Source organism: Micromonospora yasonensis (genome assembly GCF_026013475.1).
Classification (GTDB): Bacteria; Actinomycetota; Actinomycetes; order Mycobacteriales; family Micromonosporaceae; genus Micromonospora; species Micromonospora yasonensis.
Map to the genome: position 1 here is coordinate 1 of NZ_JAPDPH010000027.1, position 49,753 is coordinate 49,753.

At 72.2% G+C, this 49,753-nt stretch carries 45 protein-coding genes and 1 tRNA gene; 14 read left to right on the plus strand and 32 right to left on the minus strand.

From position 1 onward, the window contains the following. Positions 1–91 precede the first annotated feature (91 nt). The 4 genes from ONA70_RS08620 to ONA70_RS08635 all read right to left on the minus strand — a co-directional run bounded on the left by ONA70_RS08620 (position 92) and on the right by ONA70_RS08635 (position 4,626). Positions 92–1,684 carry an ABC transporter ATP-binding protein gene (locus tag ONA70_RS08620; protein ID WP_265005859.1) on the minus strand — a complete coding sequence of 531 codons (1,593 nt, stop codon included), beginning with the start codon at positions 1,682–1,684 and terminating at the stop codon, positions 92–94. A gap of 205 nt (positions 1,685–1,889) precedes the next feature. Beyond that, positions 1,890–2,957 (minus strand): BMP family lipoprotein, encoded by a 1,068-nt coding sequence (locus ONA70_RS08625; RefSeq protein ID WP_265005860.1) that lies wholly within the window; start codon positions 2,955–2,957, stop codon positions 1,890–1,892. A 274-nt stretch (positions 2,958–3,231) separates the two neighbouring features. After that, a complete protein-coding gene (locus ONA70_RS08630) occupies positions 3,232–3,576 on the minus strand; it encodes a hypothetical protein (RefSeq protein WP_265005818.1) in 345 nt (114 codons plus the stop codon). 57 nt (positions 3,577–3,633) lie between these two features. Next, the gene (locus ONA70_RS08635; protein ID WP_265005819.1) at positions 3,634–4,626 is read right to left on the minus strand and encodes a hypothetical protein; all 993 of its coding nucleotides are present in this window, start codon (positions 4,624–4,626) and stop codon (positions 3,634–3,636) included. Between the two features lie 97 nt (positions 4,627–4,723). Here ONA70_RS08635 and ONA70_RS08640 point away from each other — a divergent pair, with 97 nt between their 5' ends. Then, the gene (locus ONA70_RS08640; protein WP_265005820.1) at positions 4,724–5,320 is read left to right on the plus strand and encodes a TetR/AcrR family transcriptional regulator; all 597 of its coding nucleotides are present in this window, start codon (positions 4,724–4,726) and stop codon (positions 5,318–5,320) included. 52 nt (positions 5,321–5,372) lie between these two features. Here ONA70_RS08640 and ONA70_RS08645 read toward each other — a convergent pair whose 3' ends face one another. From ONA70_RS08645 to ONA70_RS08660, 4 genes are all read right to left on the minus strand, one after another. Next, positions 5,373–7,184, minus strand: coding sequence for a glycoside hydrolase family 13 protein (locus ONA70_RS08645; RefSeq protein WP_265005821.1), 1,812 nt, complete (start codon positions 7,182–7,184; stop codon positions 5,373–5,375). 140 nt (positions 7,185–7,324) lie between these two features. Beyond that, the gene (locus ONA70_RS08650) at positions 7,325–8,224 is read right to left on the minus strand and encodes a sugar ABC transporter permease (RefSeq protein WP_265005822.1); all 900 of its coding nucleotides are present in this window, start codon (positions 8,222–8,224) and stop codon (positions 7,325–7,327) included. Continuing rightward, the gene (locus tag ONA70_RS08655) at positions 8,221–9,861 is read right to left on the minus strand and encodes an ABC transporter permease subunit (RefSeq protein ID WP_265005823.1); all 1,641 of its coding nucleotides are present in this window, start codon (positions 9,859–9,861) and stop codon (positions 8,221–8,223) included. Before ONA70_RS08655 ends, ONA70_RS08650 begins: the two co-directional genes overlap by 4 nt. Next, positions 9,861–11,111, minus strand: coding sequence for a sugar ABC transporter substrate-binding protein (locus ONA70_RS08660; protein ID WP_265005824.1), 1,251 nt, complete (start codon positions 11,109–11,111; stop codon positions 9,861–9,863). The genes ONA70_RS08655 and ONA70_RS08660 overlap by 1 nt, the downstream gene beginning before the upstream one ends. Positions 11,112–11,309: 198 nt before the next feature. Between ONA70_RS08660 and ONA70_RS08665 the strand changes: the two genes are divergently transcribed. After that, on the plus strand, positions 11,310–12,395 hold the full coding sequence (locus ONA70_RS08665) for a LacI family DNA-binding transcriptional regulator (RefSeq protein WP_265005825.1): 1,086 nt from the start codon (positions 11,310–11,312) through the stop codon (positions 12,393–12,395). Positions 12,396–12,575: 180 nt separating this feature from the next. Then, the gene (locus ONA70_RS08670; RefSeq protein WP_265005826.1) at positions 12,576–14,210 is read left to right on the plus strand and encodes a glycoside hydrolase family 13 protein; all 1,635 of its coding nucleotides are present in this window, start codon (positions 12,576–12,578) and stop codon (positions 14,208–14,210) included. Positions 14,211–14,394: 184 nt separating this feature from the next. Here ONA70_RS08670 and ONA70_RS08675 read toward each other — a convergent pair whose 3' ends face one another. From ONA70_RS08675 to ONA70_RS08700, 6 genes are all read right to left on the minus strand, one after another. Beyond that, positions 14,395–14,835 (minus strand): hypothetical protein, encoded by a 441-nt coding sequence (locus ONA70_RS08675; protein ID WP_265005827.1) that lies wholly within the window; start codon positions 14,833–14,835, stop codon positions 14,395–14,397. A gap of 122 nt (positions 14,836–14,957) precedes the next feature. Further along, entirely contained in the window at positions 14,958–15,326 is a 369-nt protein-coding gene (locus ONA70_RS08680) for a GntR family transcriptional regulator (RefSeq protein WP_265005828.1), read from the minus strand. Continuing rightward, positions 15,323–16,258, minus strand: coding sequence for a YhjD/YihY/BrkB family envelope integrity protein (locus ONA70_RS08685; protein WP_265005829.1), 936 nt, complete (start codon positions 16,256–16,258; stop codon positions 15,323–15,325). Before ONA70_RS08685 ends, ONA70_RS08680 begins: the two co-directional genes overlap by 4 nt. 57 nt (positions 16,259–16,315) lie before the next feature. Then, positions 16,316–16,861: a 2'-5' RNA ligase family protein gene (locus ONA70_RS08690; RefSeq protein ID WP_265005830.1), complete on the minus strand. Its 546-nt coding sequence runs from the start codon at positions 16,859–16,861 to the stop codon at positions 16,316–16,318. A gap of 59 nt (positions 16,862–16,920) precedes the next feature. Then, positions 16,921–17,946: a tryptophan--tRNA ligase gene (gene trpS / locus ONA70_RS08695; protein ID WP_265005861.1), complete on the minus strand. Its 1,026-nt coding sequence runs from the start codon at positions 17,944–17,946 to the stop codon at positions 16,921–16,923. A 39-nt stretch (positions 17,947–17,985) separates the two neighbouring features. Then, a complete protein-coding gene (locus ONA70_RS08700; protein WP_265005831.1) occupies positions 17,986–19,014 on the minus strand; it encodes a hemolysin family protein in 1,029 nt (342 codons plus the stop codon). A gap of 175 nt (positions 19,015–19,189) precedes the next feature. On the opposite strand from ONA70_RS08700, the gene galE reads away from it, so the two are divergent. Further along, a complete protein-coding gene (gene galE / locus ONA70_RS08705) occupies positions 19,190–20,173 on the plus strand; it encodes a UDP-glucose 4-epimerase GalE (RefSeq protein WP_265005832.1) in 984 nt (327 codons plus the stop codon). After that, positions 20,170–21,357 carry a galactokinase gene (gene galK / locus ONA70_RS08710; protein WP_265005833.1) on the plus strand — a complete coding sequence of 396 codons (1,188 nt, stop codon included), beginning with the start codon at positions 20,170–20,172 and terminating at the stop codon, positions 21,355–21,357. Before galE ends, galK begins: the two co-directional genes overlap by 4 nt. A gap of 59 nt (positions 21,358–21,416) precedes the next feature. Here galK and cysN read toward each other — a convergent pair whose 3' ends face one another. The 9 genes from cysN to ONA70_RS08755 all read right to left on the minus strand — a co-directional run bounded on the left by cysN (position 21,417) and on the right by ONA70_RS08755 (position 30,150). Continuing rightward, entirely contained in the window at positions 21,417–22,715 is a 1,299-nt protein-coding gene (gene cysN, locus ONA70_RS08715) for a sulfate adenylyltransferase subunit CysN (protein WP_265005834.1), read from the minus strand. Beyond that, a complete protein-coding gene (cysD, locus tag ONA70_RS08720; RefSeq protein WP_265005835.1) occupies positions 22,715–23,626 on the minus strand; it encodes a sulfate adenylyltransferase subunit CysD in 912 nt (303 codons plus the stop codon). Before cysD ends, cysN begins: the two co-directional genes overlap by 1 nt. An 80-nt stretch (positions 23,627–23,706) precedes the next feature. Then, positions 23,707–24,540, minus strand: a complete 834-nt coding sequence (locus ONA70_RS08725) for a 3'(2'),5'-bisphosphate nucleotidase CysQ (protein WP_265005836.1) — start codon at positions 24,538–24,540, stop codon at positions 23,707–23,709. Positions 24,541–24,636: 96 nt separating this feature from the next. Next, complete coding sequence (gene pth, locus ONA70_RS08730; RefSeq protein WP_265005837.1) at positions 24,637–25,227, minus strand: aminoacyl-tRNA hydrolase; 591 nt, start codon at positions 25,225–25,227, stop codon at positions 24,637–24,639. Positions 25,228–25,364: 137 nt separating this feature from the next. Continuing rightward, a complete protein-coding gene (locus ONA70_RS08735; protein WP_265005838.1) occupies positions 25,365–26,054 on the minus strand; it encodes a 50S ribosomal protein L25/general stress protein Ctc in 690 nt (229 codons plus the stop codon). A gap of 305 nt (positions 26,055–26,359) precedes the next feature. After that, the gene (locus tag ONA70_RS08740; RefSeq protein WP_265005839.1) at positions 26,360–27,340 is read right to left on the minus strand and encodes a ribose-phosphate diphosphokinase; all 981 of its coding nucleotides are present in this window, start codon (positions 27,338–27,340) and stop codon (positions 26,360–26,362) included. 117 nt (positions 27,341–27,457) lie between these two features. After that, entirely contained in the window at positions 27,458–28,873 is a 1,416-nt protein-coding gene (gene glmU / locus ONA70_RS08745; protein WP_265005862.1) for a bifunctional UDP-N-acetylglucosamine diphosphorylase/glucosamine-1-phosphate N-acetyltransferase GlmU, read from the minus strand. 162 nt (positions 28,874–29,035) lie between these two features. Continuing rightward, positions 29,036–29,107: transfer RNA gene (locus tag ONA70_RS08750), tRNA-Gln, on the minus strand. A 182-nt stretch (positions 29,108–29,289) separates the two neighbouring features. Further along, a complete protein-coding gene (locus tag ONA70_RS08755) occupies positions 29,290–30,150 on the minus strand; it encodes a helix-turn-helix domain-containing protein (protein WP_265005840.1) in 861 nt (286 codons plus the stop codon). Between the two features lie 122 nt (positions 30,151–30,272). On the opposite strand from ONA70_RS08755, the gene ONA70_RS08760 reads away from it, so the two are divergent. Beyond that, a complete protein-coding gene (locus ONA70_RS08760) occupies positions 30,273–31,253 on the plus strand; it encodes an acyl-CoA desaturase (RefSeq protein WP_265005841.1) in 981 nt (326 codons plus the stop codon). Positions 31,254–31,442: 189 nt separating this feature from the next. After that, the gene (locus ONA70_RS08765; protein ID WP_265005842.1) at positions 31,443–32,129 is read left to right on the plus strand and encodes a TetR/AcrR family transcriptional regulator; all 687 of its coding nucleotides are present in this window, start codon (positions 31,443–31,445) and stop codon (positions 32,127–32,129) included. A 12-nt stretch (positions 32,130–32,141) separates the two neighbouring features. Here the strand turns inward: ONA70_RS08765 and ONA70_RS08770 are convergent, their stop codons facing one another. From ONA70_RS08770 to ONA70_RS08795, 6 genes are all read right to left on the minus strand, one after another. After that, the gene (locus ONA70_RS08770) at positions 32,142–32,612 is read right to left on the minus strand and encodes a DUF4383 domain-containing protein (RefSeq protein ID WP_265005843.1); all 471 of its coding nucleotides are present in this window, start codon (positions 32,610–32,612) and stop codon (positions 32,142–32,144) included. Between the two features lie 115 nt (positions 32,613–32,727). Then, positions 32,728–33,183, minus strand: coding sequence for a DUF4383 domain-containing protein (locus ONA70_RS08775; protein WP_265005844.1), 456 nt, complete (start codon positions 33,181–33,183; stop codon positions 32,728–32,730). Positions 33,184–33,276: 93 nt separating this feature from the next. After that, the gene (locus tag ONA70_RS08780) at positions 33,277–35,076 is read right to left on the minus strand and encodes an ABC-F family ATP-binding cassette domain-containing protein (RefSeq protein ID WP_265005845.1); all 1,800 of its coding nucleotides are present in this window, start codon (positions 35,074–35,076) and stop codon (positions 33,277–33,279) included. A gap of 237 nt (positions 35,077–35,313) precedes the next feature. Beyond that, complete coding sequence (locus ONA70_RS08785; RefSeq protein WP_265005846.1) at positions 35,314–36,267, minus strand: 4-(cytidine 5'-diphospho)-2-C-methyl-D-erythritol kinase; 954 nt, start codon at positions 36,265–36,267, stop codon at positions 35,314–35,316. A gap of 85 nt (positions 36,268–36,352) precedes the next feature. After that, positions 36,353–37,222, minus strand: a complete 870-nt coding sequence (rsmA, locus tag ONA70_RS08790) for a 16S rRNA (adenine(1518)-N(6)/adenine(1519)-N(6))-dimethyltransferase RsmA (protein ID WP_265005847.1) — start codon at positions 37,220–37,222, stop codon at positions 36,353–36,355. An 82-nt stretch (positions 37,223–37,304) separates the two neighbouring features. Further along, positions 37,305–38,204, minus strand: a complete 900-nt coding sequence (locus ONA70_RS08795; RefSeq protein ID WP_265005848.1) for a TatD family hydrolase — start codon at positions 38,202–38,204, stop codon at positions 37,305–37,307. A gap of 82 nt (positions 38,205–38,286) precedes the next feature. Here ONA70_RS08795 and ONA70_RS08800 point away from each other — a divergent pair, with 82 nt between their 5' ends. Continuing rightward, positions 38,287–39,525, plus strand: a complete 1,239-nt coding sequence (locus tag ONA70_RS08800) for a hypothetical protein (RefSeq protein WP_265005849.1) — start codon at positions 38,287–38,289, stop codon at positions 39,523–39,525. Between the two features lie 57 nt (positions 39,526–39,582). Next, positions 39,583–40,434 carry an alpha/beta fold hydrolase gene (locus ONA70_RS08805; protein WP_265005850.1) on the plus strand — a complete coding sequence of 284 codons (852 nt, stop codon included), beginning with the start codon at positions 39,583–39,585 and terminating at the stop codon, positions 40,432–40,434. A 56-nt stretch (positions 40,435–40,490) separates the two neighbouring features. Here the strand turns inward: ONA70_RS08805 and metG are convergent, their stop codons facing one another. Beyond that, complete coding sequence (metG, locus tag ONA70_RS08810) at positions 40,491–42,293, minus strand: methionine--tRNA ligase (RefSeq protein WP_265005851.1); 1,803 nt, start codon at positions 42,291–42,293, stop codon at positions 40,491–40,493. 147 nt (positions 42,294–42,440) lie between these two features. On the opposite strand from metG, the gene ONA70_RS08815 reads away from it, so the two are divergent. After that, positions 42,441–43,298 (plus strand): hypothetical protein, encoded by an 858-nt coding sequence (locus ONA70_RS08815; RefSeq protein ID WP_265005852.1) that lies wholly within the window; start codon positions 42,441–42,443, stop codon positions 43,296–43,298. A 64-nt stretch (positions 43,299–43,362) separates the two neighbouring features. Here the strand turns inward: ONA70_RS08815 and rsmI are convergent, their stop codons facing one another. Next, the gene (rsmI, locus tag ONA70_RS08820) at positions 43,363–44,202 is read right to left on the minus strand and encodes a 16S rRNA (cytidine(1402)-2'-O)-methyltransferase (protein WP_406601171.1); all 840 of its coding nucleotides are present in this window, start codon (positions 44,200–44,202) and stop codon (positions 43,363–43,365) included. A 92-nt stretch (positions 44,203–44,294) separates the two neighbouring features. Here rsmI and ONA70_RS08825 point away from each other — a divergent pair, with 92 nt between their 5' ends. The 3 genes from ONA70_RS08825 (at position 44,295) to ONA70_RS08835 (ending at position 48,470) form a co-directional block, all read left to right on the plus strand. Continuing rightward, a complete protein-coding gene (locus ONA70_RS08825) occupies positions 44,295–45,989 on the plus strand; it encodes a dolichyl-phosphate-mannose--protein mannosyltransferase (RefSeq protein WP_265005854.1) in 1,695 nt (564 codons plus the stop codon). Between the two features lie 427 nt (positions 45,990–46,416). Further along, on the plus strand, positions 46,417–47,694 hold the full coding sequence (locus tag ONA70_RS08830; protein WP_265005855.1) for a VWA domain-containing protein: 1,278 nt from the start codon (positions 46,417–46,419) through the stop codon (positions 47,692–47,694). 2 nt (positions 47,695–47,696) lie between these two features. Further along, positions 47,697–48,470, plus strand: coding sequence for a peptidase (locus ONA70_RS08835; RefSeq protein WP_265005856.1), 774 nt, complete (start codon positions 47,697–47,699; stop codon positions 48,468–48,470). A gap of 38 nt (positions 48,471–48,508) precedes the next feature. Here the strand turns inward: ONA70_RS08835 and ONA70_RS08840 are convergent, their stop codons facing one another. Further along, on the minus strand, positions 48,509–48,778 hold the full coding sequence (locus ONA70_RS08840; RefSeq protein WP_265005857.1) for a hypothetical protein: 270 nt from the start codon (positions 48,776–48,778) through the stop codon (positions 48,509–48,511). A gap of 110 nt (positions 48,779–48,888) precedes the next feature. On the opposite strand from ONA70_RS08840, the gene ONA70_RS08845 reads away from it, so the two are divergent. Continuing rightward, a complete protein-coding gene (locus ONA70_RS08845; protein ID WP_265005858.1) occupies positions 48,889–49,545 on the plus strand; it encodes a 4'-phosphopantetheinyl transferase family protein in 657 nt (218 codons plus the stop codon). Positions 49,546–49,753 lie beyond the last annotated feature (208 nt).

Sequence of the window (49,753 nt, forward strand, 5' to 3'; positions counted from 1 at the left end):
GCGGCCGGGTTCGCCCGCGCCTCGCTCCGCGCCTCCTGCGCCTCGGTCGCCGGCTCCTTGTCCGGGGAGCCCGACACCGGGTTCGGGTTCGTCATGCCTTGTCCTCGTTGCCAGGGCCCTTGGGAGCGGTCGCACTGTCGCCGGGCGTACCGGAGGTGCCGTTGGTCGTGGTGGCGGTGTCCGGGGTGACGCCAGCCATCAGCAGGCCGATCTCCTCGCGCGGGGTGTCCGGGCCGACCACGCCGATGATCCGGCCGCGGTACATCACGGCGATCCGGTCGGCCAGGCCGATGACCTCGTCCAGCTCGCTGGAGACGACCATGACGGCGGTGCCGATGTCCCGCTCGCGGATGACCCGGCTGTGGATGAACTCGATCGAGCCGACGTCGACACCCCGGGTCGGCTGGGCGGCGATGAAGAGCTTCAGCGGCCGGGACAGCTCCCGAGCCACGATCACCTTCTGCTGGTTGCCGCCGGAGAGGGTGCCGACCGCGGCGTCCGCGGAGGAGGTACGGATGTCGAACTGCTCGATCCGCTCCTTGGCCGACTTCGCGATGGCGTCCGGCTTCAGCGACAGGCCCTTGCCGAAGGGCGGCCGGTCGTAGATGTCCAGGACCAGGTTCTCCGCGACGGAGAACTCCTTGACCAGGCCGTCGACGCTGCGGTCCTCCGGCACGTAGCCGACGCCGGCGCGGAGCACCTTCTTGGTGGGCCAGCCGTGCACGGCCTCGCCGTCCAGCGTGATCGTGCCGGCGAGCGTCGGCCGCAGGCCCATGATCGCCTCGATCAGCTCGGTCTGCCCGTTGCCCTGCACCCCGGCGACGCCGAGCACCTCACCGGCGTGCACGGTCAGGTCGACGCCGTCGACCGCGCGTACCTGCCGGTCGTCGTCGACGACCAGGCCGGCGATCTCCAGGATCGGCTTGCCGGGGGTGGCCGGCTTCTTGTCCACCGTCAGCCGGACGCTGCGGCCCACCATCAGCGCGGCCAACTCGTCCCGGCTGGCCTCGGGCGAGGCGGTGCCAACGGTCTTGCCGCGCCGGATCACGGTGATCCGGTCGGCGATCGCCTTCACCTCACCCAGCTTGTGGGTGATGAAGACGATCGACTTGCCGGCGGCCTTGAGCGACCGCATGACCGTGAGCAGTTCCTCGGTCTCCTGCGGCGTCAGCACGGCCGTCGGCTCGTCGAGGATCAGCAGGTCGACGTCGCGGGTGAGCGCCTTGACGATCTCCACCCGCTGCTGGATGCCGACCGGCAGGTCCTCGATCACCGCGTCCGGGTCGACCCGGAGGTTGTACCGCTCGGAGACCTCGGCGACCTCCCGGCGGGCCCGGCGGCGGTCGAGGAAGCCGGTGAAGCCCCCCTTGACCTGCTCGGCGCCGAGCATGACGTTCTCGGCCACGGTGAAGACCGGCACCAGCATGAAGTGCTGGTGCACCATGCCGATCCCGGCTGCGATGGCGTCCGACGGGCCCTTCAGCTTCAGCGGCTTGCCGTCGACCAGGATCTCGCCCTCGTCGGGCTGGTAGAGCCCGTAGAGCACGTTCATCAGGGTCGACTTGCCGGCGCCGTTCTCGCCGAGCAGGGCATGAATCTCTCCAGGCTCCACCGTCAGATCGATGTGGTCGTTGGCGACCAGATCACCGAACCGTTTGGTGATGCCGCGCAGTTCGAGTCTCAGCGCAACCTCCTGGAGTGCGAGCGATGGTGCAGCGTAGCGGCTGCCCGCCGGCCACCGCGCCGGGTGGGGTCAGTGGGGGATGCAGGTGGAACCGGCCGCCCCGGCAGCGCGGGGTGTTCCCCGCGTACGCCGAGGCGGCCGGATCGTCACACCTGATGCCCGCCGGCCCCCGCCGATGGTTCCAGCGCGGCGACCGGCGGATCGGTCACTTGGTCGGCTGGGCCTTCGAGGTGACCGTGATGGTGCCGGCGGCGATGTCCGCCTTGATCTTGTCGACCTCGGCCTTCAGGTCCGCGGGGACCTTGCTGTCGAAGTCGTGGTACGGGGCGATCGAGACGCCGTTGTTGGCCAGGGTGCCGACGAAGCCCGGCTTGGCCTGGAGCTTCTCGCCACCAGCGGCCTTGAGCACGGCCTCCTTGACGGCGTCCGGGATGTTCTTGACCACGGTCGTCACCAGCGCCGGGCAGTTCGGGGTGCTCTCGCAGCCGTCGACGTCCACCCAGATCACCGAGTACTTGCCGTTCGCCTGGGCAGCGGCGGTGGTGCCGAGGCCCGAGCCACCGGCGACCGGCATGATGACGTCCGCGCCCTGGGCGACCAGCGCGTCGGAGACCTTCTTGCCCTCGTCCTGCTTGACAAAGTCGTTGGTGAAGGAACCCTTCTGGGTCGCCTTGTCCCAACCGATGACCTGGACGTTCTTGCCCTTGGCCTTGTTGTAGTACGCCACGCCGTCGGCGAAGCCGTCCATGAAGATGGTCACCGGCGGGATCGGCAGGCCGCCGTAGGTGCCGACCTTGCCGGTCTTGCTCATGCCGGCGGCCAGGTAACCGGCCTGGAAGGCGGCCTGAGCGGTGTCGAACTGCATCGGGTAGATGTTGTCCACACCCGGGTTCGAGTCGACGATCGCGAACTGCTGGTTCGGGTTCGCCTGCGCGGCCTTCTTGGTGGCGTCGGACATCAGGCCGCCGACCGCCAGGATGAAGTCGCACTTCTGGTTGACGAACCCGGTCAGGTTGACCTCGTAGTCCGCCTCGGCCTTCGACTGGACGTTCTTGATCTCGATGTTGTCGTTGGCCGCCTTCGCCTCCTGCAGGCCCTTCCAGGCCGAGGTGTTGAAGGACTTGTCGTCGATGCCACCGACGTCGGTCACCATGCAGGCGCTGAACTTCTTGCCGCCGGTGCCGCCGGCGTTCTTCTCGTCCTTGGGGGCCTCACCACACGCGGCGGCACCAAGCACCAGGCCACCCGCCACGATGGCGGAGGCGATCCGCATCCCACGCACAGAGCGCAAGACGTCTCCTTCCCATTGCCACCGCGTCGTGGCGGTGGCAGCCCTTTCGCCGGCCTGCGGTGTGCCGCCGGCGTCCCACGTTACGGACGGGAGCGTACGCCCGCGCCCACCCACCGGCCGACAATCGTGCACGACTGTTGAGCGTCCGTTACCCCTACGTAACCCTCGCGTGGGGCACATCACTTGTCGTGCCGGCAGCCCTCCGGAGAGGTGCCGCGAACGTCCGTTTTCCCGGGCGCTTCCGCTGCCCGCAAACCTACCGCCAGAAGACCGCGACAGCCGCGTTGAGCAGGGTCAACCCGATTATCGCAAGGAAGTGGCCGCGGTTGACGGACGCCCGCTTACGGGAGAAGAAGACCATGACGAAGATCAGCAGGGCGATTACCAACTTGGTAACAAGTTTCGCCGGTGCCGGCTCGTCGTCCGGGTCGCGCAGCGGTGCGGACAGCCCGAGCCCGGTGAGCACCTGGATGACCGCGCCCCAGAGCATGGCCGCGTTGATCCGCAGGCGACCGCTGAGGTACTGGGCGATCCCGCCGCCGAGCAGCAGGGCGAATCCGATCAGGTGGACGTAGAGGAGGATCAACCGAAGAGCTTCCATGGCGGCCATCCTCCCCTATCAACGACGGTTCGTAGTAGACGGCCCGGCGAGCCGCCGTCATACCGTGACCTCCGCCGGCTGCCGGCGGTCGACCGCCGGGGCGGCCGCCGGCCGGAACCGCCCCACCAGCACCAGGGCCAGGCCGAGTGCCGCGTAGCCGGTCAGCACCGCGAGGGCCCGGGATGCGCCCGCCCCGTCGAAGAACGCGGCCGAGCGGAGCAGCGTGCCGCCGGCCCCGACCGGCAGGAACTGCCCGACCGTCCCCCACGGCTGTGGCAGCAGCTCGGGCGCGGCGCCGACCGCGGACAGCGGGTTGCCGACCAGGAAGACCAGCAGCGCGCCGAGCCCGATGCCGGGGCCGCCGAACAGCCCTCCGAGGCCGGCCACGGTGCTCGCGGCGGCCAGCGCGAACAGTGCCATGGCACCCGCCTCGCGCCAGCCGGAGCCACCCAGGATGCCGAGCCAGCCGTGCAGGACCGCCGCGCCGACCAGGCCGGCCAGGACGGCGTAGCCGACCAACCCCACCAGCCGGGCGCTCCGGCGGGCGACGAGCATGACCAGCAGCGCCCCGGCCAGCATGCTGGTCAGCGCGAGCGGCAGGAAACCGGCGGCGAAACCGCTGCCGCGCGGGTCGTCCGGGTCGGCCGGGACGACCTGCACCACCGGCACCGGACGGCCGGCGGAGAGCTGGGCCGACGCCTCGGTGAGCAGCGCCGCCACGGTCGGGCTGGCCGCCGGGGCGGTGTGCAGCGTGACGCCGTCCGGGCCGGCGACGAAGGCCGCGTACACCTCCCGGTCGCGCAGCGCCCGGTCGGCGGCTGCGGCGTCGGGGAGGGTGGTCACGGCGAACGCGCCGGGGCGGGCGGCGGCGAGCCGGCCGGCGAGCTGGCTGGCCGCCGGGGGCGGCCCGGCGACGGCGACCGGCAGGTCGCGCGGCGCGAGGTGGGCCACCGGGGCCGCGAAGAGCGGCACGAGCAGCGCCTGCGCGCCGACCGCCAGGACGGCCAGCAGGACGGCGAGCGACCAGGGAGATCGGATCCGGGACGACATCAGCGCCTCCTAAAACGAACGCTCATTCTCTTTAAATGGAGACTGCGCCCGATCCGCTCCCGAGTCAAGAACGAACGTTCGCTTTACACTGTGCGGCGTGCCACGCGTATCGGACGAACACCTGGCGGCCCGGCGGCGGCAGATCCTCGATGCCGCGCGCCGCTGCTTCCTGCGCGACGGCTTCCACAACACGTCGATGCAGGACGTGATCGCCGAGGCCGGGCTCTCGGTCGGCGCGGTCTACCGCTACTTCCCGAGCAAGAACGACCTGATCACGGCGATCGCCCAGTCCGTGATCGGCGGCGCGGAGACCGTCTTCGCCGAGCTGGCGGCCGCCGACCCGCCCCTGCCGCTGGCCGAGACGCTGGATCGGGCGCTGGCGTACGTCGACGCGCAGACCGGCCCGGACGGCATCCTGCGGCTGGCGATCCAGGTGTGGAGCGAGGCGCAGCGGGATCCGGCGCTCGCCGAATTCGTCGCGGCGACGTACGCCGGCTTCCGCAAGCATTTCGTGGCGATCGCCAGGCGGGCCCGGGACGCGGGCGAGCTCCCCCCGGACGCCGACCCGGAGGCGGTCGGGGCGGCCCTGTTCGGCCTGGTCCCCGGCTACTTCATGCAGCGCATCCTCACCGGCTCCCCCGACCGCGCCAGCTACCTCGCCGGCGTCCGCGCTTTGGTGCGCCGGGCTGGTTAAGAAGGGGCCCCTTTACCACCGGATGCGTTAACCGGGGGCCCCTCCTTTCACCTCAGGCGAGGCGCCAGACCTGGAAGGTGGGGCCGTCGGCGGGGAGGGTGACCGCACCGCCAGCGTCGGGACGCAGCGCCGGGGCGCCGCCGTACACGTTCTCCCCGGCCGGCAGGCCGGCCAGGCGGACCGGGGTACCGGCCGCGCGGCGGGCCAGCACCAGCACCGTGCCGGTGGGCGCCTCGCGGAGGAAGACCAGGGTGTCCGCGTCCGCGTGCACCCAGCGCAGGCCACCCTGCCGCAGCGCCGGCTCGGCGCGCCGCAGCGCCAGCAGCGACCGGTACGCGTCGAACGTCCGCCGGTCCCAGCTCTCCGGCCGGTGCCACGGCATCGGGGTACGCGAGCCCTCGCCGTTGGTGCCGGTCAGCCCCAGCTCGTCCCCGGCGAAGACCACCGGCGTGCCCGGCATGGTGGCGAGCAGTCCCGCCGCCACCTCCTGCCGCGCGGCGTCGCCGACCACGGTCCGGATCCGGGCCGAGTCGTGCGACCCGAGCAGCTGCCATGAGTGCACGTACGACCGCCAGGAGATCAGCGACCGGTAGGTGTTCATCGTGGCCAGCATGGCGCCCGCGTCCCGCCCCCGGACCCCGCCCGGCGTGCCGAGGAAGTTCGGCACCGGCTGCTCACCCCGGCGCAGCCAGGACCAGACCGGGTCGGTGAAGCCGACGTAGTTCATGGTGCCGTGCCAGCCGTCCCGGTCCAGGTCACCGGTGTGGTCGTGGCCGTGCTCGGCGAGCAGCAGCCCGTCGGCCCGGGTGTCGGCGACCACCTCGCGCAGCAGCCGCGCCACCTCGTGGGTGTACGCGTCCGCCCCCCGCCGGCCGGTCATGTTCGCCACGTCGACCCGCCAGCCGTCCAACCCGTACGGCGGGCGCAGCCAGCGGCGCAGCAGCGAGTCCTCGGCGGTGGCGAAGCGCCGGCGCAGCTCCGCGCTGCCCCAGTTGAGCTTCGGCAGCGACTTGACCCCGTTCCACGACTCGTAATCCCCGCCGGCCAGGTCGAAGTAGTACAGCTCCCGCTCCGGCGCGTGCACGTCCGCGACGGCCCGCGTGAACCACTCGTGCGCGTCGCCGGTGTGGTTGCTGGTGATGTCGCCGAGCAGCCGCCAGCCCCGGGTGTGCACCGCGTCGGCGAGCCGGGCCAGGGCGGCGTCCCCGCCGAGCAGCGGGTCGACGGTGTCGAAGCTGGCCGCGTCGTACCGGTGGTTGGAGCGGGCCGGGAAGATCGGGGTGAGGTAGACGGTGTTCACCCCGAGCCGGTCCAGGTGGTCCAGGTGTTCGGTGACGCCGTCCAGGTCGCCGCCGTAGAACTGGCGCGGCGTCTCCGGGCCACGCCCGATCACCGGGGTGTCCCAGTCGCAGGGGATGGCCCAGTCCGGGGCGGTCCGGCCGGTGGCGGCGGCCGAGCGGGCGAACCGGTCCGGGAAGATCTGGTAGATCACCGCGTCCCGGGCCCAGGCCGGCGGTGGTGCGTAGCTGACCAGCTTGAAGTCGCCGTTGTCCGGCACGTCGTGGTCGACCAGGCCGGCGGCGTTGAGCCAGCGGTAGCCCGTGCCGCCCTCGAGCAGGAAGCGGTAGTTGCTGACCGGGTTGCGGACCTCGACGTCGGCCCGCCACCACACGTCACCGCCCTCGGTGCGGTCCACGACGGCCTCGGCGAAGCGCGGCTCGCCGTCGCCGGTGGTCCGGACGTGCACCTGGCGGACGTCGGCGCCGGCCGGCACCCGGACGAAGACCGGCACGGTCTGCCCGAGCGCCGGCTCCTGCTCGGGTACGTAGGTGGCGGATCCGTCGTGGTGCGGCTGGAGAGACATGGACACGCCTTTCGCGTCGTTCGGACAGGGAGAGGGGCGGGCACCCGCCGCGGCCGGTCACCCGACCGCGGCGGTCCGCCCGGAAACCGCTCCGGTGTACGCCGACACGACGCCCTTGCCGCAGCGTGAGCCGAGGAGGCTCAGCCTTTGACAGCTCCGGCGGTCAAGCCGGAGACGATGTAGCGCTGGAGCAGTTGGAACACCAGCACCGTCGGGATGGCGGTGAGCAGGGTGCCCGCCGCGAACATCCCGAAGTTGTTGTTGCGCTCGCCGGCCACCAGGCCGAACATGCCGACCGCGAGGGTCTTCGACTCGGTGTTGGTGAGGAACACGTTGGCGATGAGGAACTCGTTGATCGCGCCGATGAAGGCGAGCAGCCCGGTCACCGCCAGGATCGGCGCCACCAGCGGCAGCATGATCCGGAAGAACACCTGGGGGTGCGAGGCGCCGTCCATGGTCGCCGACTCGTCCAGTTCCTTCGGCAGGGTGTCGAAGAAGCCCTTCATCAGCCAGGTGTTCGCGCCCAGCGCGCCACCCATGTAGAGCAGGAACAGGCCCCACGGGGTGTTGAAGCCGATCGCCGGGTACAGGTCGGTGATCGTCGTGAAGATCAGGAAGATCGCCACGATGGCCAGGAACTGCGGGAACATCTGGATCAGCAGCAGCGTGAGCAGGCCGACCCGGCGGCCGGCGAAGCGCATCCGGGAGAACGCGTACGCCGCGAGCGACGACAGGAAGATCGACGCGAAGCTGGCCACGCCCGCCAGCAGCAGCGAGTTGAGGAACCAGTGGGCGAAGGCGGTCTTCTGGAAGAGGTTGCTGAAGTTCTCGACCGAGGCACCGGTCGGCAGCAGCTCGGTCGAGGAGAGCGTGCCGAGCGGGTTCAGCGCCGCCGAGATCACGAACAGGATCGGGAAGAGGCTGAACGCGACGGCCAGCACCCCGACGAGGTGCCGCCAGCCCACCTGGGCGAACCAGCGGCTCCTCGACTTCCCGGCCGAGTTGCGGTTGGCGACCGGGGCGTCCGCGTAGGTGGTCACGAGTACACCTCCTCCTGCTTGCGGGTCCGCGAGAAGCTGATCGCCGACACCGTGGCCACGATCGCGAAGATGAAGATCGAGACCGCGGCGGCCATGCCGTACTCGGCGCCCTGGGCGCCGAAGGCCAGCCGGTAGGTGTAGGTGATCAGCAGGTCGGTCGCGCCGTTGGTCGGGTTGTCCGGCGCGAACGGTCCACCCTCGGTGGTCAGCAGGATCGCGTTGGCGTTGTTGAAGTTGTACGCGAACGACGCGATCAGCAGCGGCGAGAGCGCGACCAGCAGCAGCGGCAGGGTGACCGCTCGGAACGACTGCCACGGCGTCGCCCCGTCGACCGAGGTGGCCTCGGTCAGCTCGCCCGGGATCGCCTGGAGCGCGCCGGTGGCCACCAGGAACATGTACGGGTAGCCCAGCCAGAGCTGCACCAGCAGCACCGCCAACCGGGCGGACCAGGTCTGGCCGAACCAGTCGACGCCCAGTCCGAACAGGTTGTTGACCAGGCCGAAGTCGGTGTTGAACATGTCCCGCCAGACCAGCAGCATCGCGAACGACGGCATGGCGTACGGCAGGATCAGCAGCACCCGGTAGAGGTTGGTGCCCTTCATCCGGGGCGAGTGCAGGGCGAGCGCGATGGCCATGCCGAGCAGGAAGGTCAAGCCGGTCGAGCCGATCGCGAAAGCGAAGTTCCAGGCCAGGGTGCCGAAGAACGGCCCGGAGATCTTGGGGTCGGTGAGCACCCGGCTGAAGTTCTTCAGCCCGACGTTGACCTGCCAGCCCTGGGTGAGCCGCTCGCCGTCAGCGGCGACGAAGGAGCCGGCCTTCTCGTCGGCGGTCCAGGTCTTGCCGCTCTCGCTGTCCTTGATGCAGTCGCAGCCGGCGTCGTACGCCCGGACGGCCTTGCCCTCGTAGGCGCGCGACAGGCCGTTGGACCGGACCGCGCCGCCGGAGGTGGGCACCACCAGGTCGGTGATCTCCTTGCTCCGGACGCTGGCCTGACCGAAGTTGAGCACGGTGTAGCCGTCGGCGGCGGTCACCTTGCCGGTCGGGCTGACCGTCACCTGGCTCGCGTCGATCCGGCGCAGCCCGCCCGCGTCACCGGCGGAGACCTCCTTGGTCTTCGGGTCGCTGAGCAGGAAGACCAGGGGACCGGTCGCCGGGTCGCCCTTGGTGGCGACGGAGAGGGAGTACTCGGCGGAGCCGGGGATCTGCTTCACCGAGGCGGTCTGGATGGCGACGATCGCGTCGTCCTTGCTGCCGCGGTGGCCGTCGCCGAAGTTCGTGAAGGCGGTGCTCGCGGTGTAGAGCACCGGGAAGACCTGGAAGGCGAGCAGGAAGAGCGTGCCGGGAACCAGGTACTTGGCCGGGATGTGCCGCCGGCTGAGGTAGAGGTAGAACAGGCCGGCGGTGGTGACCGCGAGGATGCCCAGTCCGACCCAGTGTTCGGCCTCGATGAGCGGGAACGCCGCCCAGATCGCGATCCCGACAACCAGGCCGAGCAGGATCACCTTGACCACGAGCCCGGTCGCGGTGATCGGCGCGTGGTTCCGCGCGCTACGGGAGATGCGCGGGAGCCCGCGGCGAACGGGCTCCCGGCCCGGGGCCTGCGTGGCAGACCCCGGGCCGGACGGCGACGTGCTCATTACTTGATCTGACCCGCGATGGTCTTGCCAGCGGCGGTGATCGTCTTGGCCGGGTCGGCGCCACCGATGATGGCGGCCTCCGCCTTGCCGAACGGGTCCCAGATCGCGGCCATGGCCGGGATCGCCGGGAGCACCTGGCCGTTCTTACCGGCCTCCTGGAACTTGGCCAGGTCCGGGTCCTCGCCCTTGACCTGGTCGAAGGCGGCGGTCAGCGCCGGCGGGCGCGGCTCGGCCTTGTACAGCGCGACGGCCAGCTCGGGCTTGGTCACGTAGTTGGTGACGAACTCCTGGGCCAGGGCCTTGTTCTTGGCCTTGGCGGCGACGTAGAACGCCTGGACGCCCACGAACGGCTGGGCCTCCTTGCCGCCGGCGAAGCCGGGGACCGGGGAGATGTCGTACTTGATGTTGGCCTTCTTGGCGTCGGCGATGGCCCACGGGCCGGAGACCAGGAAGGCGCACTTCTTGCTGGTGAAGGTGGCGATGGAGTTCTCGCCGGTGATGGAGCGCTTCAGCGCGCCCTCGCCCTTCTCACCGAGCTTCGCGATCTTCTGGAAGGCCGCGATCGACTCCGGCTTGCCCACGCCCAGGTCCTTCGGGTCGTAGTCGCCGTTGGCCGCGGTGCCGAACAGGTAGCCGCCGCCGGAGGTGTACAGCGGGTAGATGTGGTAGGCGTCGCCGTTCTGGCCGGACTGGAGGCAGAGGATCTCGCTGGCCTTCTTCTCAGCCTTGAGCTTCTTGCCGGTCTGGACCAGCTCCTCGATCGTCTTCGGCGCCTCGGGGGCCAGCTCGGTGTTGCGGATCAGCGCGACGTTCTCGGTGGCGTAGGGGACGCCGTAGAGCTGGCCGTTGAAGGTCACGGCCTTGACCGCGACCTCGTTGAACGCGCTCTTCTGCTCGGCGGCGAGCTGCACCGGGTCGATGGCGCCGTTCTGGACCAGGTTGCCGATCCAGTCGTGCGCGCCGACCACGACATCCGGGCCGCTGCCCTGCTGCGAGGCGGTGACGAAGTTGGTCTGCAGGTCCTTGGAGACGGCCTGGACCTCGACGGTCACCCCGTTCTCCTTGCCGAACTCCTCGGCGAACGGCTTCAGGGCCGCGGTCCGCTTGTCGTCGGCCCAGATGACCAGCTTGCCGCCGGTCGCCTTGGCGGACTCCTTGGCGGCCGGCTTGTCGCTGCCACTGTTGCCACAGCCGGACGCGGCGAGCGCCAGGCCGAGGACAGCGACCACACCCGCGGTACGGATGCGCATCGGTACTCCTGTCGTCATGGCGGCCCGCCGGGGGAAGGGCGGCCCGCCAGTGGAAACCTCTGAAATCTCTTACTGACCGGCGCCGCGGTGCCGCGCCGCTGCTCTCGCATGTTGCGGGGACGTTAGCAAGGGGTTGCAGAGAATGGAAGGGCTTGCAGGAGTGTACGCAAGACTTTGCCGTTGAGCTAAAGTGCCGCCATGCGCGCTCGACTGTCCGACATCGCCCAACAGGCCGAAGTCAGCGAGGCCACGGTGTCGCGGGTGCTCAACGACCGCCCCGGAGTGGCCCCCGAGACCCGGCAGGCCGTCCTGACCGCCCTCGATGTGCTCGGCTACGAGCGCCCCGCCCGGCTGCGCAAGCGCAGCGCGGGCCTGGTCGGCCTGGTCGTACCCGAGCTGGACAACCCGATCTTCCCGGCCTTCGCCCAGGTCATCGAGTCGACGCTGGCGCAGAGCGGCTTCACCCCGGTGCTCTGCACCCAGACCCCCGGCGGGGTCACCGAGGACGAGTACGTCGAGATGCTGCTGGACCGGCAGGTGTCCGGGATCGTCTTCGTCTCCGGCCTGCACGCCGACACCGCCGCCAACCACGACCGGTACCGCGCGCTGATCGCCCGCCCGCTGCCGATCGTCATGATCAACGGGTACGCGCCCGGCATCGCGGCGCCTTTCGTCTCCTGCGACGACGGCGAGGCGACCGAACTGGCCGTCGCGCACCTGGTCGCGCTCGGCCACCGGCGGATCGGCCTGATCACCGGCCCGGACCGCTTCGTGCCGGTGCAGCGCCGGGTGGCCGGCTTCCGGGCCGCGATGACCCGCCTGGTCGACCCGACCGAGGCCGAGGTCGGCGAGTTGGCCGAGCTCTCGCTCTTCGGCGTCGAGGGTGGCGAGGCGGCCGCCAACCGGCTGATCGAGCGCGGCGTGACCGGCATCGTCTGCGGCTCCGACCTGATGGCCCTCGGCGCGATCCGGGCCGCCCGCCAGCGCGGCCTCGCCGTCCCCGCCGACGTCTCCGTGGTCGGGTACGACGACTCTCCGCTGATGGCCTTCACCGACCCGCCGCTGACCACCATGCGCCAGCCGGTCGCCGCCATGGCGGTGGCCGCGGTCCGGGCCCTGGTCGACGAGATCAACGGGCACGCCGCCCCGCACTCCGAGTACCTGTTCCGCCCGGAACTGGTGGTGCGCGGCTCCACGGCGGTGGCCCGCCAGGCCGGGCCCGCCCCGGGCGGCAGCCCGAACCGGCAGCGCCCGGCACCGCCCTCGCTCGCCATTCCGGCCTGACCACCGCCGCGCCACCGGCTGCTCACCGTCCAGCGAGCGGGCGTGATCACCGTCATTCCTTGCGCAAGAAATGCTTGACTCTTGCAGCGCTCGGCGGCATTCTGCTCAGACGCCCCGCGCCCGTCACCCGGTTACCCGCGGGGTGCCGCAGTCCCTTGCAGAGAACGGGGATCGTCACCGATGACCGCCGCCACCGACCCGACGCCGCTGACCTCCGACGACGACTGGTGGCGATCCGCGGTCGTCTACCAGGTGTACGTCCGCAGCTTCGCGGACGCGAACGGGGACGGCGTCGGCGACCTCGAGGGCATCCGGCAGCGCCTGCCGTACCTGCGCGAGCTGGGCGTGGACGCGCTCTGGCTGACCCCCTTCTACACCTCGCCGCAGATCGACGCCGGCTACGACGTGGCCGACTACCGGGACGTCGACCCGCTCTTCGGCAACCTCGCCGACTTCGACGCGATGATCACCGACGCGCACGCGCTCGGCCTGCGGATCATCGTCGACCTGGTGCCCAACCACACCTCCAGCGCGCATCCGTGGTTCCAGGCGGCCCTCGCCGCCGGCCGGGGCTCTGCGGAGCGCGAGCGCTACCTGTTCGCCGAGGGCAAGGGCGAGCAGGGCGAGCTGCCGCCGAACGACTGGGAGAGCATCTTCGGCGGCCCCGCCTGGACCCGGATCGATGACGGCCAGTGGTACCTGCACCTGTTCGACCCGGCCCAGCCCGACCTGAACTGGCGCCACCCCGAGGTACGCACCGAGTTCCACGACATCCTGCGGTTCTGGCTGGATCGGGGCGTGGACGGTTTCCGGATCGACGTGGCGCACGGGATGATCAAGGCCGAGGGGCTGCCGGACGTCGGCTTCAACTCGATGACCACCGGCCAGCGCCAGTCGGAGCTGCTGGGCAAGGGCAAGCTGCCCTACTTCGACCAGGACGAGGTGCACGACATCTACCGCACCTGGCGGCCGATCCTGGACAGCTACCCGGGCGGGCGGATGGCGGTGGCCGAGGCCTGGGCGGAGACCCCGCAGCGGCTGGCCCGCTACATCGGCCCGGACGAGCTGCACCAGGCGTTCAGCTTCGACTTCCTCGACGCCACCTGGTCGGCCGACTCGTTCCGCAAGGTGATCGACACGGCGTTGGCCGAGTCGACCATCGTCGGCGCCCCGACCACGTGGGTGCTCTCCAACCACGACCGGCAGCGACACGTCACCCGGTACGGCGACGGCGAGGCCGGGCTGCGCCGGGCCCGGGCCGCCGCTCTGCTGATGCTCGCCCTGCCCGGCTGCGCGTACCTCTACCAGGGCGAGGAGCTGGGCCTGCCGGAGGTGCTGGACCTCCCGGACGAGCTGCGCCAGGACCCGGCGTTCTTGCGTACCGGGGAGAGCCGGGACGGCTGCCGGGTGCCGATCCCGTGGAGCGGCGAGCTGGCCCCGTACGGCTTCGGCCCGGCGGGCAGCGAACTGAGCTGGCTGCCGGCCCCGGCGACCTGGCGAGCCCTCTCGGTGGCCACCCAGGCCGGCGTGCCCGGTTCCACGCTGGAGCTCTATCGGACCGCGCTGCGGATCCGCCACGAGCACCCCGCGCTGGCCGGACTCGACGGCATCACCTGGCTGGAGACCGAGCCGGGGTTGCTGGCGTTCCGCCGTACCGCCGGGGACGCCGAGCTGACCTGTGTGGTCAACATCAGCGGCGCGGCGGCGACGGTGACCGGCTACGGCCGGCCGATCGCCGCCAGCGCCGATCTCACCGAGCAGGGCGACGGGCACGTCCTGCCGGTGGACGCGGCTGCGTGGTTCGAACGGCGATGAGCCGGGTAACCCGCCATTGACCTGGTCGTCCGTTGTGCTTCGCGCCGACGGGCGGCTGGGCCACCGACCCCTTGTGGTGGGGGGTGAGGTGGCGCCGGCCCCGCGGGGAGTCGACTTCCCGGGGGCCGGCGTCCATCGGGGACCGCGGACCGCGCTCGACCCCGAACCGGGCCGGTGAGCGCGCTCAGTCCTTGCTGGCGAGCAGCTTGGCGATCCGGGCGAAGCCGGCCCGTACCTCGTCCCGGCTCGGGGCCCGCACCGGCTCGGGCTCCGGCTCCCGTTCGGCGGCGAGCTCCAGTTCCTCGTCGATGACGTCCTCGAAGTCGCCGTAGAGGTCCGCCTGGTCGGTCCGGGCCGCCTCGTCCTCGGCGGCGATCTGCGCGGCGGCGATCTCGCTGCGGATCTCCTCGGGGGTCAGCGCGGGCAGCAGCGGCTCGACCACCGCCATCAGCTGCTCCTCGGCCACCACCGCCTCGGCCAGGGCGAGCGCGTGCGGCCGCTCGTACGGGCCGCAGACGACCGGCTCCCACTCGTCGGCGTCGCCGAGCGGGCCGAAGGTGATGATCCACGGCAGGCCGAGCATCGGCGAGTCGTCCGGCAGGTCCAGTGTCACGAGTGCGCCCACCGGCTCATCATGGTCGTTACCGGCACCCCGAACTCCAAGATCCGCACAACATCGGGAAAGTGTGGCCTGTCGGCGAACCGGGGCCACTCTTTCGGGGACGTGGTCCGGATCGCCCAGCCGGGTCAGCGGGTGGCGTCGAGGGCGGCGCGGACGAGGGCGAGAGCGCGGTCCGGGGGTACGCCCAGGCGGAGCGCCTCGGCGGCGTACTCGGTCGCGGCGCGGTGCAGCCGGTCGGTGGCGTCGTCGCGGCCGGGCGCGACCACGGTGCCGTGCCGGCCCCGGGTCTCCACCAGCCCGGCCCCCTCCAGCTCCCGGTACGCCCGGGCCACCGTGTTCACCGCCAGCCCCAGGTCGGTGGCGAGCTGCCGGACCGCGGGCAGCCGGGTGCCCACCGGCAGCCGGCCGTCGCCGATCATCCGGGCGAGCTGCCCGCGCACCTGCTCGTACGGAGGCACCGCCGAGGTCGCGTCGATCCGGATCCGCGTGGTCATCCCGCACCTCCCGGCGTACCCGGGTCGGTCTCCACGTCCACCTCGACGTCCACCTCCCGGGCCGCGCGCCCCTCGGACAGGTCGACCACCCGGCCGTACCGGCTGGTGGCGGCCAGCGCCGCGCCGAAGAGCAGCAGCTGGTTGAGCAGGTAGAGGTAGAGCAGCAGCCCCACCGCGGTGGCCACCACCGTGTACGCGGGATTGTGCTCGGTGCGGACCACGTAGTAGCGCCCGACCGTGTTCAGCAGGGTGATGCCGACGGCCACCAGCAGGACCACCGGCCGCAGCCGGCGCCGGCTCATCCGCAGCCGGGGCACCGCGACCAGCAGCGCCACCGCCAGCACCGCGTTGACCAGCACGCTGAGCATCGCGCCGAGCGTGGTCAGCCCGACCGATCCGGTGCTGCGCAGCAGGAAGCGCAGCACCGATCCCAGCGCGTCGACGGCGACCACCGAGACGCCGAGCAGCACGAAGACCACGACCAGCACCACCAGGTCGACCAGGCGGCGGATCACCAGATTGCCGGGCTGCTGGTTGAGGCCGTACATCAGCCGCTGCGAGGAGCGGATCGCCTCGACCCAGCCGATCCCGGTGAAGACCAGGATGAACAGGCCGGCCACCCCGATGGTGTTGCTGCTCTGCGCGACCTGCTGCGGATTGAGGAACGGGACGTTCCGCTCCAGGAAGCCCGCCGCCGCCCTGCTGAACTCGTTGTTGTCCTCGAGGATCGCGCCGATCACCCAGTAGGTGACCAGGGCGAGCGCGAACACCGCGAAGAAGCCGTAGTAGGCGATCGCGGCGGCGAGCCGGCCGCCGAGCACGTTGCCGTAGAGCGCCCCGGCCCGCCACAGGTGGTCGAAGGCCGGCGACCGGTCCCGCGCGGCGTCGATCCGACGGTTCGCCGCGGCCTCGATCCGGCCGATCACGTTCACCACGTCATCCTCGCGGATCCTCCATCACGGCGGCGGCGGGCCGGCCAGGTGCTCAGCTCAGCCGCCGAGCGGGAAGTCGCGGCGGGGCTGCCACCGGGTTTCCCCGCTGTGCGAGAAGAGGGTGAACGCCGCCACCTCGAACAGCGCGGAGAAGTCGGCCAGGTCCTCGTACGCCTTGTCGAGCACCTCGGGCGGCACGTCCTGGGCCACCGTGACGTGCGGGTGGTACGGGAAGCGCGCCTCCCGGTGCAGCTCGGGCGCCGAGTTGATGGCGGCGGCCAGCAGCTCGCACTCACTGATCCCGGCCGCCACCGCCACGAAGACCACCTGGGTGACCGGCCGGAACGTGCCGGTGCCCCGCAGATGCAGGGTGAACGGCAGATGCGCGGCGGCCACCCGGGCCAGGTGCGCCTCGACGGCAGGCAGCGCGCGCACCGGGATCTCGGTGGGCCCGAGCAGGGTGACGTGCGCCGGGACGGCCTGCGGGTCGCCGGCCTCGATCCGGCGGCGGGTGAGCATCCCGCCCCACGGCTCGGGGATGTCCACCGCGATCCCGATCTGGATGGTGTCGCCGGCGTCCGGCCCCCCGTCCCTGCGATCCACGCTCCGCGCCACCCCTCCGGCCGCCGACTGTGTCCACCCGTCCCGTCGTGCCCGGACCGCTACTCGGCCCGGACCGGCGGAAAGAAGCCGATCCGCTCGTACGCGGTCAGCAGCGTCGCGGCGGCGACCGCCCGGGCCTTCTCCGCACCGTGCGCGAGCAGCTTGTCGAGCTGGGCCGGGTCGTCCAGGTGGGCGCGGGTGCGCTCCTGGATCGGGGTGACGAACTCCCGGACCACCTCGCCGAGGTCCTTCTTCAGGTCGCCGTAGCCCTTGCCGTCGTACGCGGCGACCAGCTCGTCGATGCTCCGGCCGGAGAGCGCCGAGTAGATGGTGAGCAGGTTGGAGATGCCCGGCTTGCCCTCGGCGTCGAAGACGATCTCGCGGCCGGTGTCGGTGACCGCGGAGCGGATCTTCTTGGCCGAGCGGGCCGGATCCTCCAGCAGGTCGATGATGCCGGCCGGCGAGGAGGACGACTTCGACATCTTGGCCGTCGGGTCCTGCAGGTCGGTGATCTTCGCGGTGTCCTTGACGATGTGCGGCGCGGGCACGGTGAAGGTCGGCCCGAACAGCGTGTTGAACCGCTGGGCCAGGTCCCGGGAGAGTTCCAGGTGCTGCCGCTGGTCCTCGCCGACCGGCACCGCGTGGGCCTGGTAGAGCAGGATGTCGGCGGCCTGCAGGATCGGGTACGTGAAGAGGCCGACGCTGGCCCGCTCACTGCCCTGCTTCTGCGACTTGTCCTTGAACTGCGTCATCCGGCTGGCCTCGCCGAAGCCGGTGATGCAGCCGAGCACCCAGGCCAGCTGCGAGTGCTCGGGCACCTGCGACTGGACGAAGAGGGTGCTGCGCTCCGGGTCGATGCCCAGCGCGAAGAGCTGCGCGGCGGCCAGCCGGCTGCGCTGCTTGAGCGCCTTCGGGTCGTGCCCGGCGGTGATCGCGTGCAGGTCCACCACGCAGTAGAACGCGTCGTGGCTGTCCTGCAGGGCCACCCAGTGCCGCAGCGCGCCCAGGTAGTTGCCGAGGTGGAACGAGTCGGCCGTCGGCTGGATGCCGGAGAAGACGCGCGGGCGTGCGGGTACGTCGGACATGGACATGGCGGCAATTCTGTCAGCAACGCCCGGCGTACGTCATGACGGGCCGGCGGGTCGGCGCCCGACGGGCGGGGCCGGGGCGCCGACCTCGCGTCGCTGCTCCGGCAGGCGCACGGCGGAGACCGCCAGGCGGGACACCCGCCGCCCCTCCAGCGCGAGCACCCGCAGCAGCCAGCCGCCCGGCGGGTCCTCCGGATCCGGTACGCCGGCGCCGGGCCCGGCCGGGTCCACCGGGACCTCGTCACCGGCGACCGGGAGCCGGCCCAGGGCGGCCATCACGTACCCGCCGACCGTCTCGTACGGCCCGGCGGGCAGCGGGACCCCGGTGCGCTCGGCGAAGTCGGCCAGGTTGAGCCGGCCGTCGACGACCGCGGGCAGGCCCGCGTGAGCCGGGTCGGGCGGGACGTCGTGATACTCGTCGTGGATCTCCCCGACCAGCTCCTCGACCAGGTCCTCGCAGGTCACGATGCCGGCGGTGCCGCCGTACTCGTCGACCACCACGGCCAGGTGGTGCCCCTCCCGGCGCATCTCGGTGAGCGCGGCGAGCACCCGCTTGCTGCCGGGCAACTGCTTCACCTCGCGGGTCAGCTCCCCGACCGTGGCGCAGCCGTCCGGTTCGGGGCGGAGCAGCACGTCCCGCAGGTGGACGAAGCCGACCACGTCGTCGTGGGTGCCGTCGACCACCGGGTACCGGGTGTGCGTCTCGGCCCGGACCAGCCGTTCCGCCTCGGCGAGGGTCAGCCCGGCGGAGAGGAACACCACCTCGGTACGCGGCACCATCACCTCGCGCACCAGCCGCGCCCCGGCCACCAGCACCTCGTCGATGATCCGGCGTTCGTCCGGGTCGAGCACCGTGTTGGCGGCAACCAGGTCGCGCAGCTCGGCCTCGCTGATCCGCTCGCGGCCGGCGGCCGGGCTCGCCCCGAGCAGGTCGGTGACCAGGCGGGTGGCGCCGTCGGTGGCCCGGACCACGAGCCGGGCGACGGTCCGGGCCACCGGTCCCGGCTCGCGTCGCGGCCGCCCCGGCAGCCGCCGCCGGAGCCCGGGACCGCCTGGCTCCCGCATGAGAAGGATGCTAGACAGCAACGGCCGTCCAGCTCGGGCTATGTGCGTATCTGTTCAATCATGGCGGATCGTGGTGGAATAGCGATGGGCCACGGGCAGCGGGGGCACAGCCCGCGGGCCTAGGGTGATCGACGGACGGTCGGCGCGGGGCCCGGCCAGGCAGGGAGGACCCGACGTGAAACTGCTCGTCACCGGCGGCGCCGGCTACATCGGCAGCGTGGTGACCCGGATGCTGCTGGACAACGGCCACGACGTCACCGTCCTGGACGACCTGCGCACCGGCCACCGAGCGGCCCTCGCCCCCGAGGCCACCCACGTCGACCTGTCGGTCCACGAGGTCGCCCGGGTGCTCACCCCGGACGCCGGCTTCGAGGGCGTGCTGCACTTCGCCGCGCTGATCGCCGCCGGCGAGTCGATGGTCAAGCCGGAGCTCTACTGGGACACCAACACGGTCGGCTCGCTCGCCCTGCTCGACGCGGTCCGCGCCGCCCGGGTGCCCCGGCTGGTCTTCTCCTCCACCGCCGCCGTCTACGGCAACCCCACCGAGCTGCCCATCCCGGAGACCGCCGTCAAGGCGCCCACCAACACGTACGGGGCGACCAAGCTGGCCGTCGACATGGCGCTCACCTCCGAGGCGGTCGCGCACGACCTGGCCGCCGTCTCGCTGCGCTACTTCAACGTCGCCGGGGCGTACCTGCACGACGGGCGGGCCATCGGGGAGCGGCACGACCCGGAGACCCACCTCATCCCGCTCGCCCTCGACGTGGCCGCCGGCCGGCGCGACAAGCTCCAGCTCTTCGGCGACGACTACCCCACCGTCGACGGCACCTGCGTCCGCGACTACATCCACGTGGCGGACCTGGCCCGGGCCCACCTGCTGGCGCTCGACGCCGCGACCGCCGGCCGGCACCGGATCTACAACCTGGGCAACGGCAACGGCTTCACCAACCGGCAGGTGATCGAGGTGGTCCGCGAGGTCACCGGCCATCCGGTGCCGGTCGAGGTGGCCCCGCGCCGCGAGGGCGACCCGGCCGAACTGGTCGCCTCCTCCGCGCTGGCCCGCGCGGAGCTGGGCTGGGTGCCGGTTAAGGCCACCCTGCGGGACATGGTCGGCGACGCCTGGGCGTTCTATCGCGAGCACGTCCTGGGGCAGCGGTGACCGGTCCCGACCCGGCCGCCGCGCCGTCCGGCGATGTCGCGGCCCGCGCCACCGCCGGCTTCCGGCAGCGGTACGGCACGCAGCCGGCGGGCCGCTGGGCGGCTCCCGGGCGGGTCAACCTGATCGGCGAGCACACCGACTACAACGACGGCTTCGTGCTCCCCTTCGCGCTGCCGCTGCGTACCGTGGTCGCCGCGGCCCCCGGCGACGACGAACGCTGGACGGTCTGTTCGGAGCTGGACGACGACGCGGTGGAGTTCGGGCCGGACGAGGCCGACGAGCCGGGCCGGGTCACCGGCTGGGCCGGCTACGTCGCCGGCGTGGTCTGGGCGCTGCGCGCCGCCGGCCACGCCGTCCCCGGCGCCCGGCTCGCCATCGCCTCCGACGTGCCGGTCGGCTCCGGGCTCTCCTCGTCGGCGGCCGTCGAGTCCGCGGTGCTCGCCGCCCTGGTCGAGCTGGGCGGGCTCGACCTGCCCGCCGAACGGTGGCCCCGGCTGGCCCAGCGGGCCGAGAACGAGTACGTGGGCGCGCCCACCGGGATCATGGACCAGTCGGCGGTCATCCGGGGCCGGGCGGGGCACGCCCTCTTCCTGGACTGCCGCAGCGAGGAGGTCGAGCAGGTCCCGTTCGACCTGGACGCCGCCGGGCTCGCCGTGCTCGTGATCGACAGCCGCGCCCCGCACCGGCACGCCGACGGCGAGTACGCCTCCCGCCGCAGGTCCTGCGAGGAGGCGGCGCAGGCCCTCGGGGTGGCCGCGCTGCGCGACGTGGACCTCGCCGACCTCGACGCCACGCTGGACAAGCTGCCCGACGACGAGACCCGTCGCCGGGTCCGGCACGTGGTCACCGAGGACCAGCGGGTGCTCGACATCGTCGCGCTGCTGCGCGCCGGCCGAGTACGCGACATCGGCCCGCTGCTGACCGCCTCGCACGCCTCGATGCGGGACGACTTCGAGATCACCGTGCCCGAGGTCGACACGGCGGTCGAGGCGGCCCTGGCCGCCGGGGCGTACGGGGCCCGGATGACCGGGGGCGGCTTCGGCGGCTGCGTCCTCGCCCTGGTCGACGCGGACTCCGCCGACGCCGTTGCCGCCGCCGTCAGCACCGCGTACGCCGAGCGCGGCTTCGCCGCCCCCGGCGCGGTGACCGTCCGCCCGGCCGCCGGCGCCGCCCGGCTCGACTGATCACGCCGCACGACCCTCCGGCCCCGACGGTCGGGGGCCGTTCGAGCAGTTGCGCGGGGTCAGCCGGCTTCGACGATCATGCCGGCGCCGACGGTGCGGTTGGTGGTCTCGTCGATGATCACGAAGCCGCCGGTGGTCCGGTTGCGGCGGTACTCGTCGGCGAGCAGCGGGACGGTGGTGCGCAGCCGGATCCGGCCGATCTCGTTGAGCTTCAGCTCGCCGGCCGCCTCGTCCCGGTGCAGCGAGTTGATGTCCAGCCGGTAGTGCAGGCCGCGCACGATCGCCCGCGCCGAGCGGGTGGTGTGCTTGATGGCGTACTTGCCGCCGACCTGCAACGGGCGGGTCTCGTCCAGCCAGCAGACCATCGCCTCGATGTCCTGCGCGACGGCCGGGGCGTTGTTCGGCCGGCAGATCATGTCGCCGCGCGAGATGTCGATCTCGTCGGTCAGCCGGACCGTCACCGACATCGGCGGGAACGCCTCGGCCACCGGGCCGTCCGCCGTCTCCACCGCAGCGATCCGGCTGGTGAAGCCGGACGGCAGCACCATCACCTCGTCGCCCGGCTTGAGCACGCCCGAGGCGACCTGGCCCGCGTACCCCCGGTAGTCGGTGACCGTGGTGGACTGCGGACGGATCACGTACTGCACCGGGAAGCGCACGTCGACCAGGTTGCGGTCGGAGGCGATGTGCACCCGCTCCAGGTGGTGCAGCAGCGACGGGCCCTCGTACCAGGGCATGTTCTCGGAGCGGGAGACGATGTTGTCGCCCTTGAGCGCGGAGATCGGGATCACGGTCAGGTCGGGTGCCTCGAGCTTCGCGGCGAACGCGGTGAACTCCGCGGCGATCCGCTCGAACACCTCCTCCGACCAGTCGACCAGGTCCATCTTGTTGACGCAGAGGACCAGGTGCGGCACCCGCAGCAGCGAGCAGAGGAAGGCGTGCCGGCGCGACTGCTCGACCAGGCCCTTGCGGGCGTCGACCAGGATCAGCGCCAGGTCGGCGGTGGAGGCGCCGGTGACCATGTTGCGGGTGTACTGGATGTGCCCGGGGGTGTCGGCGATGATGAACTTCCGCCGGGGCGTGGCGAAGTAGCGGTACGCCACGTCGATGGTGATGCCCTGCTCCCGCTCCGCCCGCAGGCCGTCGGTGAGCAGGGCCAGGTTGGTGTACTCGTCGCCGCGGGCCGCGCTGACCGCCTCGACCGCGGCGAGCTGGTCGGTGAAGAGCGACTTCGTGTCGTACAGCAGCCGGCCGATCAGGGTCGACTTGCCGTCGTCGACGCTCCCGGCGGTGGCGAACCGCAGCAGGTCCATCTGGCGGGCCGCCGGCGCGTCCGTCTCCAGCGTCTCTGTGCTCATCAGAAGTAGCCCTCCCGCTTGCGGTCCTCCATGGCGGCCTCGCTGACCCGGTCGTCGCCCCGAGTCGCGCCGCGCTCGGTGATCCGCGTCGCGGCCACCTCCTCGATCACCTTCTCCACCGTGTCCGCGTCGGAGCGGACGGCCGCGGTGCACGAGGCGTCGCCGACGGTCCGGTAACGCACCTGCGCCTTGAACCGCTCCTCGCCCGCCTTGGGCCGGATGAACTCGTTGACCGCGTAGAGCATGCCGTCCCGCTCGATCACCTCACGCTCGTGCGCGTAGTAGATCGACGGCAGCGGGATCCGCTCCCGGGCGATGTAGTGCCAGACGTCCAGCTCGGTCCAGTTGGACAGCGGGAACACCCGAATCGACTCGCCCGGGTGGTGCCGGCCGTTGTAGAGCGACCACAGCTCCGGCCGCTGGTTCTTCGGGTCCCACTGGCCGAACTCGTCGCGGAAGCTGAACACCCGCTCCTTGGCCCGGGCCTTCTCCTCGTCCCGCCGGGCGCCGCCGAACAGCGCGTCGAAGCGGTGCTTCTCCACCGCGTCGAGCAGCACCGGGGTCTGGATCCGGTTGCGCATGCCGTCCGCCGACTCGCGGACCAGCCCCGCGGCCAGGGCCTCCGGGACGCTCGCCACGATCAGGTGCAGGCCCAGTTCGGCGACCCGCTGGTCGCGATACTCCAGCACCTCGGGGAAGTTGTGCCCGGTGTCCACGTGCATCACCGGGAAGGGGATGTTGGCCGGGGCGAACGCCTTCTGGGCCAACCGGAGCATCACGATCGAGTCCTTGCCGCCCGAGAACAGCAGCACCGGGCGCTCCATCTCGGCGACCACCTCGCGCATCACGAAGATGCTCTCCGCCTCCAGCGCGTCGAGGTGGGAGACCTGGTACGCGGCCGGGGACGTCATCGGCGAAACTCGATTCCCTCAGATCCGTTCATCGGAATTCCAGACCTTTCCGGTCGGACTCGTCAAGAAGAACGTTCAGGCTACCCGGAATGCCGCTGCAACGCTGCAAGCAACCGACTGGCGAGATCCTTGCGGCAGACCAGCAGGTCGGGTAGGCGCGGGTCGGCCTCGTTGTATTTCAGCGCAGAACCGTCGATCCGGGAAGCGTGCAGTCCGGTGGCCGTCGCCACAGCGATCGGCGCCGCCGAGTCCCACTCGTACTGACCGCCGGCGTGGATGTACGCGTCCACCTCACCGGCCACCACCGCGGCGATCTTCGCGCCCGCCGATCCCATCGGCACCAGGTGCGCCCCGACGCCCTCGGCCAGGTCGGTCAGGAAGACCGGGGGACGGCTGCGGCTCGCGGCCAGCCGGATGGTCCGCACGCCGGGCGCGGTCGCCGCCTCCAGCGTCATCGGCGGATACGCCGGCGGGTAGTCGGTGGCCAGCACCCGGTGCTGCGCCGGCAACCCCACCGCCCCGGCGACCAGCCCGTGCGGCGTCGGCGCGTTCCGCGCCCAGAGCGCCACGTGCACCGCCCAGTCCGACCGGCCCTCCTCGGCGAACTCCCGGGTACCGTCCAACGGGTCGATGATCCACACCCGGTCGGCGGTCAGCCGGGACACCGCGTCCGGGCTCACCTCCGCGGTCCAGGCCAGCCGCGAGCCCTCGTCCTCCTCCGACAGCACCGCGTCCGCCGGCCGCCACCGCGCCAGCTCGGTACGGATCAGGTCGTGCGACACCTTGTCCCCGGCCGACTTCAACGCCCCCGGGTCGGCGAAGCCCAGCTCCGTACGCAGGTTCATCAGCGCCTGCCCGGCGCGGGCCGCCAGCCACCGGGCGAACGCGCCGTCGATCATCGGAGGACTGCCCATGCTTCCGCTCCCGTCGCTCGCCGTCACCGGCATCCGCCACGTCAGAAAGGCGCAGACTACCGGCCGAGAACCCCGCGCGCCCGGGACGACGGCTGGTCAGGTCCCGTGGTAGAGGTTCTGGGTCGGCTCCACACCCTTGGTGATCACCGACTCCACCACGTCCGCCGCCCGGTCGACCAGGAACTCCAGCTCCTTACGCTCGGACGAGGAGAAATCCGACAGCACGTAGTCCGCCGGATCCTGGCGCCCCGGCGGCCGGCCGATGCCGAAGCGCACCCGCACGTAGTCCTTCGTGCCGAGCGACTTCGACATCGAGCGCAGGCCGTTGTGCCCGCCCTCGCCGCCGCCGCACTTGACCCGCAACTGCCCGTACGGGATGTCCAGCTCATCGTGCACCGCGATCACCCGGCCCGGCGGGATCTTGTGGAACTGCGCCAGCCCGACCACCGGCCCACCGGACAGGTTCATGTACGTCAGCGGCTTCACCAGCACCAGCTTCGGGCCGCCGAACCCCAGCCGCCCCTCGGCGACCTCCGCCACCGCCCGCTTGTGCCGCCCGAACTTCCCGCCCAGCCGGCCGGCCAGCAGTTCGGCCACCATGAAGCCGACGTTGTGCCGGTTGCCCGCGTACTCCCGACCGGGGTTGCCCAGGCCGACCACCAGCCACGGCCCCGACTCGTCCGTCACGCCACGTCCCTTCCCTCACGCCCGACGACTCCAGCTCGGCGCGGCCACCGCCGCGCCACGACCGGAGCCCGTCGCCCGATACGCCGACAGGCGCCCCCGGAGAACCGGGGACGCCTGTCGCACAGCCTGCGGACCGATCAGGCCTCGGTCTTCTCCTCGGCAGCCGGCTCGCCCTCGGCCGGAACACCCTCCGGAGCCTCGGCGGTCTCCTCGCCGACCTCGGCCTCGGCTTCCTCGGCGGCCTCCTCGACCTCAGGCAGGGTGGCCTCGAGCTGCTCGGCGGTCGGGGCGGCGGTCACCGTGGCGACCGGCAGCTCCGGGTCGGCGGCCAGCTCGACACCGGCCGGCAGCTGCACGTCGGCGGCGGTGACCTGAACACCCGGCACAGCGCCGTCGATCGAGGCCTCCAGGTGGTCCGGCACCTTGGTGGCGTCGGCGGTCACCGAGAGGGTGTCGTGGTCGTGCACGATCAGGGTGTCCTTCGCGGCCTCACCGGTCAGCTCGACCGGGACCTCCACGGTCACCTTCTCGCCGCGGCGGACCAGGAGCAGGTCGACGTGCTCGAAGGTGTCCTTGATCGGGTCACGCTGGATCGCCTTCGGCAGCGCCAGCACCTGCGTGCCGTCGCTGACCTCGATCGCGAAGAGCTGGTTCGCACCGCCCTTGCGGATCGCGGCGGCGAACTCACGCGCCGGGAGCGCGATGTGCTTCGGCTTCTCGCCGTGGCCGTACAGCACGGCGGGCACCTTGCCGGCCCGGCGGGTACGACGGGCACCACCCTTGCCGAACTCGGTGCGGGGCTCGGCGCTGATCTTTACCTCGGACACGGGGAAACTCCTGATGCTTTCGCTGCGGCGGCTTGTCGACTGGCGGTGCTGGGGCGAGGGGCTCGCTGGGGCTCATGCGTCATGAACGACTGCCCGGAGCACCGCGTCGATGACGGCGCCTCCGTGCGGTGCTTTTCAGCCCGCCGGGCACCCTCGCCGTGGCAACCGCACCAGTCTACCCGAGGGATTTCCCGGCTATCCGGCAGTCCCCACCTCACCGCCGCGGCCGGCCCGCAGCGCGGCGGCCCGGCCGCCGACCGCCCCGGCTCGCGGCGTCGGACGCGCGAGCCGGGACCGCGTACGAATCAGCTCAGGCCACCGAAGAGCGTGGTCACCGAACCGTCGTCGAAGACCTCCCGGATCGCCCGGGCCAGCAGCGGCGCGATCGACAGCACGGTGATCTTGTCGAGCTGCTTCTCGGGCGGCAGCGGCAGCGTGTTGGTCACCACGACCTCGCTGATCGGGCTGTTCTTCAGCCGCTCGGTCGCCGGGTCCGACAGCAGCGCGTGGGTCGACGCGACCACGATCTCCGCCGCGCCCGACTCCTTCAGGATGTCCGCGGCCTTGGTGATCGTGCCACCAGTGTCGATCATGTCGTCGACGATCAGGCACACCCGGCCCTCGACCTCACCGACCACCCGGTTCGCCACCACCTGGTTCGGCTTCAGCGGGTCCCGGGTCTTGTGGATGAACGCCAGCGGGCAACCACCCAGCCGGTCCGTCCACCGCTCGGCCACCCGCACCCGGCCCGAGTCCGGCGCGACCACGGTCATCGGCCGGCCAGCGTACCGGTGCTCCACGTACTCGGCGAGCACGTCCATCGCGAAGAGGTGGTCCACCGGGCCGTCGAAGAAGCCCTGGATCTGCGCGGTGTGCAGGTCGACCGTCAGGATCCGGTTCGCACCCGCCGTCTTCAGCAGGTCGGCCACCAGCCGCGCCGAGATCGGCTCCCGGCCGCGGTGCTTCTTGTCCTGCCGCGAGTACGGGTAGTACGGCAGCACCACGGTGATCCGTTTGGCCGAACCACGCTTCAGCGCGTCGATCATGATCAGGGTCTCCATGACCCAGGTGTTGACGCCGTGCGTCACGGACTGCACCACGAAGGCGTCCGAACCGCGCACCGAGTCCTTGAACCGTACGAAGAGTTCCCCGTTGGCGAACTCGTACGAGTCGGAAGGCGTCGGCGCGATGCCGAGCACCTCACCGATCTCCTTGGCCAACTCCGGAAAGCCCCGTCCGGAGAAGAGCATCAGGCTCTTGCGGTTTTCGGCGACGATGCTGCCCATGGGCCCGTCTGCTCCCGTTATGTCGGTGTTTCCCGGCGGCGGTGGGGCCGCGGACTATTCGGTTGCAGTATCCCCCGCGTTCACCGGTCCACCCGTTGCCCGGCGGTCCCCGTGGATTCAGTCACCTTCTCTTGCGGCTCCGGCCTCGCCCGACGCACCCTCTCGGGCCTGCCGCGCCGCCTCGGCCGCGGCGGCGGACGCCGTACCGGCCCGCTTGCGGGCCACCCAGCCCTCGATCGCCCGCTGCGGCGCCCGGGTCACCCCGAGCGCACCCGGTGGCACGTCCTGGGTGATCGCGCTGCCCGCCGCGATGTACGCCCCCGCGCCCACCTCGACCGGGGCGATCAGGCTGGTGTCGCAGCCGACGAAGGCCGCCTCGCCGACCACCGTGCGGTGCTTGTTCACCCCGTCGTAGTTCACGAAGATCGTCGCCGCGCCGATGTTCGCCTTCGCGCCGATCGTGGCGTCCCCGACGTACGACAGGTGCGGCACCTTCGCGCCGGCACCCACCTCGGAGTTCTTCACCTCGACGAAGGTGCCCACCTTCGCCTTCTCCGCCAGCTTCGCCGCCGGCCGCAGGTACGCGAACGGCCCCACCGTCGCCCGCGGCCCGACCTCGGCGCCCACCGCGTGGCTACGCACCACGCTGGCGCCCTCCGCGACGGTGGTGTCGATCAGCGTGGTGTCCGGCCCCACCGTCGCCCCGGCGCCGACCACCGTCGCGCCCTGGAGCTGGGTGTTCTGGTCGATCACCGCGTCCCGCTCGACGGTCACCGTCACGTCGATCCAGGTGGTGTGCGGATCCAGGATGCTCACCCCGGCCCGCATCCAGCCCTCGTTCACCCGGTCCCGCAGCAGCCGGCGCAGCGCGGCCAACTCGACCCGGTCGTTGCAGCCCAGCGTCTCCACGTGGTCCGGGGCGCAGTGCACCGCCACCGGCTCCCCAGCGTCCCGGAGCAGGCCGAAGACGTCGGTCAGGTACTCCTCGCCCTGGTCGTTGTCGGTGGAGAGCTTGCCCAGCGCGTCCCGCAGCCGGGCCACGTCGAACGCGTAGATGCCCGCGTTGATCTCCCGCAGCGCGCGCTGCTCCGGGGTCGCGTCCCGCTCCTCGACGATCTGCTCCAGCCGGCCGCCGGCGTCCCGCACGATCCGGCCCAGGCCGGTCGGGTCCGGCACCTCGGCGGCCAGCACGGTCGCCGCCGCGCCCGCGCCCTCGTGCGCCTCCACCAGCGCCGCCACGGTCTCCGGCCGCAGCAGCGGCACGTCCCCGTTGATCACCACGACCGTGCCGGCGGCCTCCGGAACGGCGTCCAGCGCGATCCGCACCGCGTGCCCGGTGCCGAGCTGCCGCGCTTGGAGCACCGGGACGGCGTCCGGGTCCACCTCAGCCAGGTGCCCCCGGACCTGGTCGGCGCCGTGCCCGACCACGACCACCGTGCGGTCCGCGCCCAACGGCGCGGCGGCGGCCAGCACGTGACCGAGAAGGGTACGGCCGAGCAGCGGGTGCAGCACCTTGGGCAGGGCCGATTTCATCCGCTTGCCCTCACCGGCGGCGAGCACGACAACGGTGCGGAGGTGGGGCTGGGGCACGACGTGGCTCCCGTCGGGACGGCGACACTCTCGCGGCCATGCTAACCAGACCGCAGTGGAAACCGCCGAATACCCCGACAAGGGGGCACCGGCACCAGAAAACTGCTCGGCCGCCAGGGTTCGAACCTGAAACACGGGTACCAAAGACCCGGGTGTTGCCAATTACACCACGGCCGAAGGGTCATTCACAGCTTAGCGCCTGCCGTCCGACGTCACGTTGCCCGCACCTGGCCATGGCTCTGCCACCAGCCCCTCCACCACGCCTTCTATCCAGAGATACAGCTCACGGGACTTCGGCACCCGCACCTCCAGGCAGCTCGATAGTCCGCACCGACGTTGCTGGCGCATAGCGGTAACCCTCAGCCGCTCGTCGGCCCGCTCGGGGCAGTCGCTACGGCGGCAAAGATCTCGGCAACCAGTCCTTCAATCCGCCAGTAGAGCTCGCGGCTGCCCGGCACGTTGATCACCAGGCAGCCGTGGTAGTCACTGCCGATGTTCCGACGGACCGTAGCCACCCGGTGCTGCTTGATGGTCGAGCGCTTGAACCGGTCAACGGGGAGCCCTAGTTTCTCCGCCCACCAACAGATCGCCGCCTCGGCGTCGGCCGCCTCGTGGATGCTCACCCGGTAGGTCGGCATTACCCGATCGATCCCGCACGCTGCGAGGAAACGCAGGAAGAGCGCGAGTATGCCGGGGTCGCTGTTGATGAACTGCAGGTGATCGTCCCGCCGCCAAGGCTTTGATTTGGTGCCCTCACACCAGTAAATCGCGGCGCCAAGGAGCAAAAGATCCCGCTCGTCCAGCGCGCCGACCACCTCCGCCCCGCGTGCCTGCTCGGCCGCCTGCGCGGCGTCGCGCGCCTCGCGGTGTGCCGACCACCGGGCGTCGGTCATCAGCTTCGACCGGGCCCGCCGCCGCTCCGCCGCCGCCTCGTCCGGATCCAACGGCAGATGCTTCACCCACTGGTACGCGGTCGACTTCGCCACACCGAGCTGCTGCGCGATCTCGTTGACCGATCGTCCGTCGGCGCGCAGCCGCACCGCGTCGGCCCGCAGCGCATCCTTGGCGTTCGGGCGACGGGTCCAATCGGGCGGCGGTACGCCGCGCAGCAACGCGTTCGCCCGGTCGTGGCCGATGCCCAGCCGGGCACAGATCGCACGGACGGAGAGCTGCTCCTCGACGCGCAGGCGGCGCGCCTCATCGGCGAGCGGGTCGGTCACTATCGCAGGCTAGAACGGACGTACGACAAGGAAGTCGATTCACATCCGAGACTGTCCACTGCGATCTAGGCCGCTGCTGGTTACGGTGACGTAGGCGTAACCCGTCCCGCTGGGAGGTGCCAATGTCGACCGCCCTGACCGGCCCGAATACCGGCCCCAAGCCGCTGACCGAGGGTCACCAGTCCCGGGGCATCCTGGTCGCCCTCTGGGCCTTCGTGGTCGTACCGTTCCTCGCCCTGCTCGCCGCCGTGCCGATCGCCTGGGGCGGCTGGCTGGGCTGGAGTGACGTGCTCGTCGCCGGCTTCTGGTACATGCTGTCGGGGCTCGGCGTCACCGTCGGCTACCACCGCTACTTCACCCACGGCTCGTTCAAGGCGAAACCGTGGCTGCGGGTGGCGCTCGCGGTCGCGGGATCGTTCGCCGTGCAGGGCGAGGTCATCCAGTGGGTGGCCGACCACCGCCGGCACCACGCCTTCTCCGACCAGGAGGGCGACCCGCACTCGCCGTGGCGGTTCGGGGCGAGCGTCGGGGGGCTGACCCGGGGGTTGTTCCACGCGCATGTGGGCTGGCTGTTCAACCGGGAGCTGTCCAACCGGGAGCGGTTCGCCCCGGACCTGCTCGCCGATCCGGCCACCCGCCGGATCGACCGGCTGTTCCCGGTGCTGGTGGCGATCTCGTTGCTCGGGCCGGCCGCGATGGGCGGGCTGCTGACCTGGTCTTGGCAGGGCGCGCTGACCGCGTTCTTCTGGGGCGGGCTGGTCCGGATCGCGCTGCTGCACCACGTCACCTGGGCGATCAACTCGGTCTGCCACGTCTACGGGGAGCGTCCGTTCGCGGTGCGGCAGGGCGACCGGGCGGCGAACTTCTGGCCGCTCGCGCTGCTGTCGTTCGGGGAGAGCTGGCACAACCTGCACCACGCCGACCCGACCAGTGCCCGACACGGGGTGCTGCGGGGTCAGCTCGACCCGTCGGCGCGGGTGATCTGGTTGCTGGAGAAGGCCGGCGCGGTGTGGGCGGTGCGGTGGCCGAGGCCGGAGCGGATCACCGCGAAGCTGGTGGAACCGGGGCCGGTGCGCACCCGGTCGGCACGGCGGGAGCGATAACCGGGCGGCCGGACGGGCGCCGGCCTGGCAGGATGGCCGGATGACCGACCTTCGGCGCCGCCGACCGGCCGGCCCGCCCAGCGGCTGGCTCCGCAGCGGCCGCGACGCCGGGCCGCGGGTCCGCGGGGGGACGACATGAGCGGGCAGATCCCACGGCAGGGCGTCACCGAGCGCCGGCGAGGTGACGCGATGACCGAGGTTTCCGGCAACGACGCCAGCACCGCCCGGCGGCAGGCCGTTCCGGCGGCCAAGCCCTCTTCCCGGGTACGGATGTCCGCGGCGCAACGGCGCGAGCAGCTGATCTCGATCGCCCGGCAGATCTTCGCCGAGCGCGGTTTCGACGCCACCTCGATCGAGGAGGTGGCGGCCCGGGCGAAGGTGTCGAAGCCGGTGGTGTACGAGCACTTCGGCGGCAAGGAGGGGCTGTACGCGGTGGTGGTGGACCGGGAGGTCCGCTCGCTGCTGGAGCGGATCACCACGGCGCTGACCGCGGGGCACCCCCGGGAGTTGCTGGAGCAGGCGGCGTTGACGCTGCTGACGTACATCGAGGAGGAGACCAGCGGCTTCCGGGTGCTGGTCCGGGAGTCGCCGTTGATGTCGGCGACGGGCAACTTCAGCAGCGTGATGAACGACGTGGCGCACCAGGTGGAGCACATCCTGGGCGCGGAGTTCTCCAGCCGGGGGTACGACCCGAAGCTGGCGGAGCTGTACTCGCAGGCGCTGGTCGGCATGGTGGCGCTGACCGGGCGCTGGTGGCTGGAGGTGCGCAAGCCGCGGAAGGAGACGGTCGCGGCGCACCTGGTGAACCTGGCCTGGAACGGCCTGTCGCACCTGGAGGCGAAGCCGGGGCTGATCACGGTCCGCAAGCCGGGGTGACCCGGGGACCGGTCAACGGGCCTCGGCGACCGGGTGGTGGCGGCGGCGCCGTTCCGCGTCGGCGTGTTCGGGCGGGCCGACCTTGTCGTAGAGGCCGGTGCCGAGCAGGGTCAGCCCGAACAGCATCGACACGATGACGGTCGACATCGAGAAGTTCAGGAAGTTCGCCGGGGTTTGCAGCAGGGCCATCATCAGGATGCTGGTGAACAGGAAAACTCCCCCGGCGGTCAGGTTCATGTAGTGCCCGAGGTTGGTGCGACGGGACGCCCCGATCAGCAGGAACGCGCCGAACACGACGGAAACCAGCGCGAACGCCAGGTTGGTGCGGAGCCCGAGCGCCCAGTGACCGTCCCGGGCGAAGAGTGCCTCGCCCCAGGTCAGGAACGTTCCGTACACCCCGAAGACCAGAATGTAGAGCCCGATCAGCCCGGAGAGGGCGCGGTAGATCGGCCGCGCGGGATGGTTCACCGGGATGTGTGCCATGGAGACCCTCCAGCCGAGCGACCGATTCGGGGCAATTGTCACCTAGCATGCCCCGTCCCGTCCCCGGAAAACGCCGAAGGCCCGGCAGACTGCCGGGCCTTCGGGATGGCTGGGGTCAGAGCACCAGCCGGGCCTTCTGCCACTTCTCGTGCTCCTCGTCGGTGCCGACCTTGCCGTACATGCCGGCCATCAGGAGCACCAGCGACAGGGTCAGGACCACGATGACGGTCATGACCGAGAAGTTGAAGATGTTGGCGTCGGTGTGCAGGAACGCCAGCTCGGCCAGGCCGAGGGCCATCAGGACGTAGGCCAGCCACTGGTTGATCGCCACGTCGAGGTTGCGGCCGATCACGACGCCGAGCAGGATCACGGCCCCGAGCACGATGGAGACGAGCGAGAAGCCGAGGTTGGTGCCCTGGCCGAGGAGCTTGGTGTCGTCCTGGGCGAGGACGTCGTTGCCGGCGCTCACGACGATGCCGAGCACGCCGAAGACGACGAAGTACAGACCAACGAGCCCGCCGATCGCCCGGTAGATCGGCCGCGCGGGGTGGTTGACGGGGGTGTGGGCCATCTCTGCGTCTCCAAGACCGTTCGGATGAGGGGTCGCCTGCGATTGTCCCGTACGCCGAGGTGTGACGCCGCACACCCCCCACCTCGTGTCCCGTCAGCCGGCCGGCAGCTCCTCGGCGAGGGTCAGCCAGGCCTCCTCGGTGCGTTCCCGCTCGGCCCGCAACTCCTTCAACTGGGCGTCCAGCTCGGCCACCTTGGCGTAGTCGGTGGCGTGCGCGGCGAGCTGCTCGTGGAGGGTGGCCTCCTTCTGCTCCAGCTTGGCGATCTGCCGTTCCAGCTTGCCGAGTTCCTTGCGGGCGGTGCGTACCTCGGCGGCGGACATGCCCTCGCGTTCGGGGGCGGCCGCGGCCGGGGTGAGGTCGGCGGGCGCCGGGCCCCGGCCGGCGGCGGCCCGGGCCAGGTACTCGTCGACGCCGCCGGGCAGATGCACCAGCCGCCCGTCGCCGAACATCCCGTACGCGACGTCGGCGACCCGCTCGATCAGGTACCGGTCGTGGCTGGCCACGATGATCGTGCCGGGCCAGGAGTCGAGCAGGTCCTCCAGCGCGGCGAGGGTGTCGGTGTCCAGGTCGTTGGTGGGCTCGTCGAAGAGGAGCACGTTGGGCTCGCCGGCGAGCAGCCGGAGCATCTGCAGCCGGCGGCGCTCGCCGCCGGAGAGGTCGCTGACCGGGGTCCAGAGCCGCCGGTCGTCGAAGCCGAAGATCTCGGCGAGCTGAGCGGCGCTGATCTCCCGGTCGCCGAACTGGACGCGCCGGGCCACCTCCTCGACGGCTTCGAGGACGCGCAGGTGGCCGGGGAGTTCGGCGAGTTCCTGGGAGAGGAACGCGGGCCGGACGGTCTGCCCGGTGGTGAAGCGCCCGCCGTCGGGGCGAGTGACGCCGGCCAGCATCCGCAGCAGGGTGGTCTTGCCGGCGCCGTTGCGGCCGAGGATGGCGACCCGGTCGCCGGGGCCGACCTGCCAGCTGACGCCGTGCAGGATCTCCTTCGGGCCGGCGTGCAGGGTGACCTGGTCCAGGTCGTACACCTGCTTGCCGAGCCGGGCGGTGGCGAGCCGTTGCAGCGACATGCTGTCGCGTGGCTCCGGTACGTCGGCGATGAGCGCGTTGGCGGCCTCGATGCGGAACTTCGGCTTGGAGGTACGCGCCGGCGCGCCCCGGCGCAGCCAGGCGATCTCCTTGCGGAGCAAGTTCTGCCGGCGGGCCTCGGTGGCGGCGGCGACCCGCTGCCGCTCGACCCGGGCGAGGGTCCACGCGGCGAAGCCGCCCTCGTACGCCCGCACGGTCTGGTCGGCGACCTCCCAGGTGGTGGTGCAGACGGCGTCGAGGAACCACCGGTCGTGGGTGACCACGGCGAGCGCGCCCTTGCGGGTGACCAGGTGCTTCGCCAGCCAGTCGACGCCGCCGACGTCGAGGTGGTTGGTGGGCTCGTCGAGGATGAGCAGGTCGGCGTCGCGGACCAGCAGCGCGGCCAGCGCCACCCGGCGGCGCTCGCCGCCGGACATCGGCCCGACCGGCGCCTCCAGGCCGAGGTGGGGCATGCCGAGTCCGTCGAGGATGGCCCGGACCCCGGCGTCGCCGGCCCACTCGTGCTCGGCGCCCATGCTCTCGGCCAGCCAGGCGGTGCCGAGGACGACGTCGCGGACGGTCGCCTCGGGGGCCAGGTTCAGGGTCTGCGGGAGCCAGGACACCCGCAGGTCGCGCCGGTGGGTGACTCGGCCGTCGTCGGGTTCCTCGAGGCGGGTGAGCAGCCGCAGCAGGGTGGACTTGCCGGCGCCGTTGAGGCCGACCACGCCGACCCGGTCGGCGTCGTCGAGGCCGAGCGAGACGTCGGTGAGCAGCGGCCCGGCGGCCCCGTACCCCTTGGACACCCGGTCCAGGTTGACGATGTTGGCCACTTCCCCACCTTTCATGATCAAGGCGTCCCGGTGCCGGCGGGCACCTCAGGACGCCTGGCCCCTCAGGGTACGCGGGTCCGCCCGACGGATGTCCGGCCCCGACGAGGGTCAACGGCCCCCGCCGCCCGGTTTGTTCCGCCAGGTCGCCGACCTGGCGGTATCCGGGCGGCCGGGACACCGCCACATCGGCGACGCCGAGTCGATCTTGCAGCGCGGCCGGCCAGGGCGGCCGGGCGGTCAGACGATGCGGGCGCCGGCGACGGGGCCGTGGGCGACCCGGGCCTCCCGGCAGACCCCGGCGGCTTCCAGGTCGGCCGCGATCCGTCCGGCGTCGGCCCCGTCCCTGGCGAGGAAGACGCAGGTCGGGCCGGAGCCGGAGACGATGCCGGCGAGCGCGCCGGCCACCTCCCCCGCCTTGAGCGTCTCGGCCAGGGCCGGGCGCATGGTCAGCGCGGCGTCCTGGAGATCGTTGCCGAGGGCGGCGGCGAGCACCCGCGGGTCCCGCTGGCGCAGCGCGGCGAGCAGCCCGTCGGTGCTGCCCAGCGGCTGGCCCGCGGTGCCGGCGTCACGGAGCCGGTCCAGCTCCCGGTACGCGGCCGGGGTGGAGAGGCCCCCGTCGGCGACCGCCACCACCCAGTGCCAGGAGGTGGGGCGGGCCAGCACCGGGCTGACCGCCTCGCCCCGGCCGGTGCCGAGCGCGGTGCCGCCGTGGATCAGGAACGGTACGTCGGAACCGAGGTCGGCGGCGATACCGGCCAACTCGCCTCGGGACAGGCCGGTGCCCCAGAGCGCGTCGCAGGCCACCAGGGCGGCGGCCGCGTCGGCGCTGCCCCCGGCCAGCCCGCCGGCGAGCGGGATCTGCTTGCGCAGGTGCAGCCGGGCGTGCGGCAGCACGCCCGCGTAGCCGGCGAGGGCGTGGGCGGCCCGGATCGCCAGGTTGGAGTCGTCCAGGGCCAGTTCGCCGGCGCCCTCGCCCTCCATGGTGAGGGTGAGCGTGTCGCCCCGGCGGGCGGTCAGTTCGTCGTAGATGGAGATCGCGTGGTAGACGGTGTTCAGCTCGTGGTAGCCGTCCTGGCGCAGCGGGCCCACCCCGAGGTGCAGGTTGACCTTGGCGGGCACCCGGACCTTCACCGGCCCGCTCGCCCCGCGTCGCTGCCCGTCCTCGTCGTCCGGTCGCCAGGCCTCGGTCACGGGGCGATGTCCCGCGGGCGCAGGCGGATGTCGAACGGCTTCTCCACGGTCAACTCCTCGGCGGGGTCGGGCAGTGGCGCCCAGCCTACTGGGCGGTCGAGGGGGCGGTCGGGGCCGACGCGGCGATCGCGGCGAACTGCTCCACGGTGAGTGACTCCCCGCGTGCGCCGGGGTCGACCCCGGCGGCGGTGAGCGCTTCGGCGGCCCGGTCGGCGCCGCCGGCCCAGCCGGCCAGGGCGGCCCGCAACGTCTTGCGGCGCTGCGCGAACGCCGCGTCCACCACCGCGAAGACGGCCGCCCGGGGCACGTCGGCGCGGGGCGGCGCGTGCCGGGTGAAGGCGACCAGGCCGGAGTCGACGTTCGGCACCGGCCAGAAGACGTTCGGCGGGACCTTGCCGGCGGCTCGGGCCCGGGCGTACCAGGCGAGCTTGACCGACGGGACGCCGTACACCTTGGAGCCGGGACCGGCGACGAGCCGGTCGGCGACCTCCTTCTGCACCATCACCAGACCGTGCCGCAGGGTGGGCAGCTCGGCGAGCAGGTGCAGCACCACCGGCACGGCGACGTTGTACGGCAGGTTCGCCACCAACGCGGTGGGCGCGGGGTCGGCCAGGTCGGCGGCGGTGACCCGCAGCGCGTCGCCGGGGTGCACGGTGAGCCGGGCGGCGTCCGGGCCGGCGAACCGGGCGGCGGTCGCCGGCAGCGCGGCGGCCAGCGCCGGGTCCAGCTCCACGGCGTGCACGTGCGCGGCGACCGGGAGCAGGGCCAGGGTGAGGGAGCCGAGTCCGGGGCCGACCTCCAGCGCCACGTCGTCCGGGGCCAGCCCGGCGGTGGTGACGATCCGGCGGACGGTGTTCGGGTCGTGCACGAAGTTCTGGCCGAGCTTCTTGGTCGGCGTCACGCCGAGCCGGGCGGCGAGTTCCCGGATCTCCGCCGGGCCGAGGAGACCGGTCACGCCCCGTAGCGTATGCGGCCCGGCCTGGATGCAAGGAGGGGCCCCTTCTTAACAGACGCCTGTTAAGAAGGGGCCCCTCCTTTCACCACGGCCCGAAGGTGCGGTTGCCGGTGGCGGAGATCGCGGCGCAGAGGGCGTCGAGGTCGGTCCCGGTGGTCTCGGCCAGGAACCGCACGGTCAGCGGGATGAGGTACGACGCGTTCGGCCGGCCCCGGTGCGGCATCGGGGTCAGGTACGGGGCGTCGGTCTCCACCAACATCTGGTCGACGGGGGTGACGGTGGCGGCCTCGCGGAGCGCCCCGGCGCTGCCGAAGGTGACCGTGCCGGCGAAGCTGAGCAGGTAGCCCCGGCGGACGCACTCGCGGGCGAAGTCGGCGTCGCCGGAGAAGCAGTGCAGCACCACCGTGTCCGGGGCGCCCTCGTCGTCGAGGACGCGCAGCACGTCGCCGTGCGCGTCCCGGTCGTGGATGACCAGCGCCTTGCCGTACCGCTTGGCGATGGCGACGTGCGCGCGGAAGCTCTCCTCCTGCGCGGCCCGCCCCTCGTCGCCGGTCCGGAAGAAGTCCATCCCGGTCTCGCCGATGCCGCGTACCCGGTCGCGGGCGGCGAGCGTCTCGATCTCGCGGAGCGCCTCGTCGAGGTCGGCCAGGCGCGGGGCCTCGTTCGGGTGCAGCGCCACGGTCGCCAGCACCGCGCCGTACCGCTCGGCGACGTCGGCGCTCCAGCGGGACGACTCGACGTCCACGCCGACCTGGACCAGCCGGTCGACGCCGACGCCGGCGGCCACCGCGATCGCCGCCGCCACCGGGTCGTCGGCAGGCCCGCCGCCGGGTACGCCGGCCTCGCTGACCGTGATGTCCAAGTGGGTGTGGCTGTCCAGCACGGATACGGCCAGCGCCTCCGGGGCGGGCGGGAACTCCCCGGCTCGGCGGGCGGCGCGCTGCTTGCGGGTTTCGGTCTGCTCCGTCATCGCGGCCAGCATCACACACCGTCCAAGGCCGGCGTTCCCGGACCGCCATCGACTGTTCACGCCGGCAACATCTGTCGCGCTTAGCGTTCGGAGGGTGACCGTCACACCTCAGACCAGCGGGGCCGCGCCCGAACGGACCGGGCTGCACGTGACGTACGAGGGCCGGCTCCACCCGGCCGAGATGCTCGCCCGCGGGGCGGCGTTCGAGTTGTTCAGCGCCGACGAGCTGCCGGGGTTCGAGTTCTCTCCCCGCCCTGGCGTGGCGTACCCGTGGCGGAAGTTCGTGCACGCCGTGGAGGTGAGCGCGGTGCACGGGGCGGCCGAGCCGACCGAGGAGCCCGACTCGCCGCTGCTGATGCCGGTGCATCGGGAGCGTGGCTGGGCGTACCTGCGCCAGCTCAGCCAGCAGCCGGGGGCCGCGGCCGACCCGACGCTGGCCGTGGTGCGCGCCTCGGCGGTGATCCGGCCGGGGACCCGGATGCTGAAGGTGCTCTCCGCCCGTCAGCTCGCCGGCTATGTGCGGGGCTGGCTGCCGCACGGCTTCTGCTACCGGGAGCACGATGTGGCGCACCTGCGTACGCCGGCCGGGATGGCGGTGCTGCGCGGTGACGGCGAGGGCGGCGACGTGTCGTACGCGCTGCGCTGGCGGGCCGCCGACCCGGCCGACTACGACGTCCCGGTCGGCGCGGCCCACCACGGGCTCACCGTGCTGCCGCCCCGGGACCGGCTCGGGCCGCCGGTGCTGGGCACCGGATTCGTGCCGAGCAGCGCCCAGCTGATCCCCGAGTTCGTCACCCGGGACTTCGCCGACCTGCCGATGCCGGCGAACGCCACCCTGCTCGCCTACCCCGCCGAGGGGGTGGAGGTGGTGCTCTACACCTACCAGGCGGAGCAGCGGGGCTGGCTGCGCATGGTCGGCCCGCAGTGGCGTCACCTGCTCGCCGCGGTGCCCGGCCTCTCGCCCGACCAGGAGTACGTGCCCACCGGCGACGTTCCCCGCTCCACGCAGCTCGTCGGCGCCTACGGCGGCGGCGAGTACGAGGCGGTGGCCGACCAGCCGGACGGGTTCCGGGTGCTGGCGATGACGCGGGCCGCCCGTTACCCGGTGACGGCGGCGGCCCGGCGGCTGCGCTTCGCGCATTGGCGCGGGGTGCCCTGCCTGGTGCTGCGGGAGGAGTCGGGCTGGCTGCGGCTGCGGTTGCGCCGGCCGGATCCCGAGGCGGTGCTCACCACCGGGGCGCAGTGCCACGAACGGGGCGTCTACGAGGCCTGGGCACCGGGCGCCGAGGTGACCGGCGACGAGGTGGTGGACCTGCCGTACCCGACGGCATAAGGGGGGCCTGCCCGGGAAAGCGCGGACGTCCGAGACGTAGCGCACCGGGAGAAGATCATGCCCTTCATCACCGTCGGTACGGAGAACTCCGCCCCGATCGACCTGTACTACGAGGATCACGGCTCCGGCCAGCCGATCGTCCTGATCCACGGTTTCCCGTTCAACGGTGCGACCTGGGAGAAGATGAGCATTCCGCTGCTCAACGCCGGCTACCGGGTGATCACGTACGACCGGCGCGGTTTCGGTGCGTCCGCCCAGCCCACGATGGGGTACGACTACGACACGTTCGCGGCCGACCTGGACGTCCTGATGACCGAACTGGACCTGCGCAACGCGATCCTGATCGGGCACTCGATGGGCACCGGTGAGATCACCCGCTATCTCGGCGTGTACGGCTCGGACCGGGTGGACCGGGCGGTGCTGATGGCCCCGTTGGCGCCGTACCTGCTGAAGACGCAGGACAACCCGGAGGGCGTGGAGAAGAGCCTCTTCGACGCGTTCCAGCAGGCCATCATCCAGGACCGCTTCGCCTACCTGACCCAGTTCTGCGACGCGTTCTTCAACGCCAGCGAGAACAAGGGCAAGCTGGTGAGCGACGAGGCGTACCGGGCGCACTGGCAGATCGGCGCCCATGCGTCGGCCAAGGGCACCCACGATTCCGTGACCGCCTGGCTGACCGACTTCCGGCGCGACCTGCCGAACATCAACGTCCCGGTGCTGATCATCCAGGGCGACAAGGACAACGTGCTGCCGTTCCCGAAGACCGGGCAGCGGTTGCAGAACATGCTGTCCGACGTCCGGCTGGTCACCCTGAACGGGGCGCCGCACGGCATCCCCTGGACCCACCCGACCGAGGTGAACCAGGCGATCATGCAGTTCATCGGCGCGCCGTCGATGGCCCGCGTCTGACCGACGGACGCGATGCGGCCCCCGGATCGCTCCGGGGGCCGCGCCGCATATCGGGCTCAGCCGGCCAGCCGGGCCAGCTCCTCGTCGACGATCGACGGGTCGAGCTTGCGGAAGACCGGTTTCGGCGCCGCCAGCGGTCGGCCCACCTCCAGGGGTACGGACTCCCACCGCGCGCCGACCGTGTAGTCGCCGGTCAGCACCGGGTACGCCGGCCCGCCGTCGAGGTCCTCGACCTCCTCGATCACCGGCATCGGCGCGTGCACGCCGGTGCCGCCGAGCAGCTCGTGGATCTTCTGGGCGGAGTGCGGCAGGAACGGGGTGAGCAGCGTGTTGGCGTCGCTGACCACCTGGAGGGCGACGTGCAGGATGGTGCCCATCCGCGGCTTGTCGTCCTCGCCCTTGAGCTTCCAGGGCGCCTGCTCCGACAGGTACTTGTTGGCCTCGGCGACGACCCGCATCGCCTCGCCGATGGCCTGCTTCTGCCGGTGCCGGGCGATCAGGTCGCCGACGGTGGCGAAGCCGGCCCGGGCGGTGGCGAGCAGGGCCTCGTCGGCCTCGGTGAGCCCGGCCGGGTCGACCGGCGGGACCGCGCCGAAGTTCTTCGCCGCCATCGAGATGGACCGGTTGACCAGGTTGCCCCAGCCGGCGACCAGCTCGTCGTTGTTGCGGCGGAGGAACTCGGCCCAGGTGAAGTCGGTGTCGTTGCTCTCCGGGCCGGCGACCGCGATGAAGTAGCGCAGCGCGTCGGCGTCGTACCGCGCGAGGAAGTCCCGGACGTAGATGACCACCTTGCGGGAGGAGGAGAACTTCCGTCCCTCCATGGTCAGGTATTCGCTGGAGACGACCTCGGTGGGCAGGTTGAGCCGACCCAGCTCGCCCGGCTCGCCGTCGCGGGAGCCCTCCCCGGAGTAGCCGCCGAGCAGCGCCGGCCAGATCACCGAGTGGAAGACGATGTTGTCCTTGCCCATGAAGTAGTAGCTGCGGGCGTCCTTCCCCTCCTCGTCGGTGGACCACCACTTGCGCCACGCCTCGGGGTCGCCGGTGCGGCGGGCCCACTCGATGGAGGCGGACAGGTAGCCGATGACCGCGTCGAACCAGACGTAGATCCGCTTGTCGGGGCGGTCGCGCCAGCCGTCCAGCGGGATCGGCACGCCCCACTCGAGGTCCCGGGTGATGGCCCGGGGCTGGAGGTCGTCGAGCAGGTTCCGGGAGAAGCGCAGCACGTTGGGGCGCCAGCCCTCTCGGGTGTCCAGCCACTGCCGCAGCGCGTCGGCCAGGGCGGGCAGGTCCAGGAAGAAGTGCTCGGTCTCGACGAACTCCGGCGTCTCGCCGTTGATCTTCGACTTGGGGTTGATCAGGTCGATCGGGTCGAGCTGGTTGCCGCAGTTGTCGCACTGGTCACCGCGGGCGCTGTCGTAGCCGCAGATCGGGCAGGTGCCCTCGATGTAGCGGTCCGGCAGGGTGCGGCCGGTGGACGGGGAGATCGCCCCGGTGGTGACCTTGGGGACGATGTAGCCGTTGCGGTGGAGGCCCTGGAACAGCTCCTGCACCACGACGTAATGGTTGCGGGTGGTGGTCCGGGTGAACAGGTCGTACGACAGCCCGAGCGCGCGCAGGTCCTCGGCGATCACCCGGTTGTACCGGTCGGCCAGCTCGCGCGGGGTGACCCCCTCGGCGTCGGCCTGCACCTGGATCGGGGTGCCGTGCTCGTCGGTGCCCGAGACCATGAGCACGTCGTGACCGGCCATCCGCATGTACCGGGCGAAGACGTCGGAGGGAACGCCGAATCCGGATACGTGGCCGATGTGGCGCGGGCCGTTGGCGTAGGGCCAGGCGACCGCGGCGAGAACGTGACTCATGAGCGTCAAGCCTAGTGATTGCCTCCGGGCACCCGCGAACCAATAGGGCGCGTCCCACGTCCGACCCTCCACAGCCCGTCCGATTTGTCGCCGACACGCGGCCTGAGCTGCCCGGCCTGCCCTGCGTAGCGGTGTGGAATAAGCGGCGTGACCAGCAGACGGGCGGGCCAGGACGGGTCCGCCGCCGCGACGACCGGCGCGGACGACCGGACGTCCCGGCCGGGCGCGACGCGCGGCGGGGTCGCCCCGCAGCCCCGGCTGGACCCGGCGGACCCGCCGGTCGAGGTCGAGCCGACCACCGGGGCGCCGGTGGACGCCGTGCCCCGCCGAGTGCCGGTCCGGCAGCCCCGCTGGCAGCTGCCCGCCCCCGGCGACCAGCCGGACGGCGGCGAGGTCTTCTGGGCGCCGATCGAGGAGGTGCACTGGGACGGCACCCCGCTACGCGAGGAGGCCCGGAAGGCGGAGCGGTCACGGGCCCCGGCACCCCGACGGCCCCGGACCCGGCGCGGCCACCCGCCCGACCCGCTGCGGGGGCTCGCCGCGCTGGTGGGGTTGAGCCTGCTGGCAGCCTTCTTCGCCTGGGTCAGCGCGGGGCCGTTCTGGCTGGCGGTGGGGCACTCGACGGACGGGACCGTGGTGATCACGCACTGCTCGGGCAGCGGCCTGACCCAGCGTTGCCGGGGCATCTTCCTCGCCGACGGGGAGCGCTTCGTCGCGCACGGCGTACGGGTCAGCGGGGTCCCGGCCGAGCGCAGCGCCACCGGCACCGCGCTGCCGGCCCGGATGACCGGGCCGGACGGCGGCACCGCGTACGCGGACACCGGCGTCGGCCGGCACCTGCGCTGGTTGCTCGGCCTGCTGCTGGTGGTGGCCTGCGCCGCCGGGATCGCCCGGTGGACCGGCGCGACCCGGCTGCCCCACCCACGGCACCGGCGCTGGGCCGTGGCGGTGGCCCTGGCCGGTCCGCTGCTGATCACCGCCGGCTTCCTCGCCGCCGCCTGGTGACGGGTTGCGGCTGTTAAAAGGGGGCCCTTGCTATACCGCAGGCGTTAACAGGGGCCCCCTCCTTTCAGGCGTGCACGACCGCGTAGACCTCGCGGCGGCGGAGGGCGTACTCGGTGGCGACCTCGGTGATCGCGTCCCGCCGGGACATCCCGGCGGCCTCCCGCTCGGCCACCGCGGCGCGCAGGGTGTCGTCGTCGGGCCGGGTCGCGGCGGCCGGCGGCGCGCCGGCCACGACCAGGGTGATCTCGCCCCGGGGCTCGCCCTCGGCGGCCCACTCGGCCAGCTCGCCCAGCGGCCGGCGGACCACCTCCTCGTACGTCTTGGTCAGCTCGCGGCAGAGCGCGGCGGGTCGGTCCGGGCCGAACGCGGCGGCCAGGTCGGCCAACGCGCCGGCGATCCGGTGCGGCGCCTCGAACAGCACCAGGGTGCGTTCCTCGGCGGCGAGGGCGCGCAGCCGGGACCGGCGGGCGCCGGGCGTGCGGGGCAGGAAGCCCTCGAAGCAGAACCGGTCGCAGGGCAGCCCGGAGAGCGCGAGCGCGGTGGTCACCGCGCTCGGCCCGGGGGCCGCGGTGACCGGGCAGCCGGCGTCGATCGCGGCCCGGACCAACCGGTAGCCGGGGTCGGAGACGCTGGGCATGCCGCCGTCGGTGACCAGGGCGATCGTGTAGCCGGCGGCGAGCACGTCGACCAGTTCGGGGGTACGCCGTTCCTCGTTGCCCTCGAAGTAGGAGACGATCCGGCCGGGGACGGTGACGTCCAGCTCCCGGGCCAGCCGGGTGAGCCGCCGGGTGTCCTCGGCGGCGACCACGTCGGCGGTCGCGAGCACCTCGCGGAACCGGGTCGAGGCGTCAGCCGGGTTGCCCAGCGGCGCACCGAGCAACACGAGGCGTCCCACCTCGGACATTTCACCCACGACGTGCGCTCCTTCATCGACAGCCGTACCAATCTCGGAGACGACGGGCGCCACCGGGCACCTTCGCAGCCTACGATCGCCGGGTGACGAGTGCGTCGACAGCACAGAGCGTGAGCGCGGGTCGGGCCGGATCGGACCGACCCACCACCGACCAGGCCACCGGGTCCACGACGAACGGCGCGGGCGGGATCCCGGCCGTCGTCCGCCGGCGTCTCGCCACGGTCGACGCCCGTCTCGACGGGCACGCCTGGCTGGCCACCGGGGTCGTCGTGGTGATCGCGGCGATCCTGCGGTTCGTCGGCCTCAGCGGTCCGAAGGGCAAGATCTTCGACGAGATCTACTACGCCCGGGACGCGTACGGGCTGATCGACCGGGGCGTCGAGTGGAACTACAAGGACGGCGGCCCGTCGTACGTGGTGCACCCGCCGCTGGGCAAGTGGCTCATCGGGCTCGGCGAGTGGGCCTTCGGCTACCAGGACGCGGAGTTGAAGATCTCCGTACCCGGGCACCTGATGACCACCGCCCCCGAGTTCGGCTGGCGGTTCGCGGCGGCCGTCGCGGGCACCCTGTCGGTGCTGATGCTGGTCCGGATCGGCCGGCGGATGTTCCGCTCCACCACGCTGGGCTGCGCGGCCGGCCTGCTGCTCGCCCTGGACGGCTTCCACCTGGTGCTCTCCCGCACCGCGCTGCTGGACATCTTCCTGCTGCTGTTTGTGCTGGCCGCGTTCGGGGCGCTGGTCCTCGATCGGGACGCCCGGCGCCGCCGCTGGTCGCGGGCGCTGGAGGCGGGGCTCGACCCGTCGGTGCCGGGGAAGGCCGGCCGGCCGGCGTCGACCTGGCGGGACTGGCCCTGGTGGCGGCTGGCCGCCGGGGTGCTGCTCGGCTGTGCCGTTGCGGTGAAGTGGAGCGGGCTCTACTTCATCCCGGCCTTCGCGCTGCTGGTGATCTTCTGGGAGGTCGGCGTCCGCCGGTCCGCCGGGGTACGCCACCCGTGGCGGGACGCGCTGCTGGACGAGCTGCCCTGGCTGCTGCTGGCCGGGGTGCTGATGGTCGGCACCTACCTCGCGACCTGGTCGGGCTGGCTGCTCAGCGACGACGGCTACTACCGCCTGGCGAGCCGCTACCCGAACACCCCAGGGCTCAGCGACACCCCGATGATCGGGGCGCTGATCAACCTGTGGGAATACCACAAGGCCGCGTACGGCTTCCACACCCAGCTCGACGACCCGCACAAGTACCAGTCGTGGCCGTGGCAGTGGCTGCTGCTGGGCCGCCCGGTCGCCTTCTACTGGTCGGGTGAGGGAAACTGCGGTGCACCGAGCTGTGCGTCGGAGATCCTGCTGCTGGGCACCCCGCTGCTCTGGTGGTCGTTCCTGCCCGCGCTAGCCGCCACGGCCTGGCTGGGACTGGCCCGGCGGGACTGGCGGGCCGGGGCGATTCTGCTCAGCGTGGCGGCCGGCCTGCTGCCCTGGTTCTGGTTCGCCCTGGACAAGCGGACGATGTTCTCCTTCTACACCGCGCCGGCGGTGCCGTTCCTGGTGCTGGCGGTGGTCTACGTGCTCGGGGCGATCGTCACACCCGCACCGGTCACCGGCACGGCGGCACCGCCGAGCGGGCAGGACGTCGCCGACCGCCGGCTGGTGGGCGGGATCATCGCGGGCGCGTACGTGCTGCTGGTCGCCCTCTGCTTCGGCTACTTCTACCCGATCTTCGTGGGCAGGCTGATGACGTACGCGGACTGGTCGGCCCGGATGTGGCTGGACGGCCGCTGGATCTGACCCGCGTCCAGGCGCACGACGCGGCCCGGTGGCACGTCCACCGGGCCGCGTTTTCGCGTGCGAGGGGAAGAGAGAGCGCCCCCGACCGATTCGGGAACACGAAAAGGCGCGCCCCGATCGCCTGCCACGGGGGAAGCGGGCGATTGGGGCGCGCAAGACAGAGCTTAACCACACTCCGGCACTCGCACAACGGGTCGTCCCCGGTCAGATTTCCGACGAATGCGCCACTCCACGAATGGTTTACATCCGGCATATTACGGTGGGTCACACCGTCGGAACATTACGAATTCCTTACCGCTATCGGGTCTCCACCACCATCACGACGGAACGCCCGATCACGCCCGCCGAACGCCTCGTCAAACCGTGATCGGAGCGCGAAGTGCGACCCAAATGATCTTCCAAAGTGGATCTCACTACACTTCGCCCGGTGATCAACAAGAGACGATCGACAGCCGTCCTTCTCGGACTGTTGGCGACGACCGCGCTGATCGGTCCCGCCCCCGCCCTGGCCGACGACGAAACCGCCGAACCACCCGCCGAACCACCCAAGGTGGAACTCGTCCTCGACGTGAGCGGCTCGATGCGCGCCCGGGACATCGACGGGCGCAGCCGGATCTCCGTCGCGCAGCAGGCGTTCAACGAGGTCGTGGACGCGCTGCCGGACGAGACCCAGCTCGGCATCCGGGTGCTCGGCGCCACCTACCGGGGCAAGGACAAGAAGCAGGGCTGCCTGGACACCCAGCAGATCGTGCCGGTCGGCAGGGTCGACCGGACACAGGCCAAGGCGGCCGTCGCCACGCTGCGGCCGACCGGGTTCACCCCGGTCGGGCTGGCGCTGCGCTCGGCCGCCCAGGACCTCGGCACGGGCAGCACCGCCCGCCGGATCGTGCTGATCACCGACGGCGAGGACACCTGCGCCCCGCCCGACCCGTGCGAGGTGGCCCGGGAGCTGGCCGCCCAGGGCACCAAGCTGGTCGTCGACACCCTCGGCCTCGCCCCGGACGAGAAGGTACGCCGGCAGCTGCTCTGCATCGCCGGGGCGACCGGCGGCACGTACACGGCGGCGCAGAGCGCCGACGAGCTGACCGGCCGGATCAAGCAGCTGGTCGACCGGGCCCGGGACACCTACACCGCCACCCCGACCGTGGTCGGCGGCTCCGCCGAGTGCCGCGACGCGCCGCTGCTCGGCCCCGGCGTCTACACCGACCGGGAGGCGTTCGCCGAACACCGCTGGTACCGGGTGCCGGTGCGGCCGGGCCAGGAGCTGCGCGCCTCGGTCAGCATCGCGCTGGACCGTCCGGTCAACCCGGACTACGGGGTGCTGCTGCGGGCCACCGCGCAGGACGGGCGGGAACTGGTCCGGGGCGTCGACGCCGGCAGCGGGCGTACCGACGTGATCTCGGCCGGCCTGCGCTGGTCGGCGGCCGAGGACGCCCCTGATCCCGCGCCGAGCGGCACGGTCACCGCGCAGGCCGTCTGCCTGGTGGTCAGCAACGCCTTCGCGCCCCGGCCCGGCACCGAGGCCAGCCCCGGGATGCCGGTGGAACTGACCGTCGACGTGGTCGCCGCGTCGCCCGCCCCGGACGAGCCGGACCTCGGTCGCGGCTGGGCCCTGCTGCTCCTGCTCACCCTGGCCGGCCTGGTCACCGGGCTGGTCGCCGGGCTGCTCACCCGCTGGTGGGCCGCCACCTGGAGGGAGAACTGAGGATGCGTACCCTGATCCGCTCCGCGGCGGCGCTGGCCGCCGTCGGGCTGACCCTCACCCCCACCGCGGCCTCGGCGACGCCTACCCCGTCGCCCGGCGCGGCCACCGTCACCAAGGCCGGCACCTCGTTCCTCACCGCCACCGCGATCACCGCCGGGCAGCCGGTGCAGGTGGGTGCCTCGACCGGTGACCACCTCTACTGGTCGTTCCGGGCCGAGGCCGGGCAGGTCCACGAGATCGCTGCCACCGTCTCCTTTCCCAAGGGCCGCACCGGCGCGTCCACGTGGACCGTGGACGTCTTCGACGGGCTGCGCCGCCGCCAGGCGTGCACGGCCGGCGCGCAGACCCCCACCGCCGACGCCTCGGCGACCAGCGTCACCCTCGGCTGCACGCTCCGCCGGGTTCGTCCCTGGGCCGAGCCGTGGTCGGGTGACCCGTTGCCCGGCACCTACTACGTCCGGCTCTCGGTGACCGACCTGCCCGAGCCCGACCTCGGCCTGCCGATCGACGTGGACCTGCTGGTCAGCGTCGACGGTGAGGGCGGCGCGTCGGGCGACGACGGCCGGCTGGCGGCGCCGCTGGTGCCGAACACCCGGGCCGGCACGGTGCTCACCGCCGAACCGACCCCGGAGCCGGTCGCCGAGGAGGAGACCAGCCTGACCGGCTGGCTGCCGGAGGCCGGCTCACGCTGGGTCTGGACCACCGCGGGCGGCGTGCTGGCCGCCGTGGCCGGCGTGGTCGGTTTCGCCCTCACCCGGCGGCCCCGCCGCCCCTGACCCACCGGCCGGTGGCCGCCGAGCGCGGCGGCCACCGGTCAGACGGTACGCGGATGCCGCGGCACCCAGCCGATGAACCGGTCCCGCAGCAAGGCGGTCGGGGCCGAGCGCAGGTCGTTGGTGGCGGCGGCCAGGCAGGAACCGAGGTAGACGCTCAGCGAGGCGCGGTCCGCCCGGTACTCGTCCAACAGTTGGCTGCGTTTCGTGGCGCAGGGCCAGTCATGGCCGCACGATCCGCAGGTCCAGTCGGGGGTCACCGGCGTGTGCTCGTCCGGTCGGTATCCCGACGCCTCGGCAGCAGGCGTCATCGGCCGATCCTCTCGTCGGTGGATCTTCGCTTGTGGACGGTTCCTCCCCGAACGCCCCAACAGCGTCCCGCAGCGCTGTGGCGTTACATTGCTCCGGTACGTTCGTCTTCGTGCGTGATCTCCTGCCGCCAGCGGTCGCGGTGGCGGTGGCCGGTCCCGCCGACTGGTCCGGCGAACTGCTCCCCGCCGAGCGGGCCTGCCTGGGCGACCGCGCGGTGGCAGGCCGCCGCCGCGACTTCACGGCGGGCCGGGTGTGTGCCCGCCGGGCGCTGGCCGGGCTCGGGCTGCCGCCCGCGCCGATCCCGTCGGCGCCCGACCGGTCCCCGGTCTGGCCGGCCGGGGTGGTCGGCACCATCACCCACACCCGGGACTACTGCGCCGCCGCCGTCGCCCACGCCGCGGAACTGCGCTCGGTCGGGATGGACGCCGAGCGCCACCGGTCGCTCAACCCGGGGGTACGCCGGAAGGTCTGCCTGCCCGAGGAGGAGGCGGAGCTGGCCCGGCTGCCCGCGGGCGTACCCTGGCCGACCGTGCTGTTCAGCATCAAGGAGACCGTCTACAAGGCCTGGTGGCCGGTGGTCGGGACCTGGCTGGACTTCCACGACGCCCGGGTGACCCTCGATCCGGACGCGGGCACGTTCACCGCGCGGATCGCCCCCGGCCGGCTCGATGCCGCACTCGCGACCGATCTGCCGGCATCGATCGACGGCCGGTTTGCCGTCGACGCCGATCTGGTGCGCAGCGCCGCCGTTCTGGTGACCGGGTGAGGGCCGCGCGGTCAGCTTGTCGCTGACTAGTACCGTCGATCCGACTGAAGATCTTCGAAGGTGCCAAGGAGTACGGTGAGCCACCCTCAGCCTCCGTTCGGGCCGCAGGACCCGAACCAGCCGCCCCAGGAACCGCCGACCCAGCCGTTCCCCACCGCGCCGATGCCCCCGGTGCCCGGCAACCCGTACGCCCCGCCGCCGGCCGACC

Bases quoted from the DNA above. Each gene is read 5' to 3' on its own strand.
- ONA70_RS08665 (WP_265005825.1), top strand. From the start codon at position 11,310: ATGCGCGCTCGACTGTCCGACATCGCCCAACAGGCCGAAGTCAGCGAG.
- trpS (WP_265005861.1), bottom strand. From the start codon at position 17,946: ATGTCCGACGTACCCGCACGCCCGCGCGTCTTCTCCGGCATCCAGCCG.
- ONA70_RS08770 (WP_265005843.1), bottom strand. From the start codon at position 32,612: ATGGCACACATCCCGGTGAACCATCCCGCGCGGCCGATCTACCGCGCC.
- ONA70_RS08645 (WP_265005821.1), bottom strand. From the start codon at position 7,184: ATGTCTCTCCAGCCGCACCACGACGGATCCGCCACCTACGTACCCGAG.
- ONA70_RS08840 (WP_265005857.1), bottom strand. From the start codon at position 48,778: ATGACGCCTGCTGCCGAGGCGTCGGGATACCGACCGGACGAGCACACG.
- metG (WP_265005851.1), bottom strand. From the start codon at position 42,293: ATGAGTCACGTTCTCGCCGCGGTCGCCTGGCCCTACGCCAACGGCCCG.
- ONA70_RS08775 (WP_265005844.1), bottom strand. From the start codon at position 33,183: ATGGCCCACACCCCCGTCAACCACCCCGCGCGGCCGATCTACCGGGCG.
- ONA70_RS08740 (WP_265005839.1), bottom strand. From the start codon at position 27,340: ATGGGCAGCATCGTCGCCGAAAACCGCAAGAGCCTGATGCTCTTCTCC.
- ONA70_RS08680 (WP_265005828.1), bottom strand. From the start codon at position 15,326: ATGACCACGCGGATCCGGATCGACGCGACCTCGGCGGTGCCTCCGTAC.
- rsmI (WP_406601171.1), bottom strand. From the start codon at position 44,202: ATGTCCGAGGTGGGACGCCTCGTGTTGCTCGGTGCGCCGCTGGGCAAC.
- glmU (WP_265005862.1), bottom strand. From the start codon at position 28,873: ATGAAATCGGCCCTGCCCAAGGTGCTGCACCCGCTGCTCGGCCGTACC.
- ONA70_RS08725 (WP_265005836.1), bottom strand. From the start codon at position 24,540: ATGGGCAGTCCTCCGATGATCGACGGCGCGTTCGCCCGGTGGCTGGCG.
- cysN (WP_265005834.1), bottom strand. From the start codon at position 22,715: ATGAGCACAGAGACGCTGGAGACGGACGCGCCGGCGGCCCGCCAGATG.
- ONA70_RS08765 (WP_265005842.1), top strand. From the start codon at position 31,443: ATGACCGAGGTTTCCGGCAACGACGCCAGCACCGCCCGGCGGCAGGCC.
- ONA70_RS08760 (WP_265005841.1), top strand. From the start codon at position 30,273: ATGTCGACCGCCCTGACCGGCCCGAATACCGGCCCCAAGCCGCTGACC.
- ONA70_RS08835 (WP_265005856.1), top strand. From the start codon at position 47,697: ATGCGTACCCTGATCCGCTCCGCGGCGGCGCTGGCCGCCGTCGGGCTG.
- ONA70_RS08795 (WP_265005848.1), bottom strand. From the start codon at position 38,204: ATGCTGGCCGCGATGACGGAGCAGACCGAAACCCGCAAGCAGCGCGCC.
- ONA70_RS08630 (WP_265005818.1), bottom strand. From the start codon at position 3,576: ATGGAAGCTCTTCGGTTGATCCTCCTCTACGTCCACCTGATCGGATTC.
- cysD (WP_265005835.1), bottom strand. From the start codon at position 23,626: ATGACGTCCCCGGCCGCGTACCAGGTCTCCCACCTCGACGCGCTGGAG.
- ONA70_RS08625 (WP_265005860.1), bottom strand. From the start codon at position 2,957: ATGCGGATCGCCTCCGCCATCGTGGCGGGTGGCCTGGTGCTTGGTGCC.
- ONA70_RS08700 (WP_265005831.1), bottom strand. From the start codon at position 19,014: ATGCGGGAGCCAGGCGGTCCCGGGCTCCGGCGGCGGCTGCCGGGGCGG.
- ONA70_RS08660 (WP_265005824.1), bottom strand. From the start codon at position 11,111: ATGCGCATCCGTACCGCGGGTGTGGTCGCTGTCCTCGGCCTGGCGCTC.
- ONA70_RS08655 (WP_265005823.1), bottom strand. From the start codon at position 9,861: ATGAGCACGTCGCCGTCCGGCCCGGGGTCTGCCACGCAGGCCCCGGGC.
- ONA70_RS08635 (WP_265005819.1), bottom strand. From the start codon at position 4,626: ATGTCGTCCCGGATCCGATCTCCCTGGTCGCTCGCCGTCCTGCTGGCC.
- ONA70_RS08670 (WP_265005826.1), top strand. From the start codon at position 12,576: ATGACCGCCGCCACCGACCCGACGCCGCTGACCTCCGACGACGACTGG.
- ONA70_RS08805 (WP_265005850.1), top strand. From the start codon at position 39,583: ATGCCCTTCATCACCGTCGGTACGGAGAACTCCGCCCCGATCGACCTG.